The 57,671-nt window shown below is 47.2% G+C and carries 47 protein-coding genes (2 of these 47 cut by a window edge); 37 read left to right on the forward strand and 10 right to left on the reverse strand.

Annotated features, from left to right (window positions below; all coding sequences use genetic code 11):
- The 7 genes from rrtA to mutL form a co-directional block, all read left to right on the forward strand.
- On the forward strand, positions 1-527 hold the 3' portion of the coding sequence (gene rrtA, locus EOPP23_RS01400) for a rhombosortase (protein ID WP_153764190.1). Its footprint begins 76 nt before the window's first position; the window shows 527 of its 603 coding nt (coding positions 77-603); its start codon lies off the left edge, out of view; its stop codon occupies positions 525-527.
- 147 nt (positions 528-674) lie between these two features.
- Complete coding sequence (locus EOPP23_RS01405) at positions 675-2,204, forward strand: NAD(P)H-hydrate dehydratase (protein WP_153764191.1); 1,530 nt, start codon at positions 675-677, stop codon at positions 2,202-2,204.
- A gap of 7 nt (positions 2,205-2,211) precedes the next feature.
- The gene (gene tsaE / locus EOPP23_RS01410; protein WP_153764192.1) at positions 2,212-2,703 is read left to right on the forward strand and encodes a tRNA (adenosine(37)-N6)-threonylcarbamoyltransferase complex ATPase subunit type 1 TsaE; all 492 of its coding nucleotides are present in this window, start codon (positions 2,212-2,214) and stop codon (positions 2,701-2,703) included.
- Positions 2,703-4,094: an N-acetylmuramoyl-L-alanine amidase gene (locus EOPP23_RS01415; protein WP_153764193.1), complete on the forward strand. Its 1,392-nt coding sequence runs from the start codon at positions 2,703-2,705 to the stop codon at positions 4,092-4,094. The genes tsaE and EOPP23_RS01415 overlap by 1 nt, the downstream gene beginning before the upstream one ends.
- A gap of 18 nt (positions 4,095-4,112) precedes the next feature.
- Positions 4,113-4,469, forward strand: a complete 357-nt coding sequence (locus tag EOPP23_RS01420; protein WP_153764194.1) for a hypothetical protein — start codon at positions 4,113-4,115, stop codon at positions 4,467-4,469.
- A gap of 128 nt (positions 4,470-4,597) precedes the next feature.
- Complete coding sequence (locus EOPP23_RS01425) at positions 4,598-5,587, forward strand: hypothetical protein (protein WP_153764195.1); 990 nt, start codon at positions 4,598-4,600, stop codon at positions 5,585-5,587.
- Between the two features lie 94 nt (positions 5,588-5,681).
- Positions 5,682-7,628, forward strand: coding sequence for a DNA mismatch repair endonuclease MutL (gene mutL, locus EOPP23_RS01430; protein ID WP_153764196.1), 1,947 nt, complete (start codon positions 5,682-5,684; stop codon positions 7,626-7,628).
- Positions 7,629-7,666: 38 nt separating this feature from the next.
- On the opposite strand, the gene EOPP23_RS01435 is transcribed toward mutL, so the two are convergent.
- From EOPP23_RS01435 to EOPP23_RS01445, 3 genes are all read right to left on the reverse strand, one after another.
- A complete protein-coding gene (locus tag EOPP23_RS01435) occupies positions 7,667-9,025 on the reverse strand; it encodes a glutamate decarboxylase (protein ID WP_153764197.1) in 1,359 nt (452 codons plus the stop codon).
- A 51-nt stretch (positions 9,026-9,076) separates the two neighbouring features.
- On the reverse strand, positions 9,077-10,495 hold the full coding sequence (locus EOPP23_RS01440; protein WP_153764198.1) for an APC family permease: 1,419 nt from the start codon (positions 10,493-10,495) through the stop codon (positions 9,077-9,079).
- A gap of 161 nt (positions 10,496-10,656) precedes the next feature.
- Positions 10,657-11,154 carry a hypothetical protein gene (locus EOPP23_RS01445; RefSeq protein WP_153764199.1) on the reverse strand — a complete coding sequence of 166 codons (498 nt, stop codon included), beginning with the start codon at positions 11,152-11,154 and terminating at the stop codon, positions 10,657-10,659.
- Positions 11,155-11,658: 504 nt separating this feature from the next.
- Between EOPP23_RS01445 and EOPP23_RS01450 the strand changes: the two genes are divergently transcribed.
- The 3 genes from EOPP23_RS01450 (at position 11,659) to EOPP23_RS01460 (ending at position 14,491) form a co-directional block, all read left to right on the forward strand.
- Complete coding sequence (locus tag EOPP23_RS01450) at positions 11,659-13,089, forward strand: multiheme c-type cytochrome (RefSeq protein WP_153764200.1); 1,431 nt, start codon at positions 11,659-11,661, stop codon at positions 13,087-13,089.
- A 55-nt stretch (positions 13,090-13,144) separates the two neighbouring features.
- Positions 13,145-13,741: a NapC/NirT family cytochrome c gene (locus EOPP23_RS01455; RefSeq protein ID WP_153764201.1), complete on the forward strand. Its 597-nt coding sequence runs from the start codon at positions 13,145-13,147 to the stop codon at positions 13,739-13,741.
- A 225-nt stretch (positions 13,742-13,966) separates the two neighbouring features.
- Positions 13,967-14,491 (forward strand): general stress protein, encoded by a 525-nt coding sequence (locus EOPP23_RS01460; protein WP_153764202.1) that lies wholly within the window; start codon positions 13,967-13,969, stop codon positions 14,489-14,491.
- A gap of 184 nt (positions 14,492-14,675) precedes the next feature.
- Here the strand turns inward: EOPP23_RS01460 and EOPP23_RS01465 are convergent, their stop codons facing one another.
- Entirely contained in the window at positions 14,676-15,359 is a 684-nt protein-coding gene (locus tag EOPP23_RS01465; protein ID WP_153764203.1) for a hypothetical protein, read from the reverse strand.
- 322 nt (positions 15,360-15,681) lie between these two features.
- Here EOPP23_RS01465 and EOPP23_RS01470 point away from each other — a divergent pair, with 322 nt between their 5' ends.
- The 6 genes from EOPP23_RS01470 to EOPP23_RS01495 all read left to right on the forward strand — a co-directional run bounded on the left by EOPP23_RS01470 (position 15,682) and on the right by EOPP23_RS01495 (position 22,684).
- Positions 15,682-16,623 (forward strand): ABC transporter substrate-binding protein, encoded by a 942-nt coding sequence (locus tag EOPP23_RS01470; RefSeq protein ID WP_153764204.1) that lies wholly within the window; start codon positions 15,682-15,684, stop codon positions 16,621-16,623.
- A gap of 72 nt (positions 16,624-16,695) precedes the next feature.
- Positions 16,696-18,207: a sugar ABC transporter ATP-binding protein gene (locus tag EOPP23_RS01475; protein ID WP_153764205.1), complete on the forward strand. Its 1,512-nt coding sequence runs from the start codon at positions 16,696-16,698 to the stop codon at positions 18,205-18,207.
- A complete protein-coding gene (locus EOPP23_RS01480; RefSeq protein ID WP_153764206.1) occupies positions 18,204-19,244 on the forward strand; it encodes an ABC transporter permease in 1,041 nt (346 codons plus the stop codon). The genes EOPP23_RS01475 and EOPP23_RS01480 overlap by 4 nt, the downstream gene beginning before the upstream one ends.
- Positions 19,237-20,226 carry a galactofuranose ABC transporter, permease protein YjfF gene (yjfF, locus tag EOPP23_RS01485; protein ID WP_370514577.1) on the forward strand — a complete coding sequence of 330 codons (990 nt, stop codon included), beginning with the start codon at positions 19,237-19,239 and terminating at the stop codon, positions 20,224-20,226. Before EOPP23_RS01480 ends, yjfF begins: the two co-directional genes overlap by 8 nt.
- Before the next feature lie 18 nt (positions 20,227-20,244).
- Positions 20,245-21,465: a substrate-binding domain-containing protein gene (locus EOPP23_RS01490; protein WP_153764207.1), complete on the forward strand. Its 1,221-nt coding sequence runs from the start codon at positions 20,245-20,247 to the stop codon at positions 21,463-21,465.
- A gap of 220 nt (positions 21,466-21,685) precedes the next feature.
- Positions 21,686-22,684, forward strand: coding sequence for a carbohydrate porin (locus EOPP23_RS01495; RefSeq protein WP_153764208.1), 999 nt, complete (start codon positions 21,686-21,688; stop codon positions 22,682-22,684).
- A gap of 61 nt (positions 22,685-22,745) precedes the next feature.
- Here EOPP23_RS01495 and EOPP23_RS01500 read toward each other — a convergent pair whose 3' ends face one another.
- Positions 22,746-23,273, reverse strand: coding sequence for a hypothetical protein (locus EOPP23_RS01500; protein ID WP_153764209.1), 528 nt, complete (start codon positions 23,271-23,273; stop codon positions 22,746-22,748).
- A gap of 283 nt (positions 23,274-23,556) precedes the next feature.
- On the opposite strand from EOPP23_RS01500, the gene EOPP23_RS01505 reads away from it, so the two are divergent.
- The gene (locus EOPP23_RS01505; RefSeq protein ID WP_153764210.1) at positions 23,557-25,920 is read left to right on the forward strand and encodes a family 16 glycoside hydrolase; all 2,364 of its coding nucleotides are present in this window, start codon (positions 23,557-23,559) and stop codon (positions 25,918-25,920) included.
- Positions 25,921-25,976: 56 nt separating this feature from the next.
- Here the strand turns inward: EOPP23_RS01505 and EOPP23_RS01510 are convergent, their stop codons facing one another.
- On the reverse strand, positions 25,977-26,891 hold the full coding sequence (locus EOPP23_RS01510; protein ID WP_153764211.1) for a permease: 915 nt from the start codon (positions 26,889-26,891) through the stop codon (positions 25,977-25,979).
- Positions 26,892-27,000: 109 nt separating this feature from the next.
- On the opposite strand from EOPP23_RS01510, the gene EOPP23_RS01515 reads away from it, so the two are divergent.
- The 13 genes from EOPP23_RS01515 (at position 27,001) to EOPP23_RS01575 (ending at position 42,124) form a co-directional block, all read left to right on the forward strand.
- Positions 27,001-27,336, forward strand: coding sequence for a helix-turn-helix transcriptional regulator (locus EOPP23_RS01515; protein WP_153764212.1), 336 nt, complete (start codon positions 27,001-27,003; stop codon positions 27,334-27,336).
- A 63-nt stretch (positions 27,337-27,399) separates the two neighbouring features.
- A complete protein-coding gene (gene miaA, locus EOPP23_RS01520; RefSeq protein WP_153764213.1) occupies positions 27,400-28,362 on the forward strand; it encodes a tRNA (adenosine(37)-N6)-dimethylallyltransferase MiaA in 963 nt (320 codons plus the stop codon).
- 432 nt (positions 28,363-28,794) lie between these two features.
- A complete protein-coding gene (hfq, locus tag EOPP23_RS01525) occupies positions 28,795-29,046 on the forward strand; it encodes an RNA chaperone Hfq (protein WP_135507906.1) in 252 nt (83 codons plus the stop codon).
- 218 nt (positions 29,047-29,264) lie between these two features.
- On the forward strand, positions 29,265-30,554 hold the full coding sequence (gene hflX / locus EOPP23_RS01530; protein WP_153764214.1) for a ribosome rescue GTPase HflX: 1,290 nt from the start codon (positions 29,265-29,267) through the stop codon (positions 30,552-30,554).
- 271 nt (positions 30,555-30,825) lie between these two features.
- On the forward strand, positions 30,826-32,004 hold the full coding sequence (hflK, locus tag EOPP23_RS01535; protein ID WP_153764215.1) for an FtsH protease activity modulator HflK: 1,179 nt from the start codon (positions 30,826-30,828) through the stop codon (positions 32,002-32,004).
- Entirely contained in the window at positions 32,001-32,873 is an 873-nt protein-coding gene (gene hflC / locus EOPP23_RS01540; RefSeq protein ID WP_153764216.1) for a protease modulator HflC, read from the forward strand. Before hflK ends, hflC begins: the two co-directional genes overlap by 4 nt.
- Before the next feature lie 249 nt (positions 32,874-33,122).
- On the forward strand, positions 33,123-33,305 hold the full coding sequence (locus EOPP23_RS01545) for a DUF2065 domain-containing protein (protein WP_153764300.1): 183 nt from the start codon (positions 33,123-33,125) through the stop codon (positions 33,303-33,305).
- 149 nt (positions 33,306-33,454) lie between these two features.
- Positions 33,455-34,624 (forward strand): ATP phosphoribosyltransferase regulatory subunit, encoded by a 1,170-nt coding sequence (locus tag EOPP23_RS01550; RefSeq protein ID WP_153764217.1) that lies wholly within the window; start codon positions 33,455-33,457, stop codon positions 34,622-34,624.
- Between the two features lie 78 nt (positions 34,625-34,702).
- A complete protein-coding gene (locus tag EOPP23_RS01555; protein WP_153764218.1) occupies positions 34,703-35,995 on the forward strand; it encodes an adenylosuccinate synthase in 1,293 nt (430 codons plus the stop codon).
- 221 nt (positions 35,996-36,216) lie between these two features.
- Positions 36,217-37,026: a hypothetical protein gene (locus tag EOPP23_RS01560; protein WP_153764219.1), complete on the forward strand. Its 810-nt coding sequence runs from the start codon at positions 36,217-36,219 to the stop codon at positions 37,024-37,026.
- Between the two features lie 3 nt (positions 37,027-37,029).
- Entirely contained in the window at positions 37,030-40,065 is a 3,036-nt protein-coding gene (locus tag EOPP23_RS01565; protein ID WP_153764220.1) for a hypothetical protein, read from the forward strand.
- Positions 40,062-41,597 carry a hypothetical protein gene (locus EOPP23_RS01570; RefSeq protein ID WP_153764221.1) on the forward strand — a complete coding sequence of 512 codons (1,536 nt, stop codon included), beginning with the start codon at positions 40,062-40,064 and terminating at the stop codon, positions 41,595-41,597. Before EOPP23_RS01565 ends, EOPP23_RS01570 begins: the two co-directional genes overlap by 4 nt.
- Positions 41,594-42,124, forward strand: coding sequence for a hypothetical protein (locus EOPP23_RS01575; RefSeq protein WP_153764222.1), 531 nt, complete (start codon positions 41,594-41,596; stop codon positions 42,122-42,124). Before EOPP23_RS01570 ends, EOPP23_RS01575 begins: the two co-directional genes overlap by 4 nt.
- A gap of 56 nt (positions 42,125-42,180) precedes the next feature.
- Here EOPP23_RS01575 and EOPP23_RS01580 read toward each other — a convergent pair whose 3' ends face one another.
- Positions 42,181-42,858, reverse strand: a complete 678-nt coding sequence (locus EOPP23_RS01580) for an OmpW family protein (protein ID WP_153764223.1) — start codon at positions 42,856-42,858, stop codon at positions 42,181-42,183.
- Between the two features lie 293 nt (positions 42,859-43,151).
- Between EOPP23_RS01580 and rnr the strand changes: the two genes are divergently transcribed.
- From rnr to EOPP23_RS01605, 5 genes are all read left to right on the forward strand, one after another.
- Complete coding sequence (rnr, locus tag EOPP23_RS01585) at positions 43,152-45,704, forward strand: ribonuclease R (RefSeq protein WP_153764224.1); 2,553 nt, start codon at positions 43,152-43,154, stop codon at positions 45,702-45,704.
- Between the two features lie 97 nt (positions 45,705-45,801).
- Positions 45,802-47,133 carry a twin-arginine translocation signal domain-containing protein gene (locus EOPP23_RS01590; protein ID WP_153764301.1) on the forward strand — a complete coding sequence of 444 codons (1,332 nt, stop codon included), beginning with the start codon at positions 45,802-45,804 and terminating at the stop codon, positions 47,131-47,133.
- A gap of 173 nt (positions 47,134-47,306) precedes the next feature.
- Positions 47,307-48,047: a 23S rRNA (guanosine(2251)-2'-O)-methyltransferase RlmB gene (gene rlmB / locus EOPP23_RS01595; protein WP_153764225.1), complete on the forward strand. Its 741-nt coding sequence runs from the start codon at positions 47,307-47,309 to the stop codon at positions 48,045-48,047.
- A gap of 43 nt (positions 48,048-48,090) precedes the next feature.
- A complete protein-coding gene (locus EOPP23_RS01600; RefSeq protein ID WP_153764226.1) occupies positions 48,091-48,768 on the forward strand; it encodes a hypothetical protein in 678 nt (225 codons plus the stop codon).
- Positions 48,769-48,835: 67 nt separating this feature from the next.
- Positions 48,836-49,774, forward strand: a complete 939-nt coding sequence (locus tag EOPP23_RS01605) for a D-2-hydroxyacid dehydrogenase (protein WP_370514578.1) — start codon at positions 48,836-48,838, stop codon at positions 49,772-49,774.
- A 5-nt stretch (positions 49,775-49,779) separates the two neighbouring features.
- Here the strand turns inward: EOPP23_RS01605 and EOPP23_RS01610 are convergent, their stop codons facing one another.
- Entirely contained in the window at positions 49,780-51,441 is a 1,662-nt protein-coding gene (locus EOPP23_RS01610; RefSeq protein WP_153764228.1) for a hypothetical protein, read from the reverse strand.
- 146 nt (positions 51,442-51,587) lie between these two features.
- On the opposite strand from EOPP23_RS01610, the gene EOPP23_RS01615 reads away from it, so the two are divergent.
- The gene (locus EOPP23_RS01615) at positions 51,588-52,043 is read left to right on the forward strand and encodes a CesT family type III secretion system chaperone (protein ID WP_153764229.1); all 456 of its coding nucleotides are present in this window, start codon (positions 51,588-51,590) and stop codon (positions 52,041-52,043) included.
- A 293-nt stretch (positions 52,044-52,336) separates the two neighbouring features.
- Complete coding sequence (locus EOPP23_RS21725) at positions 52,337-53,131, forward strand: hypothetical protein (protein ID WP_194842453.1); 795 nt, start codon at positions 52,337-52,339, stop codon at positions 53,129-53,131.
- Positions 53,132-53,141: 10 nt separating this feature from the next.
- Here the strand turns inward: EOPP23_RS21725 and EOPP23_RS21730 are convergent, their stop codons facing one another.
- Together EOPP23_RS21730 and EOPP23_RS01630 are read right to left on the reverse strand one after the other, a co-directional pair.
- A complete protein-coding gene (locus EOPP23_RS21730) occupies positions 53,142-56,531 on the reverse strand; it encodes a translocation/assembly module TamB domain-containing protein (protein WP_153764231.1) in 3,390 nt (1,129 codons plus the stop codon).
- Positions 56,528-57,671, reverse strand: partial view of an autotransporter assembly complex family protein gene (locus EOPP23_RS01630; RefSeq protein ID WP_153764232.1) — the 3' portion only. It continues 575 nt past the right edge of the window; only the last 1,144 of its 1,719 coding nucleotides appear in the window; its start codon lies beyond the right edge, outside the window; the stop codon is at positions 56,528-56,530. Before EOPP23_RS01630 ends, EOPP23_RS21730 begins: the two co-directional genes overlap by 4 nt.

Genomic DNA, 57,671 nt, shown 5'->3' on the forward strand with positions numbered 1-57,671 from the left:
CCCAGTTCGCCCCTGAAAACTGGCAGGATTTTCTGGCTTTCAGTCGCTCAGGTCTTGCTGGTGGTGACTGGTGGCGGCTGATTACTCCTCATTTTGTTCATTTGTCATGGCAACATCTGGCAATGAACAGTCTGGTACTGGTAGCTTTCGCCGGGCTATATGGTTCTGAGCAGAGACTAACACTGTTATTGCTGTTGTTTTTGTCACTGACAGTGTCGGCAGGACTCTGGTTTAACAATCCTGGTATTGAACGATACGTTGGCTTTTCAGGGGTTCTGACAGGGCTAATGGTTGTTGGTGCTGTTATGACCTTTCAAAAGGACAAGCTGGTGAACTTGGGTGTTCTTCTGATTATTCTCGGGAAGGTGGTTTTTGAACAGTGGCAAAAGCAGGAAGTTATTACCTCTGCGTTTGCAGGAATTCCAACCGTTGTAGACGCTCACCTGTATGGCGCTGTCGCGGGAATGATATATTGCTGTTTGCTCAAATTTTATGATCATTGGAAATTAAATTGCTCATGTAGTTAGTTGAAATGCCCTCTGATTGATCGGGGATGCAGCACTGTTTCAGAGTGTTCTGGAATGCTCCGGGGAGTCAGTGATCTGGAATCAATGTACAATATCAAAGAACAGAGTGACTCTGATTGAGAACACAATCTGGCGTGAGAGGGCTCAATGACTGGCCGTCATAACAATCTTCCTGAGAATTTGTACACCGCCGAGCAGGTTCGGCAACTGGACAAATTTGCCACTAATCAGTGTGGTATTGATGGTTTTGAGCTGATGACTCGTGCTGCTCAAGCTGCCTTTAATGAGTTGCAGGTTGAATGGCCAGATGCCCAGAGTATCGATGTGCTCTGCGGTGGTGGTAATAACGGTGGTGATGGCTATCTGGTAGCCATGCTGGCTGCAAAAAAAGGTTTTAAGGTTCAGGTTTGCTGGTTATCCAGTCCTGACAAATTGTCAGGTGATGCTTTAAAAGCTTATGAAGCCTGTAAATTCGAAAACGTTGATATTCAGCCCTTTGCAGAAGCAACGACTCTGACAGCGGATGTGCTAGTGGATGCGATGCTGGGAACCGGTCTTGGCCGTGATGTTTCTGGCAAATATCTGCAGGCTGTTAATCTGATCAATCAATCAGGCAGGCCTGTCCTGGCTGTAGATATTCCATCGGGTTTGAATGCAGATACTGGCAGTGTCATGGGAATTGCTGTTTCAGCAGATCTGACAGTGACCTTTATAGGCATGAAACAGGGGCTTTTAACAGGCAATGGCACTGAACTCGCGGGTAGAGTGGCATTCAGTGATTTGAATGTACATGAACAGGCTTATCAACAGCTTCAACCCAGCAGCATCAGGCTGTCTGAACAGAATTTAAGCCCATTGATAAAGCCTAGAACGAGAAATTCTCATAAAGGTGATCATGGACATTTACTGCTCACTGGTGGCAACCATGGTATGCCGGGAGCCGTGATTATGGCTGCTGAAGCAGCTATAAGCTGTGGTGCAGGCAAAGTAACCGTTGCAACACGACAGGAAAATCTTCCGGCTCTGGCCGTCAGAAGACCGGAAGTGATGGCTTCAAGTGTTGTTGATGGTCAGGCATTGAAGACTTTGCTCAAGAATAAAACGGCTATCGTCATTGGCCCTGGACTGGGAAGAGATGACTGGGCAAAAAAACTGTTGAGGGAAGCACTGAAAGCCGAGTGTCCTCTGGTGGTTGATGCTGATGCTTTAAACCTGATTGCGGATGATCCGCAATTGCTTCAGGGTAGAAAGTCCCCGATGATTCTGACGCCCCATGCTGGTGAAGCGGGGCGATTATTGCAGGTAAGCTCACGTAAGATTAGTGAAAACAGGGTTGCGTCAGTAAAAGAACTTTGTCGTACTTACGGTAGCTATTGTGAAACCATTGCTCTGCTTAAGGGCGCTGGCACCCTGATTTATGACGGCGCTGAACTGAATCTCTGTTCAGCGGGTAATCCGGGGATGGCCGTTGCAGGTATGGGCGACGTGCTCAGTGGTGTGATTGGCGCACTGTTGGCGCAATCAATAGCAGCCTTTGATGCTGCCCGGCTGGGTGCATGGCTTCATGCCAGTGCTGCAGATAAGATAGCAGCACAGCAGGGTGAAATAGGTCTGCTGGCGACAGAATTAATTCCAGTGATACGTCAGCAGTTGAACCAGCTGGCGAACAGAAACTAAAGAATAGATGACAGTGGATTACACGGATTCCAGCATAGAACTGCTGATTGATAACGAAGATGAAATGGTGGCTTTCGGCCAGCAGCTGGCTGAAGTAACCGCAGGCCATGCGGTTGTTTATCTGGAAGGTAATCTCGGCGCGGGTAAAACAACCCTGAGTCGTGGCATTCTGCAGCATATGGGGCATAAAGGTGCCGTTAAAAGCCCAACCTATACGCTGGTAGAGCCTTACACGGTTGAAGGTCGTCAGGTTTATCACTTTGACTTATACCGTTTGGCAGATCCGGAAGAACTGGAGTTCATCGGTGGTCGTGACTATTTTGAGGAAGAGAGTCTCTGCCTGATCGAGTGGCCCTGCAAAGGAGAGGGCGCGCTGCCTGCAGCTGATCTGTGGGTAGTTCTGGATTACAACCTGCCAGGCAGAAAGGCAAGCGTGAAAGCCGGAACAGAAAAAGGACAGGAAATGCTGAAAAAACTGCAGGGATTGCAGGAGTCCTGATGTATCGACCGACGATTTTAACAGCTGGACCAAACGCTAAAAATACAAACCGTGGAATTGTCAGAAGTCTGTTTTTTCTACTGATTTCAGGGCTGATATTAAGCCCTGTGCAAGCTTTTGCAGAAAAGATTAATGACATTCGTCTCTGGCGTTCACCGGACAAAACTCGTCTGGTGTTTGATATCACCGGTGATGTACGACACTCCCAATTTTTTCTGGATAAGCCGGACCGACTGGTTCTGGATATCCATGACACTACCAAATCTTCTCTGGTGATCAGTCCAAGTCTTACCAATACCCCGATCAAGAAAGTCCGCTATGGTGTTAGAAACAAAAAGGATCTACGAATTGTTTTGGATCTTAAAGAAAAGCTGACCAGTAAAAGCTTTCTACTAAAGCCAAATGCTACTTATGGATACCGGCTTGTTGTTGATCTGTTTGATGAGGAAGAAGAGAAACAGCAAGCAGTAATCAGACCGATTGCTCCACCATCAGCGAACAGGGATATAGTAGTGGCCATTGATGCTGGTCACGGTGGTGAAGACCCTGGTGCTAAAGCTTATGGTGGTGGCCATGAAAAAGCCGTAACACTGAAAATTGCCAAAGAGCTGGCAGCACTTCTTAGAAAAGAAAAAGGTTTTAAGCCTGTACTGGTACGAACAGGGGATTATTATATTCCTCTGCGTCAGCGAACGAAGATTGCCCGTAAGGCGGAAGCCGATCTTTTTGTCTCTGTTCATGCCGACGCTTTCAGGGATTTCAGAGCGAATGGCGCTTCAGTCTTTGCGTTGTCCCGTGGCGGTGCCACTTCAGAAACGGCACGCTGGCTGGCCCAGAAAGAAAACTCGTCGGATCAGATTGGTGGTGAAGGCGGTATTTCCCTGAGTGACAAGGACGACATCCTTGCCGGTGTTTTACTCGACCTTTCCATGACCTCTACGCTCTCTTCCAGTCTGGAAGTGGGTGATATGGTACTGAAAAATATTGGTGGCATTAATCGACTGCATAAAAAGAACGTTGAGCAGGCAGGTTTTGCGGTGTTGAAATCACCAGATATTCCTTCGATTCTGGTGGAAACAGGTTTTATCTCTAACCCGAAAGAAAGCCGAAAGCTGAAGAGTCGTAATCATCAGAGATCTATGGCTCGCCAGATTTTTAAAGGTGTGAAGAGTTACTTTGTTAAGAAACCGCCGCCTGACAGTCTGATTGCCAAACTGAAAAAACAGGGTAAGGTTAACACCCGACCTGATCGTTATGTGATCAGAGCCGGAGATACGCTTTCAGAAATTGCCAGCAAGTTTGAGATCAGCCTGACTTCGTTGAAGCGAGTGAACCGGATTGGTCGCGCTGACCGAATCAGAACCGGACAGGTGCTGGTGATACCTAATTGATTCCATATTGAGGTGGTTATGGAACCTGATCAGTCTATAAATGCTGATTACGTTGAGAAAATTTCCGGTACAGCCAGAATGCTGACCGGAAGTATCGGTCTGATACTGAGTGTCTTTTTGATTAGATACCTTGGACTGCTGGATGCCACTCTGTTGAATGGTGTGGCTTTATTCGTCGTTGTAATTTTCTGGTTGGGTGTACTGCGGCTGGCCTGGCTGACATCTGGTAAACCAACCGTTGCGATAACTTTCCTGCTTATTATTCTGGCACCATTTCTACTGATTCCCATGATTGTCTGCTGGGGCAGGGCGAAAAAACTGTTAGCAGATCATGGCTACAGGCTCACGATCATGGGGGCTGAAGGCCCTCTTTGATCAGGGTTTCCTGACTCAGATCCTCCTTTTGACACTTTTGACAGCCATACTGACAAGGTTGTCAGTCATTTCCGGGAACTTCCTCTCTATAGTTGCTCTAGAACAAGGAGTAATGAGAGGGAGTTGCCATGATTTCAGGACCTAATCAACACGGAGTAGCACATACTGGTTTACCAGTAGATGGTGCCGTGCCTACAGGTTCTGGCAATGAAACTCCGGCTTTAACTGTAGAGCAGCAGATCCCCAGAAAGGCTTCATCTCATGAGCAGAAAAAGCAACTTTCTGTAAGGCTTGTTGCTGAATTTGATCCACTTTACTCTGCTGAGAGTAATGAAGTTCTTGATTCGGTTGCTCTCCATTCTGCTGAACCGGAAACGCGGTCTTTCCAGCCAGAAACCTTACCTTCTCACAGTGACATTAAGTCTGCTGGTAAAAATAAACAAACGATCCGCGAAAGATTAAGCCGCTTATGCTTTGCTCTTCTGGCCCGCACGAAAGGCAGGAAGCCGCAGGCGCAACCCGGAACGCAGCCTCTTATCACTATCCAGGCTGACGATCAGCCAGGCATTGAGAGCAAAAATTTTAGTTGGGGAGCGCAGGCTGAATTCTGCCAGCCATTGGCTCCGGAAAAGATCTGGAAAGATGCAGGGATTACTGAAGAGGATTTACTGGCACTGGAAGAGCTCAAGAAGGTTGCTGCAGAAGGTGGCGATGAAATTGATAATTCTGTTGCAGAAAGAATCTGGAGGCTGCTGTCTCGTATGGCGAAACCTCTCAAGCCTACGGGGCAAAAACTTGAGAATATTGCTGGCAAGGTTGTTTCCAATGAACGATTGACGAAACTTGAAGGTTTTATCAAAAAACAGCTTAAGAATAAGGTTAAGTATGAGGTTACCCAGAACCTGGGCAGAAGAGCTATCCAGATATTACTGCTTACCGGTGCCAGTTCTGTTCTGGGGCCTGCTGCGACAGCTTTACCAATACTGTTGAAGCTATGGCGTGTATCTGATGTATGGAGGGAAGGGCGGGCTCTTTATTGCGACAGGAATCCTATCCCTGCATTGAAGGATGCTTCTGTGAATCTGCTGCCTTGGCTTGTGATGAAGATGGTCCTTTAATCAGCTCAGACTTAAGGTTCTCTGGCGTAGCAATCCATAAAAACCACTGTTAACCTTTGGGGTTCAGTTTCTGTCCGGATCCTTGTTCCCATTTATGAAATCCATTCGTCTTCTTGATAACCGTCTTGCCAACCAGATTGCCGCTGGTGAAGTGGTCGAGCGCCCGGCTTCTGTCGTGAAAGAACTGTTGGAAAACAGTCTTGATGCGGGTGCCAAACGGGTCAATGTCGAGGTGGAAAGTGGTGGCGTAAAGCTGATTAGAATTCGTGATGATGGACATGGTATTCAAAAGAATGACCTGGCTCTGGCGCTGTCACGGCATGCCACCAGTAAAATATCCGAACTTGAAGACCTTGAAGGCGTGGCAACCCTTGGTTTCCGCGGTGAAGCCCTGGCATCGGTCAGTTCTGTTTCCCGACTGACGCTGACCTCCAATACAGAAGGACAGGAATCCGGCTGGCAGGTGCGTACTGAAGGCCGGGATATGGAAGCGATCGTCAATCCGGCACCTCACCCTGTTGGCACAACCATTGAAGTTAAAGACCTGTTCTTTAATACGCCCGCCCGCCGAAAGTTTCTCCGTACAGAAAAGACCGAGTTCTCCCATCTGGAAGAAGTGGTGAAACGACTGGCACTGTCACGTTTTGATGTGGGTTTTGGCTTGCGTCACAACCAGCGCAGTATTCACCAGTTGCGTCCCTGTACGACTCAGGCCGAGAAAGACCGACGAGTTGCTTCTCTCTGCGGTCCGAAGTTTATTGAAAACGCTGTCATTATTGATGTTGACGTTTCAGGTTTAAAACTTTGGGGCTGGGTAGGGCTGCCAACGTTTTCTCGCTCCAGTGCCGATCTTCAGTACTTTTTTGTCAATGGCCGTGTGATTCGTGACAAGCTGGTGGCCCATGCGGTTCGTCAGGCTTATCGTGATGTTCTGTACAACGGCAGGCATCCAACGTTTGTTTTGTATCTGGATCTGGATCCCGCGATGGTGGACGTCAATGTTCACCCAACCAAGCACGAAGTCCGTTTCCGTGATGGCCGTACGGTTCATAACTTTCTGTTCAGTACTCTGCATCGAGCTTTGGCTAAGGTGTCCCCTGAAGATGCATTACCACCAGGCGGAAGTCTGAACCAATCTCAGGAAGTAGCTACAGGTGTTGCAGGTGGCGAGTTTAAAAATCAGGAATCCATGAGCCTGGTGAATGAACCTGCGGCCACATACGGCGGTGACAACATTGCATCAGCAGCGAGCGCTTCTTCTACAGGATTTACTCAGTCTGGCCGTCAGTTGCCGGACACTCCAGCCCCCGGGCAGGTTCAGCGTCAGGTGCAGGCTTACAGTGAATTATACGCTTCTGCCGCACCCAGACATGAAATGTCTGAAACACCTGTTGCCATGGCCGTTAATGATTCGGTTCCACCTGCCAGAGTTAATCTTCCAGAACAGAGTTCCGAAGTGCCGCCTTTGGGGTTTGCCATTGCTCAGCTGAAAGGCATTTATATTCTTTCTGAAAATGAGCAGGGTATGGTGCTGGTGGACATGCACGCAGCCCATGAACGTATTACTTATGAGCGCATGAAAATTTCATGGCATGCGGAAGGTATCAAAGCCCAGCCTTTGCTGGTGCCTAAATCCATTGCTGTGAGTGATAGAGAAGCGACCTGCGCAGAAGAGAATCTTGAGTATTTTCAAAAGCTGGGTCTGGCTCTTGAACGTATGGGGCCGGAAACCCTGTTAGTCCGTCAGGTGCCAGTCATGTTGCACAATGCCGATGTTGAACAACTGGTTCGTGATGTTCTGTCTGATCTTATCAAGTACGGCAGCAGTGACAGGGTCGAAAGCCAGATCAATGAAATTCTGGCAACCATGGCCTGTCATGGTTCTGTCAGAGCTAACCGTCGCTTATCCATTGAAGAGATGAACGGGCTGCTGCGAGATATGGAAGCGACTGAGCGAAGTGGTCAGTGTAACCATGGGCGCCCAACATGGACGCTGTTGACTATGGAGCAGTTAGATAAGCTGTTCTTACGAGGACGGTGAGGTGAGGGGCGTAACCCCTCTATAAAATAAGTCGTATTTTAGTGAGAGAACATACTCTGGTTCTCTTTCTTGCCAGCGCAATACTCGATAGCTCTTTTGAAGTCATTGATCAGGGCATCGGCCATATCCATGGAAAACCCTTCCCGAATCACCATACGCAGCACCGACATGTTTTGAATATTCTCCGGCATGGTGTAAGCGGGAACCTGCCAGCCATAAACTCTCAGAGCATCAGAGATCGCGTATTCATCAAAGCCAGCTTGTTCAGCATTTATGGAAACTGCGATGACAGGAATAGTTGAGCCGTTATTGATAATGTGGAAGTGTTCAAGTTCACTGATGGCTTCCGCAATGTGCATGGATATCTGTTGCAGGCTCAACATAATACGACGATAGCCTTCAAAGCCGAGGCGGATAAAGTTGTAATACTGAGCAATAACCTGATTGCCTGGGCGGGAAAAGTTGAGAGTGAACGTTGGCATATCTCCACCAAGGTAGTTCACATGAAAGATCAGATCTTCAGGTAGTTCATCTGCATCTCGCCAGATAATCCACCCAACACCCGGGTAGACCAGTCCGTATTTGTGCCCTGATACGTTAATGGATTTCACCTGAGGTAACCTGAAATCCCACTTCATTTTCTGATGTATGAACGGTGCTACAAACCCACCACTGGCAGCGTCTACATGCAGTGGAATGTCGTAACCATTGTCTTTGTTGTACGCCACCAGGGCATCGTGAATGGCTTCAACAGGTTCAAACTCTCCGGTGTAGGTTGTACCCAGAATGGCGACAACCCCAATAGTATTTTCATCGACGGTGTTAATAACTGATTCAGTATCGATAACAAAACGGCCCTCTTCCATTGGGATATAACGAGGCTCTACTTCCCAGTAACGACAGAACTTCTCCCAGACCACCTGAACATTGCTGCCCATGACAAGGTTAGGTTTATCCACAGGTTTACCTTTTGTCTTCATGCGGTCACGCCAGTTCCACTTCAGCGCCATTCCCGCCAGCATGACCGCTTCACTGGAACCGATTGCAGACGTACCAACACCTGACTCGGGCGCATGAAACAGGTTGGACACCATATTGATGCAGCGCTCTTCAATTCTGGCTGTCTGGGGGTATTCGTCCTTGTCGATCATGTTTTTGTCGAAGGTTTCCGACATAAGGGCTTCGGCTTCCGGTTCCATCCAGGTGGTGACGAAGGTTGCGAGATTCAGTCTGGAGTTGCCATCCAGCATCAGTTCGTCGTGTATTAGCCTGTAAGCGGTTTGAGCGGACATGGAAGATGCGGGCAGAGAAAATTTGGGCACGGGGGTGTTCATTTCACGGCCAGCATAGCTTGGGGTACAGACGCTATCAGCTTCGTTTTTAACACGAGAAACCATCAGCCACTCTCCACGATCAATGAGTGAGTATGAAAATAACGATGAATCAGGCTAATCAATTTTCCAGCGACTCTTCTTCATCCGTATTAGAAGATAGCCTCCGGCAATGGATATCAGGCAGAAAATCGACAACATAAGTTCATAACTTATGATCGACATGGGAAGGGAGCCGGGAGGAATAAAGCCAATCAGAATACAGGCCAGTGAGCAGAGACAGCCCAGCAGGCAGGTAATCCAGATACCGGGTGTTCCTCCAGGCACTTTGTAGGCTCTTGGTGTTTCGGAGTGGCTGTACCTGAGCTTAAGTGCTGCCAGAAACATTAGCAGATACATCAAGCTGTACAGAATGACAGCAATAGAGGTGAGTATCAGGAACACACTACCAACGTCGTCAAAAAATAAAAATAGAAGACCTACCAATGTAATGCAGCTGGCTTGAAGTAATAGGAGCCTGACAGGCACATCGCATTCGTTAGTGGTTAACAGCCAGGGTGGCAGAGTACCTGTTTTTCCTGCCGCCCAGATGCCTTTCGCAGGGCCAACAACCCATGTGCTGACCTGACCAGCTGCACCCAATGAAATCAGCAATGCAATAACAGGAATCAGCCAGGGCAGATCAAACTGCTTGCAGAGAAGGTTGAAGGCTTCTGTGGCTCCGTTTATTTCATTGATCTGATCTGCCGGAATAATGGCGGCTACGGTGAGCCCTCCACCCAGCGTTATGACAAAGCCGATGATTGCTGCAGAAAATACGGCGACAGGGTAATTCTTGCGAGGATTGACGACTTCTCTGGCGTGGCTGGCTGACACTTCTATGCCGGCAAAACCAAAAACAAAGCTGAGAAAGAGCAATAAGCTGTCAGTGTCATCTAACGATGGCAGCATATTGCTGGCAGTAAACTGATAATCAAGGTGAATGGTATCGCCTGAGATCACATAGATCAGGCCGCCAATGATTAACAGAATACTGGGGGTGATAACACCGGCCAGCAGGGCAACACTGGATATCATGCCAGACTGCTTTGTACCCTTGAAATTGACCAGAGTGACCAGCCAGTACACCAGAATAATGGTGGCGGTTACAAAGTACTTATTACTCCCCAGGGCGGGTGCAAACACATAAGCCAGAGAACCACCGACGTAAGCCAGAATGCTGGTCATACCAAACAGGCTCTGGATCCACTGCAACCACACCGCCATAAAGCCAGCCTGATTGCCAAAAGCAGCTTCTACCCAGTGGAATACACCATTCTCAGGCCAGCCTGTTGCCAGTTCTGCTGATACAAGTGCTATCGGAATCAAGAAAACAAAAACGGTAATCAGGTTGAACACAATCATCTGCATACCGGTTTCAGCCATGGCTGGCATATTGCGCAGAGTCATGAAAAGAGCCGCTGTCATAAATATCAACGGGAAGACAGTCAGCTTGTCTGAGTTTCTCTGTGGTTGGTCGACATCGTCAGAAGTCATGATGTTCCGGTACAAGCAGGTGGGGGAGGTATGCCTGCATTCAGGCGGTTCATACCAAATCAAATACGGTTATATCGAAGAATGTATAGACTAGGATGATCGACGGAGCGAACGTGAAGCATGAAAGTGCTTCTGGTCTTCATATTTATACAACGAAGTGTCTATAAATGTGGGATTTCAGACGCTGACTGTTTGAGTGAGATATGCCATATCTTTCTCAATAAAATCAGTGAAGCCACGGCAAAAGTGAGAGTAAAAACAAGAATGGCGGTTAGTAGCGAAGTGTTATCATCCAGTAATCGATGATAAGTCAGTTGAGGATCAAGGGCGCTTATATGGGGTTTTTCAGGCAGATAATAGAGTTCAGCTCTATCCCATACGGGTAACTGCCGAGTGTAGGATTCGCCACTGTATTCAACGTCACCCACGGTATATTGGTATGAAAGACGGTAGACAGGGGTACCTTCGACTTCTTCCCAGGTGTAATTGCCATTCAGTTCAGGAACAACATAGTGGCTTCTGTTTTGAAGGCTTTGATAGAGAGAAGCATTTTTTGTTTCCTGAAGGTAAATCGCCGGTCCCTGAATAATCAGCCATAAGCCTGTGATCATTACAGGAAGCCCTAGCAGTAAACGAACCAGTAACTGAGTCGTACGCATTTTCTCCTCCATATTCTTCTTATTTTTGGAGTTTTTTCTAGGGTCTCTTCTGGACTCTTTTTCGGAGAACAGCCCTTTCGGGGGATCCTTATACAACAATCTTTTCTACTAGATACCAAAAGACTATTTGAAAGCCTCTGTTTTTTTATAAGACAGCCGCCTATTAAAATCAAAATTGTTGTTTATTTAAGCAATGTTTTTGAGAACAATTTTCACCCGCATTTATGCATGAATTTTATGCTACCCCCTTGGGGGTATATTTACAAATTACTTACGGTTTCTTGACCTGAATCAATGGCGAAAAACGAAATCAAATTTGCGATCACTTAATATATTAATGCAGCGCTTGTCCTAGAGCGTTGCCAGTTGCGGCTGAAAAACAAGGATTTAAACCCCAGTGCTTTGATAAAAATATGACACGGTATCGGGGTGGAAGATCAGCGAAAGGATTCTGCTTTTTCGGTGCGTGTTAATAAAGCTGTGTTCAGGTACTGGGGGTATGTGATGAAACTGCTTAAATGGGTGGCTATAAAAGCTGCTGTAGCGTTAATAGCGTTGGGGGCGATGAATGCATCAGCTGCCCCCACTGCGCAAAATCTAAAGGCGTTTGACGTCCTTTCCAAAGAAAGTCAGCAATGTGCCGCTTGTCACAAAGACAAGAGCCGAGGCCTGTTCCAGCAATGGGGCGAGTCCAAGCACTACGGCGCAAATGTGGGCTGTTACGAATGTCACCAGGCTAAGCCTAACGAGCCAGATGCGATCAAGCACGAAGGCTTCAATATTTCTGTCCTGGTTACGCCAAAAGATTGTGCTCAGTGCCACAGCCGTGAAGTAGAAGAGTTTACCGCTTCTCACCACGCGTCTGCCGGTAAGATTCTGGGTTCTCTGGACAACATGCTGGCTGAAGTGGTTGAAGGCAAAATCATGCTGAACGGCGCTTCTCCTGCTGCTGTCAGCGGTTGTGCTCAGTGCCACGGTTCCGTAATCAAGGTTATGGAAAACGGTGATCTGGATCCAGCTACCTGGCCAAACTCCGGTATCGGTCGTATCAACCCAGACGGTTCCAATGGTTCCTGTAACGCTTGTCACCAGCGTCACGAGTTTGATATCAAACAGGCTCGTCGTCCTGAAGCATGCGGTAAGTGTCACCTGGGTCCTGACCATCCACAGAAAGAAATCTACGAAGAATCCAAGCACGGTATCGCTTTCTACGGCAACGTAGAAGAGATGAACCTGACTTCTTCCAAGTGGGTTGTGGGTGAAGATTATGATGCAGCGCCTACCTGTGCGACCTGCCATATGTCTGCTACCAAGGAACTGCCAATCACCCACGAAATCGGTGATCGTATTTCCTGGACTCTGCGTCCACCTGTTTCCGAGAAGATCGACGCCAAGCAACGTGGCAAGGTTAAATCCTGGGAAGCTCGTCGTGATGACATGAAGAAGGTTTGTTCCGCTTGTCACACATCTACATGGGTTGAGAACTTCTACGTTCAGTTTGACGGTGTCGTTAATCTGTATAACGACAAGTTCGCCAAGCCAGGTGTAGGCATGATGAAGTTCCTGAAGAAGGAAGGCCTGATCACTCCTACCGGCTTCGACGACAAGATCGAGTGGACCTGGTTCTACCTGTGGCACCACGAAGGTCGTCGTGCTCGTCACGGTGCGGCTATGAATGCTCCTGACTATGTACAGTGGCACGGTCTGTTTGAAGTAGCTGAGCGTTTCTACACCGAGCTGGTGCCAGAGTTTGAAGAACTTCTGGAAGAAGCGGATCACGATGGCAAGAAAGACGTTGCCAAGCGCGGTCGCAAGCTGCTCGACGAGATTCTGTCCCGTCCTGAACACGCCTGGTTCTCCGGTAAGGAACCAGAAGCTGTGAAGAAGGCTCGTCTGAAAGCTCAGGAAGAGTTCAAGAAGCGTTACGCACAGTAATTCAGCCCATAGTGTTCTGCCTTCGGGCGGAACACTGATAAATGAGTACTAACCAATGAAAAAGCCACTCCTGAAAGAGCTATGGGAAAAGCTCTGGAAGCGACCAACAGCCAAATGGCTGCTGGGCATTCCAATGGGCGCCTTTCTTTTTCTTGGTTTGGGCGCTGGAGGTCTGCTGACATTTAATGTGTCCATGCAGATGACCAACTCCAACGAATTCTGTGTCGGTTGCCATATCGGTATGGATACTGTGGTGGAAGAGTATCGTGAATCTATCCACTACAAGAATGTCCACGGCCTGTCAGCCTCTTGTGCTGACTGCCATGTGCCCGAACCATTTCTGGAAAAAATGGAAACCAAAATTCGCTCCGGCATCAAGGATGTCTACAAGAAGTACTGGGTTAAGGACATTAACCTGGAAAATTTTGAGAGCGAGCATCGTCTCAGACTAGCAGAGCATGTATGGAAGACAATGGATGAACAGAAGTCATCCACTTGTATGAAATGTCATGATGTTGCCAAGATGGACAAGGATAAGCAGCCTGGCCGAGCAGCCAGACGCCATGACCCTGTCTTCTGGGAAGAAAGCGGCAAATCCTGTATTGATTGTCATACCGGAATTGCTCACAAGCGACCTTTTGTTCAGAACTGATTCAGAATCCTGAAGCAAGATAGGTTGTTTGAAAAACGGAGCCAGCTGGCTCCGTTTTTTTATCGTGAATATTTTTACTTGTGCGAAATACGTCTTCACTCATGCTGTTTATAAACCCGAGTCCACTTAATTTACTCTCATTCTACTTGCTCTGCCCTGCGACACCTGACTACTTTTAAGTCTGCACTTTGATGATTCTTTTCACTCTATCTGGAGGCTTGCTCCATGAGTAAACCCAGAACTTGTGTTGCTACCTATAAATCACATCATGCTGCAGATGAGGCCGTAAAAAAGCTTCAACATGCGGGTTTTGATATGACCAAAATTTCTGTGGTTGGCAACGACTATCACACCGAAGAACATGTAGTGGGTTATTACAATACAGGCGATCGTATGAAAGCCTGGGGTAAGGTCGGTGCATTTTGGGGAGGGTTATGGGGACTGCTTTTGGGCTCTGCATTCTTTGTGATTCCCGGTGTGGGACCTCTGGTGATTGCAGGGCCTCTGGTGGCTTCCATTGCCGGTGGTTTGGAAGGAGCTGCCGTGATGGGAGGGCTTTCCGCTCTGGGTGCAGGGTTGTCGGGAATGGGTGTTCCTAAAGACAGTATCGTTCGCTACGAGAATTCTTTGTCAGCCGGTGAGTTTTTAGTTCTGTTCAATGGCAGTGAAGAGAATGTAGCCAAGGCATCGAAGACACTGATGGAAGAAACCGAGCATTCCAGTGTGGATACTCATCAGGACAGCCCGTAATCAGGAGAGTGCGTAAATACCCGGACATATGAATTCATAAGCTATGTCCCCGCTGGTGGCGGGGATATAGCCATTTAATATTCGATTACGTGTGTCTACACACTTAGATAGCAAAACATCTGATCAGCAGTAGTGTTAACGAAAGGGTCACCAATGAAAGCAGTGACCCTTTTATGCCGTAGCTTCAAAGTCTTGGTTTAGGAAGTTGCTTTAGCTTGGAAAGTGAATCGATGCATCGATTTCTGTCCTCAACCTTTGAGTTCGTGCAAAACTTGGTCAATTCATTAAGGCTTGTACCTTTCAGTGCATTTTGAAGGGCCTGTTGAAATGAACCCCCACACTTCACTGGTTTCGGGACAGCTGCGAACACGGTTATCAGCTCTTTATCAATTTTTTTCTCATATCCTAAAAAAAGATGATCCAGTACAGGCAGACCTGTTGAAATACCATAGGTGGTTTCTTTCTGGTTTTTATCGAACTTACCTACCCAGTTTAATTTCAGGTCATCCATAACGGTCATCTGAGTCATACACTCACTGTCATCTGTATCCAGATCAAGTTCGCTGCAAGTGTCGTCGGTGGCACTGTGATAATACATAGTGCCGTTTTGAAAATTCAGGATCTGTAAAGGAGTCTGAGTCAAATTACCAGAAGTCAGAGTGGCACTGAAATAGTCTTCTGTCTCAGGTGTAAACCCCACTAGGTAGGTCTGGGCTCCTGGGTCATTGAATACTCTCTGACAGGGTGTTTGGTCGGTATCAGAAGCGATTACGCAGGAGGTTAGCGCCATAGCAGCTATCATCGCACCTGAAGCAACGTACTTTGCAGTAAGAGGCTCTGAACTAAGAAAGTGTTTGATTACTTTCATTTTATTGCCATTGAGAGAGTATGGAATCGGCAAGTATAGATAGTTATTTCTGGTGTGCTGTTGGGAGAGTGAGAGAGAGGTAAACGGGCGTATAGATTCACATGTCCGTTTACTTTATTTTATGACTATTTTTTTGAAGGCTTATCCTTTGCCAGATCGGCTCATCAAATTATTTTCCAGGCAAGTCTTATTAAAGTGTGAAAAAAAATAACAGCTAGGAAAAAATCAGACTTTTCTATTTTCCTCGAAAGAAATAACGTAAATCCTGTGTGAAGAAATTCAGTTTCCCCTAGAAAATCAAAAGAACATCCGGGAGTTAATAATGAAAAAAACACTGGCAAAATTTGCAGCGGCAGTCGCCCTATCTGCAGCCTCAGTCATAGTGCCAGCTAAGGAGCTGGTGATTGGTTTTTCTCAGATAGGTGCTGAAAGTGCATGGCGTTCTGCTGAAACTGAGTCAGTTAAATCTGAAGCGAAAAACAGAGGCTACACCCTTAAGTTTTCCGATGCTCAACAAAAGCAGGAAAACCAGATCAAGGCACTTCGCTCATTTGTAGCGCAAGGTGTAGACGGCATTGTTCTTGCACCCGTCGTTGAAACAGGTTGGGACCGCGTGCTTCGTGAAGTAAAAAGAGCCGGTATTCCTGTAGTGTTGGTTGATCGTGGTATTAAGGTCAGTGATCCCAGTCTTTATACATCACTGGTTGCTTCAGACTTTGTTTTTGAAGGCAAACTGGCAGGCAGCTGGCTTGCACAGAAAACACACGGTATAGCCAATGTTGTAGAGCTTCAGGGCGGCCCGGGGGCTGCGCCAGCTATTGATAGAAAAAAGGGCTTCGGCGAGATTGTTGACGAGTTTGCCGGCATGAATATCATTGCTTCCCAAACCGGTGAGTGGACTCGCACCAAGGGCAAGGAAGTGATGGAAGCGTTCCTGAAATCTCAGGGTGACAAGATTGATGCAGTCTATGCCCACAATGATGATATGGCCCTGGGTGCGATTCAGGCTATTAAGGAATACGGTAAAAAGCCTGGTAAGGATATTCTTGTCGTTTCCATCGATGGTGTGAAGTCAGCGTTTGAAGCCATGGTTGATGGTGACCTGAACGCCACCGTTGACTGCAATCCTTTACTTGGTCCACTGGCTCTGGATGCTCTGGAAGCGGCTATTGCAGGTAAAGAAGTCGAAAAATGGATTGTCCAGAAGGATAAGATCAACCTGATGCAGGATGCTGCCAGCATGATCTCTTCCCGTAAGTTCTAAATAATACCCTGTAACAGTGTCGGCTAATCTCCGGCACTGCGAAATCAATAAGAAACAGTGCAGGGATGACCCATGTCAGATGTAGAAATACTGGCCGTCACAGGCCTGAGTAAAAGCTTCCCCGGTGTTAAAGCGTTAAATGATGTTTCACTGTCGCTAAGGGAAGGGGAAGTGCATGCCTTGATGGGAGGCAATGGAGCAGGTAAATCAACCCTGATCAAGTGCCTTACCGGTTTTTATTCCAGCGACAGTGGCAAAGTATTCCTGGCTGGAAAAGACATAAGCAGTCTGAAACCGGATCAGATTCAGACTTGCGGTATCAGTACCGTTCACCAGGAAGTGAATCTGATTCCAACGCTCTCTGTAGCGGAAAATATTTTTCTTGGCAGGCAGCCAAAGATTCGTGGTCGAATCGACTGGAAAACGATGAACAGTAAGGCCAGAGCAGTATTGGCAAGGCTAAATCTTGATATTGATGTGACGCAGATGTTGTCCAGCTACTCCATTGCCATTCAACAAATGGTGGCTATTGCCCGTGGTGTGGACATGTCTGCCAGAGTTTTGATTCTCGATGAGCCGACTTCCAGTCTTGACCTGAAAGAAGTAGAACAGCTTTTTTCTGTTATGCGTCGGCTCACCGCGGAAGGCACAGCCATTGTTTTTGTTACTCACTTTCTTGATCAGGTTTATGCCATTAGTAACCGGATCAGTGTCTTGAGAAACGGTCATTACATTGGTACTTACGAAAAGGCAGATCTTCCTCAGAATGCCCTTATCAGCAAAATGCTGGGCAAGACAATCAGTGATAAAACAGATTCATCCACCAAAAAACAAAGTCAGGATCAGGATGAAAAAGAGGTTTATCTGACAGCCAGCGGTATTGGCAAGTCCGGCTATATCGAACCTATCGATCTTAAAGTACATCAGGGCGAAGTCATCGGTCTGGCAGGGTTATTAGGTTCTGGTCGTTCTGAAATTGCCAAACTGCTGTTTGGTGTTGTGCAGCCCGACACTGGAAGACTGTATGTTCAGGGAACGGAACAACTGTTTTCATCTCCACGGAAGGCTATTCAACAGGGTTTGGCCTTTTGCCCGGAAGATAGGAAAAAAGAAGGTCTGATTGGCGAATTATCGGTTAAGGAAAATATCATTCTGGCACTCCAGGCCAAACGTGGTTGGTATAGAGCTTTGACTGGTGTACAGCAGGAAAAGATAGCCAAAGATTTTATCAAATCTCTGAAGATTGTAACGTCTGACCTCAATAAACCCGTCAAAGAACTCAGTGGCGGCAATCAGCAGAAAGTAGTTCTGGCGCGCTGGCTCGCATCGGCCCCGTCATTCCTGATATTGGACGAACCCACCCGTGGGGTGGATATTGGTGCTCATCAGGAGATTGTTCGAATTATCAAAGGCCTGAGTAAACAGGGGCTTGCCATTATGGTGATTGCCTCGGAGTTGGAAGAGGTTGTTGATATCAGTGATCGGGTCATTGTCTTGAAAGACAGAAAACAAATAAAAGAGTTGTCCGGTGATGAAATTTCCGAAGCTAATGTGCTCTCTTCAATTGCTGAGGGGGCTTTATGATTACTGACAGTATTTCAGTTCCTCGAGAAGATAGATTATCTGCAATACGAACATCAAAACTGTTCTGGCCGCTGGCTGCACTGGCTCTACTGTTGTCGTTTAACTTAATAACAGATCCTTCATTCTTTGCGATTGAATACAAGAATGGCGTCTTTTTTGGAAGTTTGATTGATATCCTGAACCGGGCCGCTCCAGTCGCATTACTGGCATTGGGTATGACATTAGTGATTGCCACTGGTGGTATAGATCTTTCGGTCGGTTCAATCATGGCTATCGCTGGAGCAACCAGCGCCTGGCTGATCAGTCATGAAGTGGTTAACTCTTTATGGCTCATCCTGGCCATTAGTTTGGGTGTGTCCCTGCTGGCAGGTTTGTGGAATGGTCTTCTTGTTACGGCTCTTGGCATTCAGCCAATAATAGCGACTTTGATATTAATGGTGGCAGGTCGTGGTATTGCTCAGTTGATTACCAACGGTCAGGTTCTGACTTTCAGCCATGAAGGTTTTGAAATGATTGGAGGCGGGGCATTTCTGGGGCTGCCACTGTCAATATCTATCGTGATTTGCAGCTATGCATTAGCTTTATTACTTTTGAGAAAAACAGCACTGGGTTTGTTTATCGAGTCAATTGGTTCGAACCCTATAGCGAGTCATTACACCGGCATTCGCAGTAATCTGGTGAAGTTTTCTGTTTATGGTGTATGCGGAGTTGCTGCAGGGTTAGCGGGTCTTATTCTGACTTCTGATATTCAGGGGGCTGATGCGAACAACGTTGGGCTCTGGTCTGAGCTGGATGCGATCCTAGCTGTAGTGATTGGTGGTACAGCATTAACAGGAGGTCGCTTTTCATTGTCGACCACTCTGGTTGGTGTGGTGATTCTGCAGACACTGACTACAACTATTTTGACTCATGGTTTGCCCGTTCAATACACGCTGATTGTTAAATCCGCTGTCGTCATTATTGTCATGTTGCTTATGTCGGCTGAATTCCGTCATCAAATGAAGTCGCTGTTTCAGAGAGGTCAGAGAAGTGAATAATAAATACATACCTCTTGCTGCCACTATTTTTGTTTTCATGGCTCTGTTTGGTTTTGGTTCGGCTCAGTTTGATTCATTCTTCTCCATGAGAGTGTTTACTAATCTGTTTACCGATAATGCTTTTCTGGCGATTACAGCGATTGGCATGACTTTTGTCATTCTGTCCGGTGGTATAGACCTTTCTGTAGGTTCCATGATCGCCTGTGTAGGCGTCGCTACAGCTGTTTTGATTGAACATTATCAGCTGCATCCACTGGTGGTATTTCCGATCATTCTGATCTGCGCAACATTGTTCGGTAGCTTTATGGGGTTCCTGATCGAGAAGTATGATCTGCCACCGTTTATTGTGACATTGGCAGGTATGTTCTTTTTAAGAGGCCTGTCGTTTGTTATCAGTATTGAGTCGATTCCCATCACTCACTCTTTCTATGACAGCATTGCTGATTTTTATATTCCTCTGCCTGGGAATGGCAGCTTAACAGTGAGCACTCTGATACTGCTGACAGTACTGGCGGGCGCTGTTTATATCGCACATTACACCCGTATTGGCAGGAATATATATGCGGTGGGAGGCAATGAGCAGTCTGCAGCCTTACTGGGGGTGCCTGTTGGAAGAACCAAACTGTTTGTTTACTCAGCCAATAGTTTTCTGGCTGCGCTCGCTGGAATAGTATTCACATTCTATACCTTCTCTGGTTATTCATTGGCAGCAATGGGGCTGGAATTGGACGCAATTGCCTCGGTAGTGATTGGTGGAACCCTGCTTTCAGGTGGTGTCGGATACGTTGTTGGTACGATATTCGGAGTTCTTATTCAGGGAGTGATTCAGACGATTATCAGTTTTGATGGAACTCTGAACAGTTGGTGGACCAAAATATTTATAGGACTACTGTTGTTTATATTCATTTCCCTGCAGAGGTTGATATCATCAGGGCTTCTCTTGAAATGGTGGCCTTCTGATAAGAAGCCATTGGTAAACTGATCAGGCTTTGTATTCAAGATGTTTGACTATAAGAAGAATAACAAGGTCGACATTAGTACGCTGTTGGAGCGACCAAAAGTCATAGCGCTTCTGCTCAGCCCCAAGCTATCTGCTCACTGCCAGATTATGAGAGGCTTCAGTGACTACATGAAAGAACACGACTGCGACTGGTCGATTGTTCTCCATCATGAACTCAAATTAAGGAAAAATGACGTAGTTGATCTCTGGTTTGATGGCATCGTAGCTGACTATAACAATGAGCAAATCAGGAAATTTCTGGAAAAACGGGACATGCCCGTTGTAGGTCTGACCAGTGGTAGGGACAAACAACGTGGCGAATTTTCTCACCCGATTGTGACGATAGATAATGAAAAAGCGACTCGTATGGCCTTTGAACACCTGGCTGGAAAGGGACATACGACTATTGCTTATTATGGTCTGCAGGATGATGAGAGTAGTTTCTGGTCCAGAACTCGACTTGATAGCTACCGCAGTCTTTGCCAGAAAGCAGGCGCTAAATCATATGTTTATGAAGGCACTCAGCCGACCTTTTCAGCCTGGCTGGAAGAAACCGAGAAACTGAGACTCTGGATTGATGCCTTGCCTAAACCCTGCGGAATTATTGTCTCGAGTGATATCAGAGCCAGAACGTTAATTGGTGTCTGCGAATCCAATCAAACGATTGTTCCCGATGAAGTTTCCATTGTTAGCATTGGTGATATGGAAGTGGGTGAGTTTTTCCATAAAACAGCGCTGTCTTCTGTTGATCCGAACTGGGTAATGGCCGGGTACCTGGCCGCAGAGATGGTTAATCGTACTCTTTTGGCGCAGGAAGTACCGAGAATAAGTGTTTCTCAGCCAGAAGTGATTGATGAGCGCAGCAGTTCTGATTTTCGTTCAGTAGAAGATCGTTTCGTGCTCAAAGCACTGCATTTTGTACGACTGAATGCTTGTAAAGGTATTAAGGTTCAGCAGGTTGTGGACTACACCGGATGCTCCAGAACACTTTTAGAGTCCCGTTTTAAAGAGCAAGTGGGGCACTCAATTCATCAGGAAATCCATACTTTGAAGCTGGAAAAGGCCAAAGAGTTGTTGATTGAAACAGAGCTTTCAGTCAAAGAAGTTGCAAAACAAACAGGCTATCCATCATTTCATTATCTCTACGGGTTGTTTAAAAAAGAATTGGGAGAGACGCCTTCATCGTTCAGAGAAAAAAACAGAATAGGAATTGAGCTATAAGTCAGTAAAAAGAAGTACCACGAACATGCTTTTTATATTGCCTCTTTATTGTTGAATAAAGGGGCTTTTGTGATTTCTTTTATTTATAAAAACTCTTTAAAAATCATAAGGATATGTTAAAAAAGTAAATTGAAAGCAAAGCTTTGACTGAATACTCTGAGAGTGACTGGCAGCAGTAAAGCCTGATTAAAAACAATAAAATTGCCACACGGTTACTCACATGAATAAAAAAACTCTTTTGGCCGGATCTATTGCTCTGGCTCTGTCTTCATCTGTTTTTGCTGATCTCAGTCTGGATGCCAGTCTGGAGCTCAATACTGATATGGTCGACACATCCCTGGAAAGTGCTGAATACAAGCAAAGTGGCTTTGTAGAGCTGGGTGCAACAGCGCGACGTGAAATGAATGACTACTTTATTGCTGCGAAAGGCGCTTTCAGAATAAAAACCAGTGATTCCATGGAGGTTCGGGATGCTTATATACAGCTTGGTAACAGTGCATGGGATGTTCAGGCGGGCAGGTTTGAAGCAGTAAACCTGTTTCCTCTCGGTAAAGACACAATGGTAGAGCATGCTGGTGGTTCAGAAGTTTCTGTCTATGAAGCCAACAATGTTCGTGGTCGTCTGGGTAAAAATGATTCAGGGCAGGTAGCTCTTCACGTCAATGCTACTGAAAATCTTAAGTTTGAATTGGCTACAGCCTTTGGTGACTTTGAAGGTGGAGATGACGTGGATAAACAGGCGTTTACAGGTGTGCGCCCTGCTTTAATGTGGTCTTCAGACGTTGTTAACCTGACGCTTGGTTATGAGCAGGTTAAATATGATAAAGAGACCACAACTAACGGTGTGGCGACGAAAGGCAAAGTTAATAAAAATGGTTTTGGTGCCAATGCCAACTTCAATGTAAGCGGTGCTGGTGTAAACCTGAGTCTTGCTCAGAGCAAAGACAAAGAGTCTAAAGACAAGGTTAATAGCTATGCCATTAACGTAACCTATGGTGATTTTGGTGCTGGTTACATTCACTCCAAGACAGACTTTGATGCAGCAGCTTCCAAAGATACCAAGGTAGGGACTACCTACGCAGCTTATACTATGCCTTTACTGGGAATTGAAGGCGCTTCTGCCACAGTAGCGGGGTCTTATTCTACAGCCAGCGATGTAACAGAGGCCGTGAGTGATAAGACTACCGCCTTGCGTCTTCGGTTGAACTATACCTTCTAACAGTCTGTTGGAATGAGACAGCGTCACCAGTCACAAACATGCCTGATGACGCTGTTCTGCTCTAAAGATCCATATCGCTGCATTCGGAACATACAGACATTTCTACCTTCTCAATGAAGGCTGTACGGGTCGGGGTAAAGTCGTTAGAAACACTGAGCCGCTTCATAACCCTTACATCATACTGCGTAGGGTATTCATGCTGTATTGATTGGGCCTTCTGACACTCATCGCCTGAGAATGAAGTACAGAAACTGAAGTCGTAAGTTGAAGAACGAACCAGTAAGACAGTTTCCTGTTGAAGGCACTGGCGATCTTCCGAGCCATTCAGGTTGTCATATTTGCTGCAAACATTTGCTTTCCCTCCATACAGCATGACTTCACCATCCTTGCCCTTGAAATGTTGAATTTCATCGACAGGTATTATGACCAGTCTGGTTTCTGCTCCTGTACTGCTTGTTGCAGTGAATGGAATGGTCGGTATGTCTGCTTTATAGAACTGACTGTCTTTTACATCCGACAAATTTGTGGCGCTGGCAGCACTGACTGTCATGAAAAGCAGTGAGGAAAGAGCTAATAGCTGTCGTATCATGGATCATCTCCGTTATGTGGGGTGTGACATGACTTCGACAGATCAATAGAGAAAATAAGTGCGTTTTTTCCCAAGCATAATTACGCTTTTCTTTCGTTATCAGACAGGGGTGGGCGACAGTAATACAAGGTAAAAAATGAACTACTTCATTGAGTAAAAAACTACTGAACAAGACCCCATGTTTCTTTTTTTTCCATCGACTTACTTTTTTTGTCAGATCTCTATAATTCTAAATAGCATTTGGTACTTTCTTATTGGATAAGAACAACAATAAGGAAGAGTGATGATCAGGCACCTGAGAAAAAAACTGTTATTAGCACTGGTTTGCTGTCAAGCAGGCAGTGCCATAGCAGCTGAAACATGGGTATTTAATAGTTCGGGAAATGACGGTGAAATTGTTTACCCCGTCAGTATTGAAGAGACTTTTTCTCAGCAAACAGTAAGTTGGGATGAATTTAGTGGTAGCTGGGTTGTTGGAAGTGACTATTTAAAGCAATCAGACAGCGGTTCAGAGGGTGGAAAAAGAATTGCTGAAGGGACTGATTTCAGTGATTTTACACTTGAAACGACTTTAAAAATTATTGATACCAGTGCTAGTTATGGTAATGCCGGAGTGGTTTTCAGAGTGACCAATGCTTCTGATTCTGTTGATGGGCTTTTTGGGTACTATGTTGGCTTAAACGCACAAGGACATCTGGTTCTGGGTGAGATGAATAATAACTGGAAAGAGTTGCAACGCTCCAATACAGCTATTAACACCAACCAGGATTATCAGCTAAAAGTAGTAGCTCATGGAACAGAAGCTAAAATCTACCTTGATGATGAACTGAAAATTACTGCGCAGATTTCCCAGCATACTTCAGGTGCCATCGGTCTTCGAACTTATAAAGCATCAGCGGGATATAAGTCTTTAAATGTAGAAAATGATGGTCAGGTGCTGCTCAGTTATCAGCCAGAGAGCATTTGGAGCAGTTATGGCGGCAACTGGGCTTTGACTGAAGATAGCTATGAGCAAACAGCTGGAGGAGGAACTGACTACGGACACAAGTCAATTCTTGCCGGGAGCAGGACAGATAACTTTACCTTTGGTGTAGATATTACACCGTTAAGTTCGGCTCGTTCTGGAGCTAACAGTGGCGTGGTTTTCAGAGTTCAAAATCCAGCAGAAGGCGCTGATGCTCTTCAGGGATATTATGCAGGATTGGATAACCGAGGTCTGCTGGTATTAGGAAAGATGAACAACAACTGGCAGCAATTAGCTCAGTCTAGTATCAATGTCATCGAGAACCAAACCTACCGCCTGAAAGTTGAAGGTGATGGGCCTGTGATAAAAGTTTTTTTGGATGATCAGTTGCAATTGAGTGTCACAGATGCTGATTGGACAACTGGTGCTATAGGTCTGCGAACTCATATGGCAACGGCAAACTACGATAACCTCAGTTTGCAAGGAAGTTATACAGAAAATACAGCAGAAGCTGTACAAGACACAGCTTATTTGATGGCTTACTTCAAAGGCAATAACCTTCCTAATGAAAAACTTTTCTATGCGAAAAGTCATGATGCTCTGAAATGGACAGCATTGAATAACGGTAATTATGTCTTTGATGCAAATAACTACAACGTTCGATTAAGAGATCCGTTTATTCAACGAGTTACCCATAATGGTGAAGAAAAATTCCATTTAGTTCATACGAAAGGTTGGGACAGTCAAGGTATCTATCACTGGGAGTCTGATGATCTACAGAATTGGACCGGTAGCTATATAGGCGTCATGGAGGGGACTTCCGCTCCTAATGCCTGGGCTCCTGAGTTTTTCTATGATGAAGACAGTGAACTGTTCTACGTATTCTGGACATCGAGAACCCCAAGACAAAATGGTGAAGGAGGCAGTAATGGTGAATCTCCAGATGGCTGGACAGAAAAAATCTGGTATACAACAACCAGTGACTGGCAGACATTTGCACCTTCCAGGGTTTATTTCTATCCCAATTTTGATGTTATTGATGCCAATATTCTCAAAATAAACGATCAATATCAGATGGTTTATAAAACAGAGTTTGGAGACCATGGAGACAGACATACACTACTGGCGACCTCATCGAGTCTGAATCCAGAAATTGATGTGTTTACGGGTACTGATGACGTATTACCCAGCGTGAGAGGCGTAGAGGGACCTGAACAGTTTAAGGTCAATATAAACGGCACTGATCGCTATTATCTCTATTATGACTTTTTCGCTAATGGTGGTTATTGGGGAGCAGCAAGTTCCGATGATGGCGAAAACTGGCAAACGCTACCTGTAGCGGATGTGAATTTTCCTTCAGGTGCAAGGCATGGCAGTGTAATAGGTATTTCATGGCAAGAATTGAATCAGTTGGGAGGAAGCGGAAAATCTCAAGGGTTGGTGACAAGCTTGGAAGTATCAGGTAGTGGTTTCAGCTTTGAATTGGGTGGAGTTCATAGCCAGACTCCAAGTTGCGGAAGTAATTCACGCTGGTATATCAGCACAGCAAATACTAACGGGAATGCGCTGCTTACTTTGTTAGAGAGTGCCAGAAATCAATCCACTGAAGTTACTGTATATGGTCAGGGGCGCTGCTTGTATGGCCAGAGTATGGAAACACCTGGAAAGGTTACCATTGAATAAATTGAGTTTTTCCTGAAATAAGAGGCTGGCATGATTATTCGTGCCAGCCCAAAACTTCAGAAAAAAAATCTGTAAAGAAAACCAGCCATTACCGCCATACTCAGAATTACAGCCAGAAAAGCCACAATCATCTGATTCCTGAAAATAGATTTCAACAGAATAACTTCTGTCAGGCTTGCGCCGGCGCTGCCAATAATCAGTGCCATTACTGCTCCCAGTCCCATGCCTTTTGCCGCCAGAGCTGAACTCAGAGGAATAACGGCTTCAGCACGGATATACAACGGAATACCAATAACTGCAGCAAAAGGAATGGCCAGAGGATTGCTGCCACTGGCGACACTGGCCACCCATTCGGTTGGCATAAAACCATAAATCAGAGAGCCAATGGCAATACCCAGCATCAGGTACGGCAGAACGCCTTTGAAGTCTTTCCATGTAGACTTCCAAACCTTTAACCAGCGACTGTCTTCAACCTTCTTCTGAGCGCAGGAAGAGCCACAACCTTTCTTTTCGGGTTCTTCATAGGCTTCTTTTTTAACGAATTTCTCAAAGCCCAGTTTTTCCAGAGCAATACCGGCGATAACTGAAACACCCATGGCTACTACAAAGTAGAAGGCGGCAACCTTTAAGCCGAAGGTAACAACAAACAGGCCAATAATAATTGGGTTAAGCAAAGGGCTGGCAAACAGAAAGACCATCATGGTGCCAAAGCCTGCTCTGGCTCTTAACAATCCTTTCAGAAAAGGAATTGTAGAGCAGGAACAGAAGGGTGTTATTGCACCCAGCAGTCCGGCAATAAAATAGCCTTTGCCGTTCTTGTCACTGAGAATCTGTTGAATCTTCTTGGGTGGAATAACGGTTTGCAACAGGCCAACTATATAACTGATCACCAGAAACAGTAGAGTCAGTTCGGTGGCCAGAAAGAGAAACATTTCTATGGTTTCTCGAATCATTTCAGGAGTGATATTCATAACAGGTTGAAAACTATATTTCTGGAATTGTCGAAATATAGTTTTTAGGTGCTTGGGTTGTCAATTTATTTCGATTAAAATCGAAATATTGTTTTTGGAAGTGACTGTCATGAATACCGAGACAAGTGTCGAAGCGATCGCTAAAGCCTTAAAAGAGCTGGGACACCCAACCAGGCTGACTCTCTACAAACGTCTGGTAAAGGCGGGTCATCAGGGACTAGCAGTCGGGAAAATTCAGGAAGAGCTGGAAATACCGGGCTCTACACTCTCTCACCATATCAGTAGTCTGGTGTCCGCAGGGCTTCTAAAACAACGGCGTGAAGGCCGTACTCTTTACTGCGTTCCTGATTATGATCAGCTCAATGAAGTGATTACTTTCCTGCAGGACGAGTGCTGCTCCGATGAAGCCAGTCTTGACGAAAGAAGCGCCGACGAGCAGCTATAGGAAAAGGAACGGGGTTTCAGTAAACTCTGCCACCCGTTTTATAGCTTCTACTGTGGGAGAACCATGACCAACAACCCGAATGAGCAGGATAGGCAGCCTTTGCCCACAGCTATTTTTCTGATGGGGCCGACTGCATCGGGTAAAACCGATCTGGCCATTGCTCTGACAGAACATCTGCCCTGCGAGTTGATCAGTGTCGATTCGGCGCTGGTGTATCGGGACATGGACATAGGTACTGCCAAGCCAACCGTGGAAGAACTGGCCAAAGCACCACACCGGCTGATTAATATCAAGGATCCGTCAGAGCCTTATTCAGCCGCAGACTTTCGGGAAGACGCTCTGAGAGAGATGGCCGAAATTTCCAGTCGAGGCAAAATACCTGTGCTGGTGGGCGGCACCATGCTCTATTTCAAAGCGCTTCGGGATGGTCTGGCAGAATTGCCTGCGGCGGACCAGTCGATCAGAGATAGACTGCTGAAAGATGCAGAAGAACTTGGCTGGGAAAAGCTCCATGAGAAGCTTCAGCAAGTCGATCCTGTTGCTGCATTGCGTATTAAACCTACCGACACTCAAAGACTTCAGCGTGCTCTTGAGGTCTATGAATCGACAGGCCGGCCGCTGTCTGACTGGCACGCAGAGCAGAAGCAGCAGCAACTCCCGTACAATGTCGTAAACCTTGCCATCGCACCGCAGGATCGTTCTGTGCTGCACAAGCGCATAGCTATTCGTTACGAACGTATGATGGAACAGGGCTTTATCGATGAAGTGAAGGCACTGCGTGAAAGAGGTGATCTTGATACGTCTCTGCCTGCAGTAAGAGCCGTTGGCTATCGTCAGGTCTGGAGTTATCTGGACGGTGAAATGGATTACCCGACCATGGTCGAGAAAGGCATTATCGCTACCCGACAGCTGGCAAAAAGGCAGTTAACCTGGCTGAGAAGCTGGCCGGATGTAAACTGGCTGGACAGTTTATCTGTAAATCTTGTGGAAGATGCCTTGAAAGTCATCAGGGCTAACCCTATATAATAGGCATTGTTCTTAATAGAATAACTATCTGGATAAGTGTATTCATATGCCTGAATGTTTTTCTCGTCAAAAGCGAAAAAACAGCATCTGAATTCATGTATCCGGTTGCATTTCCAAGCGTATTGTCTGAGATGGGCTCTGAACGAAGAGACGGCATTCAAACTCGGTTCTTGTTCTCGGACGAAAAGGTAAATGCTGGTACGTAAGAACCTGCAATAGTTTCTGCAGGTCTGACACGAGTAGCTAGTATTACCTATTGATGGCAGTGCGGGGCATCGCTTACTGTTGCCGAGCTAAATTTCTGGGCTGTACACAGATTGAACAATCAGGTACTGGCGCTGCCGGTAAAACGAATAGCCCATATAATGGTTAGTAAAATAACTCACGAATTTACGGCTATTCCAAACCCGAGAATTAATAAGGAGTACAGAAATGTCAAAAGGGCATTCTCTACAAGACCCTTACCTTAATGTGCTGCGTAAAGAGCGCGTGCCTGTTTCCATTTACCTGGTTAACGGCATCAAGCTTCAGGGGCAGATCGAATCTTTTGATCAGTTCGTGATCCTTCTCAAAAACACAGTCAGCCAGATGGTATACAAACACGCTGTTTCTACAGTGGTTCCAAGCCGTCCGGTGCGCCTGCCTATGCAGGGACAGGAAGGTGAGCACGAAGAGCAGGAGTGATTTTTCTCCTCTGCTTGGAATAACTAAAAGGCGCATATTGCGCCTTTTAGCGTTTCTGTTGCCTTGAAAAATAAAAAAGTATTCAGCAGTACCCTTTTGATAACATCTTAAGACAGTCCTTTTAAGGCAATCTCCTAAAACAGTCCCTTAAAAGGTGCAACTTCAGGGTAAACCATTACAATGGCGGCACTCTCTTAAAAAACGATTCGGAGTTTTTATTGTTTTTTGATCGCCACGAAGGGGGCGAAACAGCCATCCTCGTTCACCCGGAATTATCCGACGACCGCGAACGGGAAGACCCCCAGGAATTTATGGAGCTGGCTAGCTCCGCCGGAATTGAATCTCTGGCCTTCATAACTGTTAACACCCGTAACCCTACTCCCCGATACTTTGTTGGTCCCGGCAAGGTTGAAGAAATCCGTCAGGCGGTTCTCCAGCACGAAGCTGAAGTTGTTCTGTTCAACCACGCACTTTCCCCGAGTCAGGCTCGAAATCTGGAAAAAGAACTGGAATGCAAGGTTGTAGATCGTACCGGCCTGATTCTCGATATCTTCGCTCAGCGTGCCCGAACCTTTGAAGGTAAGCTGCAGGTAGAGCTGGCACAGCTGGAATATGTCAGCACTCGACTGATTCGCGGCTGGACCCACCTTGAACGACAGAAGGGTGGCATTGGTCTGCGTGGGCCGGGTGAAACCCAGCTTGAAACAGACCGCCGATTGCTTCGTGCCCGAATTAAGAGCATCACCAAACGTCTGGAGAAGGTTCGTAAGCAGCGAGATCAGGGACGTCGTTCCCGCAAAAGAGCAGAAGTACCTCAAGTTGCTCTGGTGGGTTATACAAATGCCGGCAAGTCTACTTTGTTTAACAGCATGACGGCTTCTGATGTCTACGCTGAAGACCAACTGTTCGCAACGCTCGACCCAACTCTAAGACGTCTGGAGCTCGATGACCTGGGGCCAATCATTTTGGCGGATACTGTAGGTTTCATCAGACACCTGCCGCACAAGCTGGTGGAAGCCTTCAGAGCAACACTGGAAGAAACCCGTCAGGCTGACCTTCTGCTGCATGTTATCGACTCCCATGACCCTGAGCGTCTTGATAACATCAAACAGGTTAACGATGTTCTGAAAGAGATTAATGCAGACGAAGTGCCTTCTCTGCACATCTATAACAAAATTGATTTGCTGGAAGGCGTTGAACCAAAGATTCAGCGTGATGATGAAGGCAAGCCGGAAAGAGTCTGGGTTTCCGCTAAAACCGGTGCAGGTCTTGAGCTGATTGAGCAGGCTATTACTGAACTTCTGGGTAACGACATGGTCCAGGGACGTCTGTCTCTGACACCGGCTCAGGGTAAGGTTCGTGCACGATTCTTTCAGGCTGGCGCGATTCAGGCCGAAGAGTATTCGGACAAAGGTGAGTTGCTACTGGACATTCGTATGCCGCGCGGTGATTATGAACGTATAGCCAAGCAGGAAGGGTTGTCTTCAGGTAATCTGGCTGAGCATTGATTCGCTGGTAGCTGACAGGGTAAGTAAAGCGTAAGAACTTACGGTCAATACTAATATTGGCTTGCACATTCCGCTTAGCAAACTCTACAATCTGGCCTAGAACAGCGTCCCTTCGGTTGTATCCGATGTGGCACACATAAATCTATCCGGCCACTTTTGGCATGGATGAGTATTGAAAAGTTTGTTGAGCAGTTGGAAGTACTAATTAGACATACAGTACTTCTACTCTATTGCCGACAGAGAATTCGTTACTGACTCTACGGAGACATATATGGCCTGGAACGAGCCGGGTGGAAACAATCAGGATCCATGGGGTAGTGGAAACAATAAGGGCGGCGGTAAGAATCAGGGACCACCTGATCTGGACGAAGCCTTCCGCAAGCTACAGGACAAATTGAACTCCATGTTCGGCGGGCAGGGCGGCAGCTCTTCCGGTCAGAGCGGCAATACCGGATCTTCTTCCGGTATGTTTGGTGGCATTCTTGTTCTGGCTCTGGTTGCCTACTTCTGGAATGCGGTTTACACCGTTGATGAAAAAGAACGTGCGGTTATTCTGCGCTTTGGTGAATACGTTCAGACCGTTGAACCGGGTCTGCACATCTACTTCCCACCGATTGAAACCAAGTATCAGGAAAAGGTGACTGAACTTCGTACCTATAACCTGAGACAGCAAATGCTGACCGAAGATGAGAACATCGTTGAGGTGTCCATGTCTGTTCAGTACAACATCGGAAACGTTAAGGACTATGTCCTGAACGTAGCCAAGCCTCAGATGAGTCTGGAACAGGCAACACAAAGTGCATTGCGTCACGTTGTGGGTAGCTCCGAGATGTATCAGGTACTGACACAGGGCCGTGAGGTTATGGGTCAGGAAGTCCGCAAGCGTTTGCAGGACTACCAGAGCAACTACGGAACCGGTCTGAACATTGGTAAGATCAACATCGAGAGTGCTCAGCCACCAAAAGAAGTTCAGGCTTCCTTTGACGATGTAATCCGTGCCCGCGAGGATGAGCAGCGCGCCAAGAACAAGGCCGAAGCTTACGCCAATAAGGTGATTCCGGAAGCTCGTGGTCAGGCTCAACGTAGTATCGAAGAAGCCAACGCTTATCACGATGAAGTGATTGCCAGAGCAGAAGGTGAGGCAGCTCGTTTCTCCAAACTGCTGACCGAGTATAAGCGTGCACCGGAAGTTACCCGTGAGCGTCTCTATCTTGAAACCATAGAAGAAGTTCTGGGCAGCACCAGCAAGGTTCTGGTGGATGTTGAAGGTGGCAATAACATGATGTACCTGCCTCTGGACCGTCTGGGACAGGGTAAATCAGCGATGCCAGCCAGACAGGCTGCAGACCTGAGCAGTCAGGAAGTGACCGAGATCAGCAACAGAGTTGCCGAGGAGTTGAACAAGCGAGTGAATAGCATCCGCAATAGCAGCGGGAGGATTGGACGATGAGTCAGAAAGGTTTCAGTGCCCTGATCGTTGCTCTTGTTGCTGTCGTTATTGGCTGGGGTAGTCTCTACGTCGTCAGTGAACGTGAGCGTGCCGTGCAGCTTCGCTTTGGTGAACTGGTAGGTCCGAACATCGAACCGGGTCTCCATTTCAAATTCCCGTTTGTGGATAACATTCGTATTTTTGATGCCCGTCTTCAGCATCTGGAAGTGCCTTCCGAGCGTTTCCTGACTCTGGAGCAGAAAGCGGTTATCGTCGATTCCTACATCAAGTGGCGGATTGCCGACGTAGCCAGCTTCTATAAGGCTACTGCCGGTGATTTGTACCGTGCCAACACCCTGCTGTCTCAGCGTGCAGAATCCAGACTGCGTAACAAGGTCGGTGGTTTGACCCTGAACGAAGTGGTTTCTGGTCAGCGTGACAGCATTATGAGCGACATCACCAATGAACTGGATGAAGTGGCTCGTAAGGAACTGGGTGTAACGGTTGTCGACGTACGAGTTAAGCGTGTTGACCTGCCACCTCAGGTAAGTGACTCCGTATTTGAACGGATGTCCTCTGAGCGTGAGAAGGAAGCCCAGGAGTTTCGTTCCAAGGGTCAGGAAATGGCTGAAGGTATTCAGGCCAATGCTGACCGTGAACAGCGAATCATTCAGGCGGATGCGTACAAACAAGCAGAGATTATTCGAGGTAATGGTGACGCAAAGGCTGCAGAAGTTTATGCCAGTGCTTACAACCGAGACTCTGAGTTCTACGCTTTCCACCGTAGCCTGCAGGCTTATAAACAGTCATTTAGCGACAGTGGCGATATCATGTTGCTGGAGCCAAATAATGACTTCTTCAAATATCTGAACAAGAAATCTGGCAATTAAAAAGCAGATATAAGAATTCTTCAGTATTTACTCCGCGCAAGCGGGTAAATACTGTTTGAAAATTGATAGTATCTGAACACAGACTGCTCAAATTCTTTTCAGTTGTTTGATATTTTCCGCCTCCTTATGGAGGCGGAATTCGTTTCAGGGTATGATAGCGCAAACCGGGCCTGTCCCGGTTTTTTTGTGACCACTGTGATTCAAAAGCAGGGTTGGTAGCATGGCTTGGAGGGCGCAGTTTTGGATTTAATGCAACAGCTGGCAATCGCCTTTAGCCTGATGCTGATACTGGAAGGTATCATCCCCTTTCTCTATCCGCAGAGATGGAGAAATCTGGTCGCAAAGATGTCGGAAATTAATAACCGACAACTGAGATACGCAGGTCTGGCCAGCATGGTGCTGGGACTGTTGATTCTCACTGCGCTTACCTGACCTGAGAGGTCTGGAAGCCAAACCCGAGATTAAAAATAAATCTGATTTCATGTCTGAAATGATCATGAGCTCAGAACAAAAGTGTCATAAGCTGTACTTTCCGGCTCCATTTGAGCGGGACAGGTAAGAAGACAATAAGAGAGGCTGTTATGACCGTCGCCGATCGCTGGCTGTTGCCAGACGGAATTGAAGAAATACTGGCTCCCAGTGCTCGCCGGGCAGAAATGCTACGCCGCGAGATGCTGGATCTGTTTGACCGCTGGGGCTATGAACTGGTGATCCCTCCGCATCTGGAGTTTATGGAATCACTGAGTGCCGGGGTTGGGCATGACCTTGAGCTGCAGACCTTCAAGGTGACGGATCAGCTGACGGGTAAAACAATGGGACTGCGGGCAGACACAACACCTGCTGTAGCTCGAATTGACGCTCGTACCAGTTCAGAAGGCACAGCGCGTCTCTGTTATGCGGGCAGTGTCTTTCATACCAAACCGGCATCGCTGGGCGCATCCCGCTCTCCGATTCAGCTGGGTGCAGAGCTTTACGGCCACGCTGGTGTGGAAAGTGATATAGAAGTTATCTCGCTGATGCTGGAGACTTTGAGCAGTGTCGGTATGAATTCTGCCAATCTCGATCTTGGGCATGTGCAGATCTATCGTTCGCTGGTTCAGTTTGCAGAACTGACCGCAGGACAGGAACAACTGCTGTTTGATGCTTTGCAGAGAAAGGCTGGTTGTGAAGTTCGTGACTTGCTGAACAACTGGCAGGTTAAAAAGGGAGTGGCCGAGATGTTTATGTCTCTCACTACTCTCTCGGGTAATACAGACATTCTGGATGTCGCCCGTGAAAAACTGGTGTCAGCGCCAGATGAAGTGTTTGCAGCGATTGATCAGCTGGAAACCATTGCTGGTGCGATCAAAAGCCAGTACCCGGAAACGAATCTGTATTTCGATCTAGGTGAGCTGCGCGGTTATAACTATCATACGGGTGTCGTTTTTGCCGCTTACGTTTCAGGGCAGGGACAGGCTATTGCCAAAGGCGGCCGTTACGATGGTATTGGTCAGGTCTTTGGCCGTGCCAGACCTGCCACAGGTTTCAGTACTGACCTTAAAGTACTACTGGATATGAAACCCGCTGATACAGGTCAGCGGGCTGCTGTTTTTGCGCCTGTCGATGCAGATGCCACGGTTGTAAGGCAATTGCGTCGAGAGGGTAACCGGGTGGTTTGCCAACTGCCTGACCAGGAGACTGACGCTGCGGGCACTGGTTGCAAGCGGAAGCTGGTCTGCCATGAAGGGGAATGGACTGTCGTTGACGTCTGATCCTGATGTGCTTAATGCATGAAACCGGTCCTGCCGGCGTCATGCCTGAATAGTTTGGAATCTAAGAGACCGTTTACCATGGGTAAAACTGTTGTCGTACTGGGCACTCAATGGGGTGACGAAGGTAAAGGCAAGATCGTAGACCTGCTGACCGAGCAGGCTGAAGCGGTAGTGCGTTTTCAGGGTGGCCACAATGCGGGTCACACACTGGTGATTGACGGTGAAAAAACCGTTTTGCACCTGATCCCTTCCGGCATTCTGCGCGAAGGCGTTGTCTGCTACATCGGTAACGGTGTAGTTCTTTCCCCTGAAGCGCTGTTGAAGGAAATCCACAAGCTGGAAGAAGGTGGTGTTCCTGTTCGCGAACGCCTGAGAATCAGCCCGGCCTGCCCTCTGATTCTGCCTTACCACGTAGCTCTTGATCAGGCGCGTGAACTGGCTCGTGGTGAAGCGAAAATCGGTACTACCGGTCGTGGTATCGGTCCGGCTTATGAAGACAAGGTTGCTCGTCGTGGCCTGCGTGTCTCCGACCTTCTGCATCCGGAGCGTTTTGCCGAGAAGCTGAAGGAAGTGCTGGAATACCATAACTTCGCTCTGGAGCATTTCTACAAAGTTGAGCCTGTTGATTTCCAGAAGACTCTGGATGAAGCACTGGCTATGGCTGAACAGATCAAGCCAATGATTGAGCGTGTAACTGATAAGGTTCACGAACATCACGGTAAAGGCGATCATATCCTGTTTGAAGGCGCTCAGGGCTCTCTGCTGGATATCGACCACGGTACCTATCCGTTCGTGACCTCTTCAAACACAACTGCGGGTGGCGTTTCCACCGGTAGTGGTTTTGGTCCTCTGTACCTCGATTACGTTCTGGGTATCACCAAGGCTTACACGACTCGTGTCGGTTCCGGTCCTTTCCCGACTGAACTGTTCGACGATGTTGGTATGCACCTGGCCAAGCAGGGTAACGAATTCGGTGCGACCACCGGTCGTCCACGTCGTTGTGGCTGGTTTGACGCTGTTGCTCTGCGTCAGGCGGTTCAGATCAACTCCGTATCCGGAATGTGTCTGACCAAACTGGACGTTCTGGACGGTCTGGAAACCATCAAGATCTGTACTGGCTACAAGAACGCTGAAGGCGAATCCATCACGACTCCGGTTGATGCGGAAGAGTACGAAGCGATTCAACCTGTGTACGAAGAAGTTCCAGGCTGGAGCGAGTCTACTTTCGGTGCCAAGAATCTGGACGACCTGCCTGCCAATGCCCGCGCTTACATCAAGCGTCTGGAAGAAGTGGTTGGTACGCCAATCCACATCGTTTCCACCGGCCCTGACCGTGTAGAAACTATTATTCTTGAACAGCCATTCGGTTGATTGGCTTTTCAACTGAGTGACTTTTCAGTTGAGTGACAGCCAATGTGTGCAGATGCCTGCTATTAGCAGCAGGCATCTGACGCATAAATAAGAGACATCCCCAGTATTATTTCCCCATAGATACACGTCAAAGATATAAGTGACCATCCATGTATAATTGCTGAATAATTGGTAGTCTTGCCAATCTTGAAAAGCGTCCCTCTTCCTTGCACACTCGTTGCATGAAAAACCCTTACGAATTTTTGAAAGCCATTGAGGATGGAAAACCTGTCCCCTGGAAAAAAGGTGTCAGCGTACTGACCAAAGAAGGTATTAAGCCTGGCCAGCTGACAACGGTCATTCTGCCAGATTCACTCTATGACGATAAAACCACTGTTCAGATCATTGATCAGGATGCTTTTCTGCGGCTGAAGAGCCGTTTCCCTGAACCAGTGGCAGTCAGTGACAGAGCTACAGCGTCTCTCGCTGGGGATTCTCATGCCAAAGCTGTAACCGGAAGCATGCTGACGCTGGATAAATCATCATGGCTTGAGCCTCGTGTGGCCGTTTGTCGTAATGGCTTACAGTGGTCAGCCCTGCCAGAGCCTCACGAACATCTGCTTTTGGTAGAAAATCTGGAAAACTTTCTGAGGGTTGAAGAAACACTTTCACTGGCTATAGAGCGATGTGGTTTGGATGAGAAACGTGACCAAATAACTCTGGCTTTTGGTTCTGGTAATGCCGCCGCAAAAGCCTGCAACGCTCTCTTTTATCAGCACTTTGACTCGGTAAACTGCCTGTTTGATGTCGATGCAGGCGGTATTCAAATCTATCAAAATATTAAAAAATTACTGGCCGATTCTACTGTGCCTGTGCGGTTTCTTGTTCCGGAAAATGTATCTTCTCTGCTGGAACAGTCACGCCGTAAGTTACCCGATGATGAACGACAAAAATTGAAAGCTTTCTCTGAGGAAAATCCTGAATTAAGGTCTCTTATCGCCATCATGCGACAGAGTCACAGGAAGCTCGAACAGGAAACCTATCTGGATTGATAAATGAAATTATTGGATGATTCTTTACTTGGGCCAGGTGGCTCTTTATCCGGGCTCGAAGGCTCTCTGTTTGAAGGTGACCGCTACCAGATTCTGAGACTGGTGATGGTTAACTCCGGCAGCTCTGCCTATGTAGAACTGCCTCTGGACCAGACTGCTGCCTTGCTGGGCAGCAATAACCAGGGTAAAACCTCTGGCCTCCATACCCTTAAGCTGTTCCTGCTGCCGGAAGTGAACTTTCGCAGCTGCGAGAACAAATTTGGATTTGCTTCCAAGGACCGTGAATACACCGGCCTTGAGAGCTACCGCTACTATTTTCCCAGCCCTAACTCTTTCATTGTTCTTGAAGCGAGCAATCCCCGTGGCGAGTTCTGCATTGTTCTGTATCAGAGTAATCAGGAGTTAGGCTATGGTCGTTTAGCGGTACCGCGTCCATACGACCATATCAAGCATCTGTTCTGGGATGAAAGCACTCGTGCCAATCAAGGGGCAGGTTCTCATCCAGGCGATATGGAGCTGGCGACAGTCGTTACCCGATTAAAGAAACTGGGTGCACGACCACTTAATGATGTAGCGACTATTCGGGAAGCTTTGTATACCCGTGTGGACCCCAGTGATGACGATACCCGCTTTTGCCTGATGCCGCTGGTGCAATCCCCCAGTCAGCATATGATGCGTTCGATAAAGGCACTTCTGCAGCTCTCCTTCGATATCAAAGGTGCTGACCACAAGAACTTGCCTCAGGCCATTGCCAATATTATTGATGCCGACCTTTCTTCCCAGAAAGAGAGTATCAGTATCGATTTTCACCGTATTCAGGATGACCGTGAGCGGTTGAGCCAGAGTCAGCGGGAGATTCAGGCAGTTCGTGGCCATATGGATGACTGGAGTAGTCTAAGCAGTAACTATCTGAATTATCAGGAGCAGAGCAGTGCTTTGCGTAAGAGTTATCAGACACTGCGAACATCGCTGGCCATTCATAACGACACTTTTGACCCTGAGCTGAGTGATGCCCGTGTTAGTAATGACACGGCCACTAATCGTTATAAGAAGGCTCGGGCACAAATGACGGCTCTGAAAAGTGAGTACGACCAGTGTAAAGGTCAGCATGTCACTCTTTCTAGAGAAGTCTCAGCTCTGACAGGTGCGATTGCTCTTGCTAGAGAAGTGCTGGTCCGTGACGCGCCTGTCGCTGGAGGACAGGATCAGGCTCGTGTACTGACTTATATGAAAGCGTGCCTGTTGGAAGTTGAACAGGAGCTGGAGGCACTTCAGAGTCAGGAGCAGTCGCAGAACGCTCTGCAACGGGAACTCCAGCGCAAGGTGCAGTTACAGAGTAAAATTCAGCGTGCTGAAGCCGTGCTGAAGCAGCAGAAAAGCAGCACACTGTCCTATCTGGACGGACACAGCGCACTGGTACTGAACAGTCTGCACTCAGGCTTTAGCCAAATGGTGATAACGCCAAATGAAGAACAGATAGACGCTGTTCAATCCTTTGTCCGACTGCTCAGTATTAATGAGCAAGGAAGGCTACTGTTTTGCGGTACCCCGTTGCCAGGCGGAAGAGCACAACCCTTTGATGCTATGACTGTAAAAGAGCAACATATAGCACGACTTCATGAACTGGAAGACGAGCTGCAAAACTGTGAGCGCAAGATCGAGGGATATCGTCGTGCATTGACTGGCAGTGACGAGCAGCGTCGGGAATCCCTGAAAGGAAAGCAGATCGAGATAGGTGAGATCAATCGTGAGATGAAAGTCGTTTCGGGTCTGGATTTTAATGTAGACAATCTTGCCGATAAGCAGATCGACCTGGATACGCTGAATCTGAAGCAGGCTCAGCAACTTGAGCAGAGAGCAGCACTGACCGAAGAGCTTAAGCAATACGAGAATGAATGTGAGAATAGCCGTGAGCGGCTGAAAACGCTTGAATCACAGAAAAAGAGCCTGCAAATTGCTGAGAGTAGTCTTAATAACCTCTCATCTCTGGCAGGTCTGCAACATCTGAAAGTGGCTTCGATAGACGTGCCCACAGCTCCTGATGACATTGCGACAGAAGCGAATAAGCTGATTCAAATGTTCTACAACGATGTCTCAGTGACTCGCCAAAGCTGTATCGATAAGTTCAAGGTGCTGATCGGCAGTGGCATTGCCAATCTGGAAGCTGATCTTGCCTTCCGTGCTGATCTGACCAGCAGTGAGTTCTTTGATGCCTTCCACAAGCTGAAGTCAGAATTCGACAATATCGAATCCAGAGAGCGCGATCACCGTGCCCAGGTGATGAATCACAACCACGACACAGGTCGTCAGATCAGCTTGCTGGATAAGATGGATCTCGCTATCCGCAATTTCCAGAACAAGATCAACGACGATCTGTCTCATATTCATATCTCCAACCTTTCCGGCGTAAGAGTCGAGATAGGGACACTGGACAGTTTCAATACTCTGCGCCATGAACTGAAAGACCACGGTACAGAATCAGACCGTTTGATGAAGGAGTCCTTCTACAATCGGCTTCAGGACTTCTGTGAAAAGTATTTGAAAACCGGAGGGCCTGCGGGAGGACGTGCTGGTCGCCTGGATCTGGAGCGCATAGTGACAAGCGTGAAGTTTATCTACCAGATCAATGGCCGCGATGAAGTAACTCCTCAGTCAAACGGCACCAGTTCAATGGTAAATGCGGTACTGCTCTCCATTCTGATGCATAAGCTGGTACCTGAAGATGTGGTGTTTGCTCTGCCGGTTATCTTCGATGAGGTGGGCAGCCTTGACGACAGTAATCTTGCAGAACTGCGTCGTATTGTTGAGGAACACAACTTCACCCTTCTGGTGGCCAACCCGACCAATCAGGGCAGTATCGCTCAGTATATTGGCATATGGCACGACCTGTTCCTGCATCAGGTCACTGAAGGAACGCCTATTGCCAAGTGTCTGGCGATCTATACCGGCAGCAGTGAATCGCTGACTGATATTGTCGAGGATGATTCTGTTGCTGAAAGTGCACCGGAAGAGCTGCAGGCAGAAGAGGCGTACCAATGAGACGGGTCAGCAGTGATGTCACACTGATTGCGATTCTCGAGCATAAATCACTGTTCTTTCAGTTGATGGATTACGTTCAGCACAGTCTGAACAATCCATCGCTGGAATTCACCATCAGTGATTACCAGAAGCTGCTGGCTCACAGTGTTGAAGGTCTGGTGGATAAAGAGCGTCGACGGCTGCTGGATACGCTTGGTCTGGATAACCTTAACCAGAATGGTCTGCTCAGTTATCTCGATCGTCGCAGTGGCCGCTTTCGATTACAGCAGTTTGTGCTGGATATGCTGCGGCATCTGGATAACAAACGTTTGCGGGAACTGTCATCGGCAGAGCTGAACCAACTGCTTAAGCAGTTGGAAGAGTGTGAGCGACAGCTGAGTGACAGCAGTATTCTCTGGCTGGATGACGACCCTGATTATCTGGAAATGGTCGAATCTGCCCACAATACGTTGAACGAAGTGAACTCACGACTGCAGTCTAATGTACGGGCATTGAAGGGGCAGGCTGCGCATTTGGCGGAGCTGGTGGATCGTCAGGACTACAGTCGAATGGAGCGCAGTGAGCAGGTTGGTTTTGCCCTGAACGAGATCCTGCGTATTCATGAACGTCATGTAACGCCTATGTTGCAGTTCCTTGATGAACGTCTGGATATCAGTCGTCCCGGCTCGTCCAGAACGCTTGCGAAGAATGCGCTCTATGGCAGTCAGTCGCCCATGGCACTGGTGCAGAAGATCATCAAGCGCTTCTATGAGCACCGTAAAGGTGAGCATGTTACCCGTCTGCAGCGGGTGCAGTTTCATATTCTGTATCTGGGCGAAGATGTAGCGGCCATTGCCAAGAGTCTGGAAACCTACGTTCGGTACGCACAGCAGGAACGTCAGCGTTACAACCGCACAGAAGAGCTCTACAACAGGCTGCTCGATGCTGCGCGTGAAAAGCAGCAGGGGCTGTTACGGGACTTTTTGCTGAAACCGGAACATGAGGTTTTCGAACCATCAAGAGTGTTTGGTAACTTCAAAAACTTCAGTCGTACCATGACCAGCAACATTAACTGGCCATCGGAACAGGGCACTGATGCGTTGGATGAAGTGCTGCGTGTTCGTCTTGAGAAAGCACCTAAGCTGTCGCCTGACAACCTCTCTGAACCGGGTAAGCCCCGTTCGGAAGAAGAACTGCTGAAACGCACGGTTATCAATCGCATTATGAAAGCGATGGAAAGTTTCGATTATGGTCAGAAACACGATGATATTTATCAGGCGTTGCACGACCATTTGCAGGAATCCATGCCAGCCTACCGTTTGCCTAACCTTGTTGATGCTTTAGGGTTTCTGTCCAGTCATGGCAAGGTAGAGTTGGTTTCTCCTCCTTGCTTTCAGCAGATGGTTTATCAAGGTAAACAGCTGGACTATCGGGTACGCAGCTATGTGCCTAAAGCCGGTAAGCGTCAGTCACGGCAGTCAATTGAGAATGTCTCTGTAAACAGCTCTTCAATCAGGCCGTCAGAGAAAATTTATGGGGAGTTAGCCCAATGAGACAGGACATCAGTCGGAAAATATACCGGGAACTGATTAACGGCAATATCATTAACAAACAGATTCTGGATGGCAGCCTTCTGGCTCCAAATCCACTGTTTGATGAGCTGGCCAGTGAACAGAATCGAACGGTGTACGATCACCTTTATGAAAGCATCGGTTATGAGTTGAAGCAGCTGGGCGACAGTTTTTTTCTGAATGAGATCGGCAAGGATGATGTGCTTTCCGATGTCGCGATGAAACTTCAGACGTTGCTGGTGGTTCTTGTCCGGGGTGTCAGTGATCGACATCTCTATACCGGTATTCTGACCGATCTTCGTGGTGGTTTGAGTCGTCAACAGATTGATGAGATGGGTGATGAGGAAGAGAATCAGCAGATTCTGGCAGCGGTTGGATTGAAAAAACGATTGATCACCGAAGTGGAGAATGTCCTTATTACCCGACAGCTGGCGTTCTGGAACGGGCAGGACAATTTGGTGTTAACCAATGGTGGTAAGGCGTTTCTTGATCATTTGCATGGGATGTAGATCAAAAAAAAGCGCACTGAGGTGAGTGCGCTTTTTTTGAAATTCTCAAGTTCTGGTTAGAACTTGTAGGAGACACCGGCCATGTAAACCATTGGGTCGAGCTCTACGTCGATTTTGTACTTAGCGTTGTCAGCTCTACCCTTAAACTCTGCAGTAGTGTTGATATCCATGTACCAGGCAGCTGCGTTCAGGCTCCAGTTTTCGTTCAGCTTGTAGTCAAAACCAACCTGAGCAGTCAGACCCAGAGAACTTTCAAGTTCCAGATCCTTGTAAGTAGCACTAGCGCCGCTCTTGAAGTCTTCGCTGAAGAACACTGTGTAGTTAACGCCAACACCAGCGTATGGCTGGAATGCAGAGTTACTATCCATTGGATAGTATTGAAGGCTTACTGTAGGTGGCAGATGTTTCACATCAGCAAAGTCACCCAGTCCGGACAGACCTTTCTTGCCCGTTAGGGTGTGTTTGAAAGGAGTGGCAGCCAGGAGCTCAATGCCGATGTTGTCGGTATACATATAGGTGAAGGAAACACCCAGCTGTGTGTTGCTATCAACATCTACAGCAGTGTTAGCCAGTTTGTTGCCATTAGCTTCCAGAAGGCCGCTATCAACATCAGGATTTACAGCAGCCAAACCACCGCGCACCAGAAAATCACCTGCTTCATAAGCTTGAGCAGAAGTGGCAGCAATAGCGGTAGTAGCAGCAAGAATAGCTACAGCAAGAGGACGCTTGAACATTGGATTTCCCTGTCTACTTGTGTGTTTTGTTTGTTTGTGTTCGTAGATGTGAAGTACTTTAATAAGATGTTAATTTTAAAGTATTGATCTGAATCAGTGTTCGTACAGGCTTTATCCAGCGCCCCTTTGACACGGTTATGGCTTTAAATCCGGTTGCAAGTCTGGGCATACTGAGTGAAGATGCAGCCAAATTCTTCTCAGTCACTTCTTATCTCTTTTCTTGTGTCTGAAACTGCTGCAGTGACTGTCGTAACAACTCCTTATTTATTCTTTTAGAGGTTAAACACTCGTCCATGTCGAAAAAGCCAATAGGTTGGAAAGATCAGGACTCCCAGGCAGCCGATGAAGCTGCCCGTTATGAAAACCCGATTCCCAGCCGGCTTTTCATCATGGAAACTCTGGAGAAGCGTGGTGCACCTGCCAGCCATAAAGCGCTTTGTGGTGAGCTGGGCGTTACCAGTGACGAACAGAAAGAAGCACTGCTATTTCGTCTGAAAGCCATGATCCGTGATGGTCAATTGCTGGAAACCCGCAAGGGAACCTACGGACTGCTCAGCAAGATGGATCTGGTTACTGGTCGCATTCAGGGTAATAAAGAAGGCTTTGGTTTTCTGATTCCTGATGAAAAGGGAGAAGATTTCTACCTGTCATGGAAAGAAATGCGCAAGTGCTTCGATGGCGACAGAGCGGTTGTACGGGAAACCGGCGTTGACCGCCGTGGCCGGAAAGAAGGCCAGATTGTAGAAGTGGTTGAGCGCAGAACCACTCAATTGGTCGGTCGCTTCTACGCCGAGAACGATAATATCTTTGTCGTTCCTGAAAATGCCCGTATTGATCGTGAAATCCTGATTAAGCCGGGACCATTGATGCCTACCCACGGTCAGTATGTGCTGGTTGAGATTATTGATCAGCCGGGTAAACGAACTCAGCCAGTGGGTCTGGTTAAAGAGATTCTGGGCGATCGTCAGGATGCCGGAATGGAAGTGGACGTTGCTGTGCGCACCCACGATATTCCACACGTATGGCCTGCAGACGTTGAAGAACAGGTAAGCCATCTGAGTGATCAGGTGGCAGAGAAAGATAAAAAACTCAGAGTTGATCTACGGAAGATTCCTTTCGTCACTATTGATGGTGAAGACGCCCGCGATTTTGATGATGCCGTTTACTGCGAAACCAAGAAAAGCGGCGGCTGGCGTTTATATGTAGCGATTGCTGATGTTTCCCACTATGTAAAAGTGGGCACACCACTCGATAAAGAAGCGTTTAATCGTGGCACATCGGTTTACTTCCCTGGCCATGTTATTCCGATGCTGCCGGAGATATTGTCTAACGGCCTCTGCTCATTGAACCCTGATGTTGACCGACTGGCCATGGTCTGTGAAATGACCATCAGTGCCAACGGCAAAATTTCCGGTTATAAGTTTCATGAAGGCCTGTTTCGTTCCCACGCACGGTTGACCTACTCCAAGGTCTGGAAAATGCTCTCTGATCCTGAAGGTGAAGAAGGCAAGCCTCTAAGAGAACAATATAAGGCACAGGTTCCCCATGTTGAGGAACTCTATAATCTGTTCAAGGTGTTGAAGCGTGTCCGTAGTGAACGTGGCACCATTGATTTTGAAACGGTTGAAACCCAGATTGTCTTTGGCCGAAACCGCAAAATCGAAGAGATTATTCCGGCGGAACGTAATGATGCTCACAAGCTGATTGAAGAATGCATGCTCTGCGCCAACGTGTGTGCCGCCAAATTCCTTGAAAAACACAAGATTCCCGGACTTTATAGAGTTCACGAAGGCCCGACTCTTGAGAAAAAACTGAACCTTACCAGCTTCCTCAGCAGTCTGGGACTGTCCTTACCAACCAAGGGCGAGATTAAGCCTGTACACTATAAAGCCCTGCTGGAATCAGTAAGGGAGCGCCCTGATTACAAGGTTATCCAGACTGTTGTTCTGCGCTCCATGAGTCAGGCTGTTTATACCTCTGATAACCAGGGGCACTTTGGTCTGGCCTTTGATCAGTACGCGCACTTCACCTCGCCGATTCGTCGTTACCCCGATTTGATGGTTCATCGTGCCATTCGCCATGTGATTCGTTCAGGCATTGAGACACGACACGTTCAGCGTGTTGGTGCCAAGGAAATGAACAAGAAGACCATTTACCCTTATGACGGTAATGAGGTCTACACCATGGGCGAACACTGTTCTACGACAGAGCGCAGAGCTGACCTGGCCACCCGTGATGCAATGGATTGGCTCAAGTGTGAATATATGCAGCAGCATATTGGTCAGACTTATAAAGGTGTTATTGCATCGGTCACCGGTTTTGGTCTGTTCGTCGCGCTGGATGAAGTCTATGTAGAAGGCTTGATTCATGTAACCAGTCTGCCCGGTGATTACTATCACTTCGATGGTTCCCATCATCGTCTGGTGGGCGAGCGAACCGGTAAGGTTTACCGTCTTGGTGATGAAATCGAGATTATCGTTGCCCGGGTTAATCTTGATGACCAGAAGATAGACTTCGAACTATCATCTGCTGCTGGCTTGAAACCGGCTCCCCGTAAAGGAAGAAAGCCTTCCGGTGGGCCTGGTCGAGGTGCTGGTCGCTCTGCAGGCAAAGGCGCTGGCCAGATTAACAGTGTTGCTAAAAGTCGTGCGGCTAAAAAGGCTTTACTGGATAAAGCCAAAGAAGAAGAGCAAGGCAAGAAGCCTGCGAAAAAGCGTAAGCCGACCAAGAAGCAAAAGACGCGAGCTAAAAGTCGTAAAAAGACTGACGGCGACCAGGCAGCTCCTGCTACTGCTGCCAAGAAGCCAGCCAGTCGTCAGCCAAGAAAGAGAAAGCCTAAAAAGTAAGTAGTAGCTCCTGTGTATTAGTCATCTGTCGTGTTATAACGACGTTTCTCTGAAAGTTCGCAGCTTTTAGAAGAACAATAAACATAACGGATGAAAAATGCACAGACGTCACTTTATCAAGCTGGCAGGTATGGCTGGGGCTGCTTCAGCTATTAGCCTGCCATTGAGAGCCAGTGCGGAAGCAGTACTGGCGAATAGCTCGACAGGCTCAAAACCCTCAACAACCGTATGGCTGCCTGAGAATGGCCAATCCCATGAGATTGGCAAACGTTCCCCGTCACCTAATATCCACTATATAAAGAACTGGCAGCCAAAGCTTTTTGATGGTGCCGGTTCTCTGTTAAAAACAGATTCAGCCACCCTTCCTGCTGGCCGATACGTGGCTACTTTTCAGATTTGGCACGATGAAAGTGATGGCGACTATCTAGGTGATATTAAAGCCTGGCAGGGTTCGCACCTGGTAAGCCGTGAACAGATCATAGCCGAGGATTTCCCTGATGGACTTGATGGCGGCTATCAACGCTGTCAGCTTGAATTTACTGTGTCCCGTGAAAGCAGTGATATTCGGTTTGAAGTCTGGTTCGCCGACAATGGTCGTATTACAACAGGTGCGGTGAGCGTGACGCCTGTGGACGACCTGCGGCCTTTCTACAATATTGGCCATCGCTGCAGCACTATGGAAAAAGCCGACGAAATGGTGTCCCGTGGTGCGAATATGATTGAATTCGATATTACGCCAGAACTGGTTGATGGTCGTATAGAGTTCAACGTTAAACATTCTGGAGACCTGAAGTGGACTCGCTATCCTGACTTTAATCGCTATCTGGCAAACCTGAAAAAGCATATGGATCAGGGCAATATTGCCATGATTATGCTGGATACCAAGCAGGATGATGCTATTGAACCAAGGCTTTATGCGCTGGATCTGGCCGAGAGGCTGATCAAGGTTGGCATTACTCCAGAGCAGGCGGTTATGTCTGTGCCTGCTGCAGTTGCCGGAGTTTTCAGAACCACTCTGGGTCAGCACGGTAAAGTCACTGCTCTGTATGGCTGCGGTATTGATGCCTATTTAGAAGATTATGGTGATCTGACTGAGCAACAGTGGGTTGAACAGGTAGAAGCAACCGGAGCCAGCTTTCTGGGAGTGGGGGCTGCATCACAGTACTTCTGGTCGCCCATGAAAGACTGGATGAGCTGGATTCAGGCTCTGGCGAACCGTCGTGATCAAAAAGGCGCCTTTGGCAAAGCCTACTTCTGGACTATCAATAAGCGCTCCTCAATTCGCAAATGCCTGGATTATAACGTTGATGGCATTATCACGGACGAACCGGATCGTGTACGGGATATTCTCAAGGAACCTGAATATCAGCGAATATACCGTCTGGCTGACGAACGAGATTCCCAGTTCAAAGTTCACGGTTATCAATAAGCAACAAGTACTCAGATATAGAAAATCATAAACTGTTTGCCCGCATGTGGCGGGCAAACAGTCATTTAATATTCGATTACGTGTGTCTGCACACTTAAGGCTTCATGAATAATGAATGGGTCTGCTAATATTCGACCCATTCTTTAATTTCCAATCTGAAGCTAAATTCCCCGATGAGTGATGATGTGGTTTTCGGCCTGCATGCCGTGCAGAGCCTGTTTGAGCATTCCCCTGAAAAAGTTCTGGAGCTGATGATCCAGAAAGGTCGTACCGACAAGCGTATCAGTGTGCTGGTGGATCAAGCCCGCGAGCATGGCGTTACGGTTCGTTTTGTGGAACGAGGGCGGCTGGACTCAAAGGTTGAGGGAACCCATCAGGGTGTTGTTGCTCGTGTTTCTCAGGCTCAGGTTTACCGTGAAGGTGATCTGGAAGAGCTGCTGGATAATCTGAAAGAAACGCCTTTCCTACTGATTCTTGATGGTGTAACCGACCCTCACAATTTAGGTGCATGTCTGCGTACTGCTGACGCAGCAGGCGTTCATGCCATGATTGTGCCAAAGGATAAGTCTGCCAGCCTGAATGCGACTGCTCGCAAGGTTGCCTGTGGTGCCGCTGACAATGTACCGCTGGTTCAGGTAACCAATCTTGCTCGTACCATGGACTGGTTGAAAAACCGTGGTGTCTGGATGATTGGTACCGCTGGCGAGAGTTCCGGCAATGTTTATCAGTCTGATTTGAAAGGCTCGATGGCATTGGTAATGGGTGCTGAAGACAAAGGCATGCGTCGTCTGACTCGTGATAAATGCGACTCCCTGATTTTTATTCCCATGGCTGGCAGTGTCAGCAGTTTGAATGTTTCTGTGGCCACAGGCGTATGCCTGTTTGAAGCCGTACGACAGAGATCAGCTTCCTGATCGTTTTCTCTTTTCTGAATAGTCGTGTCCCGGCTGAGGTTTTATGAATCCCTGGATTGAACTGGGTACCGCAGATATTCCCAATGCGGGCGGACAACTCAAGTTGTCACAAAGAGGTGACGAGTTTTCCATTCGTTTATCAGGTGTTCGTGGCGAACTAATGAACAGTCGGGTGCACGGTTCGGAAGAGGCGTTGTCTGAACTGGGATGTGCTCACCTTAAATCGACAGCAGATGCCCATGTTCTGGTCGGTGGTATGGGAATGGGCTTTACCCTGATGGCGGCACTGAAAGCAGTCATGCCGACGTCAAAAGTCACCGTCGCGGAACTGGTTCCTGAAGTGATCGAGTGGAATAAAGGCCCGCTGGGTGCTTGTGCCGGATACCCTCTGAATGACTCGCGCACTAGTGTACATCAGGGCGATGTGGTTGAACTGTTTAAGGACAGGAAACCTGCATTTGATGCCATCCTGCTGGATGTCGATAACGGCCCTGAAGGACTTACTCAGACAGACAATCATCAACTGTATTCGTCGCAGGGTGTTGCCGCTATTCAGCAATGCCTGAAGCCTAAAGGCATGCTGGCCATCTGGTCGGCGTTTCCTGATGAGAAATTTCTTGGCCGATTGAAAAAGGCCGAGTTTCAGGCCTCCATGAAAATGGTACGGGCACGGCCGGGTAAAGGCAGTCGTCATACTATTTTTCTGGCACAAAAAAAGTAAACCTTATCAATACGCTTTGAAATGGATTTTCTGAAATAGCTTTAATAAAGCTTTGGGAGAGAAAAAGGTGGATAAAGTAAAAACAGTTATTCTAGATGCTGGCACTCTGGGCAATGGTGTGAGCCTGAAGGCGTTTGAAGATTTACCTGTCTCTCTCGAAGTTTATGAAATCACGTTTCCCGCTGATGTGGCTGAAAGGGTAAAGGGCGCTGCAGCTATTTTTACCAATAAGGTTGTTCTTGGTCGAGAGCTGCTGGAAGCAAACCCACAACTTCGATATATCGGTGTACTGGCAACAGGGATGAACAATATTGATCTGGCTGCCTGCAGTGAGCTGGGTATTAAGGTTCAGAACGTTGAACGCTACAGTACGTCGTCTGTCGCACAGCATTCAATGGCTTTGATATTGTCACTGGCCAATGCTATGCCTGCCAACTCGGCTAATACATCTAATGGACAGTGGGCTAAAAGCGATATGTTCTGCCTGTTGAATAACCCAATGATGGAATTAGCGGGTAGAAAACTGTTAATCATTGGTTATGGCGATCTTGGTAAAGCTACTGCAAAGCTTGCAGAAGCCTTCGGCATGGAAATTCTGAAAGCGAAGATACCCGGTTCAATCAGCTCTGCTTCCGATAGAGTAGATCTTGAAAAGGGGCTTGCTGAAGCCGATATCGTCAGTCTTCATTGTCCTTTGACAGAGCGCACTCAAAACTTAATCAATACAGAGCGTCTGGCTTTGATGAAGCCAACGGCATTGTTAATCAATACGGCTCGCGGCGGGCTGGTGGATGAGCAGGCTCTGGTTGAAGTACTGAAAGCCGGGAAGCTGGGCGGTGCCGGTTTTGACGTGCTGACTGAAGAACCTCCCGTTAATGGTAACATTCTGCTTGAGAACCCAATGCCAAACCTGATTGTGACTCCACATTGCGCCTGGGGCAGCCTGGAGTCACGTCAGAGGCTGGTTAATCAGGCAGTGGAAAGCTATCAGCATTTTCTTGGTTAGATGGTTTACTGCTCATCATGCGTCGGCCTTTTTTCGGTGAGGGATTGCAGAATTTGCTGTAATCCCTCATAGGCTGAGATGGCTGTTTGCCCGGATGTATCGATTACAGTCTCAATATCCCCTTTCATAACTGACAATATGTGAGAGAAAGTGGTGTCTGATCCCATTGCCGATGCGACTACCTGATAACCTAGAACAAGCACAATAGGGGTGGATACTCCTGGTATTTTCTTCAAATAAGATACGTTTTTCCAGCCAGATCTGGCCACTTCATGCAGGCTGACCCCGTGCTGGATTTTACTGGTGATCAAATGACTGAGTGAGGCCATTACAGCGATGCCTGAACCTCCCGATATTGCTGACATTAAGGTAGAAGCAGTATCCGGATCGCTCTGGTAAAGCTCTGTGCTTTTTATATAGTCAGAAACTGACATGGTTATGGAGGGAGCTGCGGTACCAAGAACAACTATGCCAGCGGTCCAGGTATTCAGCTCTTCATGACTGATACTTTTGTCATGAACTTTCTTTGCCACTATTAAAATAGGTGACATGCCAATTAATGTGCCCAGAGTTGCTGTAGCCAGTGGGTACTGACCGTCACTTGATGACGCAATGGCATTACCGACTACTGTTTTAGCACCACCAGCAGAAGCAAGAATAACTGGAGTGATATACGTTTCAGATATAGGATTTGGATTTAGAACTATGTTCTTATCTTTATTTGGCCCCCAGTGTCTGTGAGTCAATATCAGGTAAACAGGTATAGTGCTGGCAGCAGAAGTAGGCGCACTGGCCAGTATTGCATCAATTAAAGCATCTTTTGAGTGGGTTAGAGTTATGATTGTGCCCGCATATGCGGTAGATATTCCGGTAATCAACATAGTTGCCGTAATACCGGCGTCATCCATTACATAGCTGCCAACGGGTAAACTTGAGAGCCATTTGCCTCCTTTTTGTACCATAGGTGCAAAGAGAATAGCCCCGAATATGGTGGAAGCAATTTGTTGACTATATTCCATTGCATCAGAGATGGCGTCAGGGTGTTCTTCAGGATTTAAAACAGAGAAGTGCTTAAGAGCTTCTTCTGCATAAATCTCACTTCCTATTGTGATCATGTTGCTCGTAGTGTCAAAAAGAATCATTTTTAATGTCAGGTCTGTTCCCCATCCAGCCCTGTTGGAATAAAAGCTATCTAAAAAGATGTAAAATTGCCCTGCCCAATAAAAGGCATTTCTACCGCTCTCGTCGGTTGCATCATCTTCTTCGACGGACCCTGCTATTTGAGCCACTGTGTTGGCTACGGCTATTTCCAGGCACATATCACTGGTCGAAAGGAAATCATGATATGTCTTTACTTTTGAGGTTGTGTATTCCGTGTTTGTTGGAAAATACTTTTGCATTAAAGCAGGCTTAAGTAAATAATCCACCGCTCTCTGAACTTTACCGCCGATCTTATGACCTCCAAAATTGGCAAGTTTACAGGAATAAAAAACACTAACGCCTCCGGTTGTATAACCGGCAATAACAATGCCTAAGTCATAAGTTAAAGTGCTGTTCTCTTGTGGAGGGGCATCATCAGCGTTAGTTATTGTTAGAAATGCTAATAATGAAAAAAATAAAAGTAGTTTCTTTCGGGGCAAAAATAAGTCTGACATAAAGATCATCATTCTCAGCCTCTCATTCTAAAGACGAGAATATAGGTCAGAAAAAAATGATCAGGAATTCATTAATATGATTCATTTTTAGGTCAGTATCTAACCATCAATGAGTGTCCGCCGAAATCTTCTTTAAGGATGGAGGAAGGTTGAAGCTAATGGCGTCAGCAGAAAAACAGTTTGAAGCACTGATTGCTTCACTGAGTATAAAGGTGGGGAAAACCTTGCCTTTAGAAGACGGACTTTGCTCTCTTGAAAACCAGGCTGGGGAAACGGTTATTAATATAGAGTTGGCCGAGTCTGGTGAGAGACTGTTGTTGCACCGTTTACTGCTCCCCATGCCAACTGATCCGGATTTGCGAAATGGCAGAGCAATGCAGCTGTTGGCCTTAAACAGTCATCAGTCACAACTCTCAGGGCACTGGTTTTGCACCGATCCTGAAGGCTTGGGAGTGCATCTTATGGCCAGTTATCCGATAGCAAACCTTGCTGAAGATGAGTTTGAGCAAGTAACGGAGCGATTTATAGAGCTAGGTGCTGATCTGGCTGAGAACCTTCAGGCTGAAGAGATTGAATACAGCGCTGAAGAGCTAAAGCAGGGGATAAGACCATGAGTATTGATGGTCCGGGGCAACGACCTGTTAGTTCAGGGAGTCAGCCGAGTTCAGAAAAAGAGCCTTTATTAACCAGCAAGACGAAGAAAAGAAGCAACGCTTTCAGTAGTCTGACTCCGGGCAGATTAAAAACAGGTGTTCAGAAGCTGACGGTAAGAGTTAATCATGTATTGGAAAGGGGACAGGAACGGGTATACAACCGATTTCCACACTTACGGCCTGCGCCCCACCCTCCCAGCTATAAAGTAAGTTGTTCTCCTCCTACAGAAATACAAAGTAAGGTTCAGCTGAATGTGGATGCTCAGCTTGCTGCTTATCCTTATCACCAGTCGCTCGAAAAGGTACAGAATGCGGCCAGTAGCAAGCTTGACTCAGATAATGACTACTCAAGGGTCGGTAATTGGGGGGTTGAAAGAGATTTGACCAGCAAACTAGCTGAATCTGGAGGGTTTGGAACTCAGGATAAAAGCGGTCTTATATACGATAAAAAAACCGGTCTCACTGCTTATGTCATGAAGAATCCTGAAACTCAGGAGTTGCGGCTTGTTTTTGGTGGTACTACTTCTGGTAAGAAGGCTGGGGGCATAGGCAAGCGGATGTTCGGAAATGCGGCTTTTACATTTCGCCAATGGGTGGCAAATGGCAAAAATGCCGTGCTGGGAAAGACACCAGACAGTTATCAACAGGCTAAAGCATTAACAAATAAGCTACTGGAACTGCAAAGCAGTACCCCAGAGCTTTCTTCGTACGAACTGAAATTGTCGGGCCATTCAAAAGGTGCAGGTGAAGCAACCTATGCGGCCTTGGCGAGAGATAAGCCTCTGAAGGCGATCTGTTTTGGCAGTGCCCAATTGGGGCGGAGCATGCAGAAAGAAATTCCTGAAGAAAATCGAAAGGATTCGTCTTTATTCATTACTCATTTCAACATCAAAGGTGATTTGGTGCCGAAAATGGGTAATTTTAGAAATGGCCTTGGGCATCTCGGGAAGGTTGTGACGCTGCCGGGAGAGCACTTCTGGCAAAACCCCATGCATCGACATGATCGATTTGCTCACCATGTCGATCATTTTGCCAATAGCAAACGATGATTTATGGAAGTTATTCTGAAGGGATAGCAAACCGGTAAAAAACATCCACTGCCTGATCCAGCCCGGTAATGACCTGCAGATAAAGTTTTGGCATGAGTTCGTAGCGGGCTTTTAGTTCTCCAATTGAATTAAACACACCTGCTCCATATTGAAGCTTTAAACCGGGAGCGAAATAACCACCAATAACTATTTGGGTATCATCTCCGGTGCCTTCTGCTTCAAGAGCCAGATCATCAATGCCCAGTTTGTCACCAAGGTTGTTGGCAAACCCTCCAAGCTGACCAATGCCTGCACTAATGGCCAGAGATTCAATGCTTGCTTCTCCCGGGTTACTGACACTGGTTCCTTTCAACAAATAGGAAAGTTGCTCCTGTCTGGTCATGGAGGGGGAAGAATAAATAGTCCATTCAGGTTTTGTTACCACCCCACTGACGTTTACACCGACAGTTACATTGTCTTCAATGGTATCCGGGTTACGAACGGCGTCGACCTGAAGATAGGGGGATTGCAGTGCTCCCTGAAAGGTTACTTTCCCCTTCTTAATAATAAGATCCTGACCAAACTGGTGGTAACGGCCATCTTTCAGGTAGACAGTGCCCTTGCCTTCAAAATCTTTCGTGGGCGACTTCTCAACAGCAAGCTCTCCGGCCAGTTTTGTTGTCAGACCATAGGCATCAAGATTAACGTCTTCTCCCAGTCGTATATGAACAGCCAGAGAGTAGAGACTCTCTTTCTGTTGTCCTGACTGTATCTTGTCTGGATAAATGACGATGGTGTCGTCAGATACCTTCACCGCATTATCGGGCAGTTTCTTGATCAGTATATGAGCTGACGGTATATCTATGTTGCCAGTAATTTCAGGCTGTGTGGCCAGCTTGATCACTATATCTGGCGATATGGTTATGGTGCCGTATCCGGGGTAGGGCACGATCACATTCTGACCGTGAATATTGAACGCCCCCTGGAAAGGAAAACCGTTATGCCATGAAAGCTTGCCACCAAGGTTTAGCCTGCCTTTATTGATTGTCAGGCTACCCTGAAGCGTTCCTGACTGACCGTTTGCCAGTAACTCGGTTTCCAGTTTGCTGATGGCAGGAAATTCATCGGATAAACTGAGTTCGCCATCGGTCAAAATAACTTTGCCGTATAGCAAGGGCATCTTACTGGTTCCGGCAAGCTCGGTTTTCGCGTTCAACTCTCCCTTCATACTTTCAATATCAGGAAAGAACGGTGACAAGGCTTCAAGCTTAAAGTTTGATACATCCAGCCGGCCATTGAGGTTTCTAGTGGACGACAGCTGATTAACAATGAGGTTCAGTTGAGAATGTCCAAGCTGGTGGGAATTGAAATCCCCCGTTACTGTCAGACGACTTTTATTAATAGAACCCTGTGCTTTCAGTGTTTGATAGCTTTGAATCTGTTGACTGACGGTGATTCCTCCCGGCGAGGACTCAATACTAAAATTCACGGATGGCTGGCCTTGCTGCCAACCCAGTGATCCTGAGGCATTGAGGTTTGCCTGCCAGTTGAAACCTGCTGGTAGCCATGGGGAAAACTTCTCTGTTTCGAAGTCATAGAGATGAAACGCCAACTGGCTGCTCTTTTCATCAGGAGTGCTTCCAGACCAGCTTCCCGCTTCCAGACAGAGGCTGGCGGGCTGTGACTCAAGGCAGAAGTCTTCATAACTCAGGATTTCGTTACCAAAAGACAAAGCCGCGGGCGATTTTAGTAGCCACTTACCTACAGGTGTTTGAAGTGATAATTGGTTGAGCTGACCATGATAAGTGCTCTCTCTAAGTTGTCCTTTACCATTAAGGTTGGCAGCAAATTCCTGACTTGTGCTGGTTAAACTCACAGAGTGGTTGGTCTCATCGCCACTGATTGAAAATGCAATGCTGTTTAAAGAGTGCTGACCAACCGCTATGCGGCCAATCTTGATATCTGCTTTTCCTGCTATCTTATTGTCATAATAGGTCTGCCCATCTGCTCTTATTGTTGTGAGGTGGGTGTTTTTGTACGACAACTCTTTGCTGCTCAGCTGAAAATCTATAACGGGCTTACTGGCACTTCCTGAAAGGTTGGCTGTACCTGAAAGGTCTCCATGCAAATCAGGGTAGATATCAGAGAGATCTGAAGAGTTTATTGATGTGGTCAGCTGCCAGTGATCATTCAGACGACCTTCTGCGTCGAACGTATTGTCGCCTATAACCAGTTTCAGGTGTTCAAATAGCCATTCGGTGCCATTGCTGGTGGATACCGCTCCGGTGAGTTGGGCCGGTTTTCCAAGGTAGCTGCCGGTAATGTCCAGAGGAGCCAGCTTGAGAGACCTGCTATTGGCGGAGTCATGGAAGGAGCTGGTTACCGAGCCATTCAGTTTTGAGGCTACTTCCGGTAACCAGAGAGACAGATCAAGATCACCAAATCTGGTGTCGCCTTTCCATGTGAGCTGATTTTTCCACTGAAGCAAGCCTTTGTTCTGCAGTGAACCATGGCCGCCTGTTTCTAGCAAAAGAGAGTGAACCGTCAATTGGTTCTTACTCAGGATTGAGTCGAGCGAGGCTGCTACGGTGAGTTCTCTTGGCGTTTTTATTCGGGTTTTTGCGGTCAGCTGAAAATCAGGTAATTGTCCCTGCACTGTGGCGATTATTGGTGTTAATGAAACACCTTCAGGCAGTTGTTTGGGCTGCTGTTTTACCACTATCTCGGTTGATAACTGAGCCGGGTATTTATTCGAGAGATCAATCGAGCCATTCAGCTTTGCCTTAAATTGCGAGTTAGCAAGCGACAACTGTTTGATGACAAGGTGTGACTTATTCAGGCTGGCTTTGAGTTTTAGGGAATCAATGGTTTCCCAGCTATCAGTATCACTGTCACTTGAATGCAGAGTTTGTTTATTAAGAGGCAGCTTGTTAATAGACAGCTCACTGATAGATAGCTGCTTAATATCAACAGGGAGCGGAGCGACAATTGTTGGTAGTGGTTGATCTGTCTGAGAAGGCTCTGCAGGAATTGCTTCTGAAGGAATTTCTGTTGAAGAAGTTAGCTGAATATTAAGGTGGTCGACAATAAGATTTTCGACCACCAGTTCCCCGGCCAGAAGCTCTGACGGTAACCAGTCTACGGATATTGAGTCAGCAGTGACGTTTGCTTCTGCCTCCTTCCAGCCTGCATTTTTAATGTTAAAGCCTGAGACAAGGTTACCCGAAGATAACTCTCCCTCTAATTGAGGCAGATACTGTTTTGTCAGTTGCCACAGCAGCGTTGAACCTGTGTGAGTTAAAGGCAGAGAAATAATCAGCAGTAGAAACGCGGTCAGGACGAAAGGGAGTAGGTAGATAGCGTTAACGACTTTGAAAGATTTTACCGCTCTTATGAGTTTTTCTGCTCTTGATGAACTCACAGCTCTGGCCCCATGGTGAAATGAAGACGCCAGGGTGAGCCTTTGTCACTGACCGCAAAGGCCACATCCGCACGAACAGCGCCAAAAGGAGTTACCCAGCGAAGCCCCAGACCGACTCCTGTTTTCCAGGAGTCGCTGTAATCATTGGTTGAGGTGCCATGGTCAATAAATGCCGCCGCCCACCATTTTTTTATAAACTGGTAGTTATACTCTGTACTGAAAACAGTCAGGTATTGCCCGCCAACCAGTTTTCCGGCGCTGTTTTTGGGGGCAATACTTTCGAAGTCATAGCCACGAATACTCTGATCACCGCCTGTGAAAAAACGAATAGAAGGCGGTAGTTGAGTAATATCGCTTATGGCAATAGCCCCCTGCTCCCCCCGAAGCAGAAGCCGGTGACGTTTATTCAGAGTGGTTAACCATTTGGCACGACCCCATGCCTTAATGAATTCCTGATCAGAGCCCAGATACTTATGAGCACCTTCCAGTTTGCCCATCAATAGATAACCTTGGGAAGGTTCCAGAGTGCTGTTGGCTTTACGGCGAGTCAGGGATACACCGGGAATGGTGAGAAAGCTATTGCCTCTTTCCTGTCCCTGACGAAAGCCTTCCTGCTGGATACGGAAGAAAAAGTCCCTGTCCCAACCATGTAATTGCTTCTTCCATTGGTGGACGGAAGCTGTCGTCAGATTACTGCGGGTATCTTCCTGTTCCTTATATTGATAACCAAGCTGAAGATTGTAGAACTCGAGCAAAGGGTTTCCGTAGGGGATTTTGTAATTGCCGGTCAGTTGAATTCTGGGCTTTGAGGCAAACAGTTCGCTGCTCATGCTGTGACCGCTGTCATTGATCAATGGTCTGTCCCAGCTCAGGGAAAGTCTGATGCCTTCGTTGGTGGAAAAACCAACACCGGTTTCCAGCTCATGGTCGGTGTTCAGGGTAACGTCGATTTTGATGGGAATATGATGGTTGTGGCTCTGGTCGCGCAGAGGTTCAATACTGATGCTCTTAAAATAACCGGTGGCAGCAAGGTCGCGATTCAGGTTGTTCAGCTTGGTCAGCCTGTACCGTGAACCTGGCTTGAAGCGAATCAGCTTTTCTATGAGCTTTTTAATGCTGTCAGGCATTTTGCCAAACTGA

Source organism: Endozoicomonas sp. OPT23 (assembly GCF_009653635.1).
GTDB lineage: Bacteria > Pseudomonadota > Gammaproteobacteria > Pseudomonadales > Endozoicomonadaceae > Endozoicomonas_A.

What these genes read in the sequence shown, in the direction of transcription:
- EOPP23_RS01405 (WP_153764191.1), top strand. Translation starts at nt 675, where the DNA reads ATGACTGGCCGTCATAACAATCTTCCTGAGAATTTGTACACCGCCGAG.
- tsaE (WP_153764192.1), top strand. Translation starts at nt 2,212, where the DNA reads ATGACAGTGGATTACACGGATTCCAGCATAGAACTGCTGATTGATAAC.
- EOPP23_RS01415 (WP_153764193.1), top strand. Translation starts at nt 2,703, where the DNA reads ATGTATCGACCGACGATTTTAACAGCTGGACCAAACGCTAAAAATACA.
- EOPP23_RS01420 (WP_153764194.1), top strand. Translation starts at nt 4,113, where the DNA reads ATGGAACCTGATCAGTCTATAAATGCTGATTACGTTGAGAAAATTTCC.
- EOPP23_RS01425 (WP_153764195.1), top strand. Translation starts at nt 4,598, where the DNA reads ATGATTTCAGGACCTAATCAACACGGAGTAGCACATACTGGTTTACCA.
- mutL (WP_153764196.1), top strand. Translation starts at nt 5,682, where the DNA reads ATGAAATCCATTCGTCTTCTTGATAACCGTCTTGCCAACCAGATTGCC.
- EOPP23_RS01435 (WP_153764197.1), bottom strand. Translation starts at nt 9,025, where the DNA reads ATGGTTTCTCGTGTTAAAAACGAAGCTGATAGCGTCTGTACCCCAAGC.
- EOPP23_RS01440 (WP_153764198.1), bottom strand. Translation starts at nt 10,495, where the DNA reads ATGACTTCTGACGATGTCGACCAACCACAGAGAAACTCAGACAAGCTG.
- EOPP23_RS01445 (WP_153764199.1), bottom strand. Translation starts at nt 11,154, where the DNA reads ATGCGTACGACTCAGTTACTGGTTCGTTTACTGCTAGGGCTTCCTGTA.
- EOPP23_RS01450 (WP_153764200.1), top strand. Translation starts at nt 11,659, where the DNA reads ATGAAACTGCTTAAATGGGTGGCTATAAAAGCTGCTGTAGCGTTAATA.
- EOPP23_RS01455 (WP_153764201.1), top strand. Translation starts at nt 13,145, where the DNA reads ATGAAAAAGCCACTCCTGAAAGAGCTATGGGAAAAGCTCTGGAAGCGA.
- EOPP23_RS01460 (WP_153764202.1), top strand. Translation starts at nt 13,967, where the DNA reads ATGAGTAAACCCAGAACTTGTGTTGCTACCTATAAATCACATCATGCT.
- EOPP23_RS01465 (WP_153764203.1), bottom strand. Translation starts at nt 15,359, where the DNA reads ATGAAAGTAATCAAACACTTTCTTAGTTCAGAGCCTCTTACTGCAAAG.
- EOPP23_RS01470 (WP_153764204.1), top strand. Translation starts at nt 15,682, where the DNA reads ATGAAAAAAACACTGGCAAAATTTGCAGCGGCAGTCGCCCTATCTGCA.
- EOPP23_RS01475 (WP_153764205.1), top strand. Translation starts at nt 16,696, where the DNA reads ATGTCAGATGTAGAAATACTGGCCGTCACAGGCCTGAGTAAAAGCTTC.
- EOPP23_RS01480 (WP_153764206.1), top strand. Translation starts at nt 18,204, where the DNA reads ATGATTACTGACAGTATTTCAGTTCCTCGAGAAGATAGATTATCTGCA.
- EOPP23_RS01490 (WP_153764207.1), top strand. Translation starts at nt 20,245, where the DNA reads ATGTTTGACTATAAGAAGAATAACAAGGTCGACATTAGTACGCTGTTG.
- EOPP23_RS01495 (WP_153764208.1), top strand. Translation starts at nt 21,686, where the DNA reads ATGAATAAAAAAACTCTTTTGGCCGGATCTATTGCTCTGGCTCTGTCT.
- EOPP23_RS01500 (WP_153764209.1), bottom strand. Translation starts at nt 23,273, where the DNA reads ATGATACGACAGCTATTAGCTCTTTCCTCACTGCTTTTCATGACAGTC.
- EOPP23_RS01505 (WP_153764210.1), top strand. Translation starts at nt 23,557, where the DNA reads ATGATCAGGCACCTGAGAAAAAAACTGTTATTAGCACTGGTTTGCTGT.
- EOPP23_RS01510 (WP_153764211.1), bottom strand. Translation starts at nt 26,891, where the DNA reads ATGAATATCACTCCTGAAATGATTCGAGAAACCATAGAAATGTTTCTC.
- EOPP23_RS01515 (WP_153764212.1), top strand. Translation starts at nt 27,001, where the DNA reads ATGAATACCGAGACAAGTGTCGAAGCGATCGCTAAAGCCTTAAAAGAG.
- miaA (WP_153764213.1), top strand. Translation starts at nt 27,400, where the DNA reads ATGACCAACAACCCGAATGAGCAGGATAGGCAGCCTTTGCCCACAGCT.
- hfq (WP_135507906.1), top strand. Translation starts at nt 28,795, where the DNA reads ATGTCAAAAGGGCATTCTCTACAAGACCCTTACCTTAATGTGCTGCGT.
- hflK (WP_153764215.1), top strand. Translation starts at nt 30,826, where the DNA reads ATGGCCTGGAACGAGCCGGGTGGAAACAATCAGGATCCATGGGGTAGT.
- hflC (WP_153764216.1), top strand. Translation starts at nt 32,001, where the DNA reads ATGAGTCAGAAAGGTTTCAGTGCCCTGATCGTTGCTCTTGTTGCTGTC.
- EOPP23_RS01545 (WP_153764300.1), top strand. Translation starts at nt 33,123, where the DNA reads ATGCAACAGCTGGCAATCGCCTTTAGCCTGATGCTGATACTGGAAGGT.
- EOPP23_RS01550 (WP_153764217.1), top strand. Translation starts at nt 33,455, where the DNA reads ATGACCGTCGCCGATCGCTGGCTGTTGCCAGACGGAATTGAAGAAATA.
- EOPP23_RS01555 (WP_153764218.1), top strand. Translation starts at nt 34,703, where the DNA reads ATGGGTAAAACTGTTGTCGTACTGGGCACTCAATGGGGTGACGAAGGT.
- EOPP23_RS01560 (WP_153764219.1), top strand. Translation starts at nt 36,217, where the DNA reads ATGAAAAACCCTTACGAATTTTTGAAAGCCATTGAGGATGGAAAACCT.
- EOPP23_RS01565 (WP_153764220.1), top strand. Translation starts at nt 37,030, where the DNA reads ATGAAATTATTGGATGATTCTTTACTTGGGCCAGGTGGCTCTTTATCC.
- EOPP23_RS01570 (WP_153764221.1), top strand. Translation starts at nt 40,062, where the DNA reads ATGAGACGGGTCAGCAGTGATGTCACACTGATTGCGATTCTCGAGCAT.
- EOPP23_RS01575 (WP_153764222.1), top strand. Translation starts at nt 41,594, where the DNA reads ATGAGACAGGACATCAGTCGGAAAATATACCGGGAACTGATTAACGGC.
- EOPP23_RS01580 (WP_153764223.1), bottom strand. Translation starts at nt 42,858, where the DNA reads ATGTTCAAGCGTCCTCTTGCTGTAGCTATTCTTGCTGCTACTACCGCT.
- rnr (WP_153764224.1), top strand. Translation starts at nt 43,152, where the DNA reads ATGTCGAAAAAGCCAATAGGTTGGAAAGATCAGGACTCCCAGGCAGCC.
- EOPP23_RS01590 (WP_153764301.1), top strand. Translation starts at nt 45,802, where the DNA reads ATGCACAGACGTCACTTTATCAAGCTGGCAGGTATGGCTGGGGCTGCT.
- rlmB (WP_153764225.1), top strand. Translation starts at nt 47,307, where the DNA reads ATGAGTGATGATGTGGTTTTCGGCCTGCATGCCGTGCAGAGCCTGTTT.
- EOPP23_RS01600 (WP_153764226.1), top strand. Translation starts at nt 48,091, where the DNA reads ATGAATCCCTGGATTGAACTGGGTACCGCAGATATTCCCAATGCGGGC.
- EOPP23_RS01610 (WP_153764228.1), bottom strand. Translation starts at nt 51,441, where the DNA reads ATGATGATCTTTATGTCAGACTTATTTTTGCCCCGAAAGAAACTACTT.
- EOPP23_RS01615 (WP_153764229.1), top strand. Translation starts at nt 51,588, where the DNA reads ATGGCGTCAGCAGAAAAACAGTTTGAAGCACTGATTGCTTCACTGAGT.